The 55,366-nt window shown below is 70.3% G+C and carries 55 protein-coding genes and 7 pseudogenes (1 of these 62 cut by a window edge); 31 read left to right on the top strand and 31 right to left on the bottom strand.

Translation table 11 applies throughout. The features are described 5' to 3' along the window. From OG373_RS41185 to OG373_RS41175, 3 genes are all read left to right on the top strand, one after another. Positions 1-2,061: the 3' portion of a Helicase associated domain protein gene (locus OG373_RS41185; RefSeq protein WP_405435042.1), read on the top strand. It extends 468 nt beyond the left edge of the window; only the last 2,061 of its 2,529 coding nucleotides appear in the window; its start codon lies off the left edge, out of view; its stop codon occupies positions 2,059-2,061. Positions 2,062-2,245: 184 nt separating this feature from the next. Further along, positions 2,246-2,467, top strand: coding sequence for a hypothetical protein (locus OG373_RS41180; protein ID WP_405435043.1), 222 nt, complete (start codon positions 2,246-2,248; stop codon positions 2,465-2,467). A gap of 24 nt (positions 2,468-2,491) precedes the next feature. Then, the gene (locus OG373_RS41175) at positions 2,492-2,896 is read left to right on the top strand and encodes a hypothetical protein (protein ID WP_405435044.1); all 405 of its coding nucleotides are present in this window, start codon (positions 2,492-2,494) and stop codon (positions 2,894-2,896) included. A 470-nt stretch (positions 2,897-3,366) separates the two neighbouring features. Here the strand turns inward: OG373_RS41175 and OG373_RS41170 are convergent, their stop codons facing one another. Further along, a complete protein-coding gene (locus tag OG373_RS41170) occupies positions 3,367-3,525 on the bottom strand; it encodes a hypothetical protein (RefSeq protein WP_365481977.1) in 159 nt (52 codons plus the stop codon). Positions 3,526-3,674: 149 nt separating this feature from the next. Between OG373_RS41170 and OG373_RS41165 the strand changes: the two genes are divergently transcribed. Then, positions 3,675-5,696, top strand: a complete 2,022-nt coding sequence (locus OG373_RS41165) for a serine/threonine-protein kinase (protein WP_405435045.1) — start codon at positions 3,675-3,677, stop codon at positions 5,694-5,696. A gap of 90 nt (positions 5,697-5,786) precedes the next feature. On the opposite strand, the gene OG373_RS41160 is transcribed toward OG373_RS41165, so the two are convergent. From OG373_RS41160 to OG373_RS41135, 6 genes are all read right to left on the bottom strand, one after another. Then, a complete protein-coding gene (locus OG373_RS41160) occupies positions 5,787-6,872 on the bottom strand; it encodes a hypothetical protein (protein WP_405435046.1) in 1,086 nt (361 codons plus the stop codon). Between the two features lie 82 nt (positions 6,873-6,954). Then, entirely contained in the window at positions 6,955-7,380 is a 426-nt protein-coding gene (locus OG373_RS41155) for a hypothetical protein (RefSeq protein ID WP_393785750.1), read from the bottom strand. 109 nt (positions 7,381-7,489) lie between these two features. Continuing rightward, the gene (locus OG373_RS41150; protein WP_405435047.1) at positions 7,490-8,152 is read right to left on the bottom strand and encodes a hypothetical protein; all 663 of its coding nucleotides are present in this window, start codon (positions 8,150-8,152) and stop codon (positions 7,490-7,492) included. An 82-nt stretch (positions 8,153-8,234) separates the two neighbouring features. Then, the gene (locus tag OG373_RS41145) at positions 8,235-9,272 is read right to left on the bottom strand and encodes a hypothetical protein (RefSeq protein ID WP_393785752.1); all 1,038 of its coding nucleotides are present in this window, start codon (positions 9,270-9,272) and stop codon (positions 8,235-8,237) included. A 63-nt stretch (positions 9,273-9,335) separates the two neighbouring features. Further along, positions 9,336-10,544, bottom strand: coding sequence for a hypothetical protein (locus OG373_RS41140; RefSeq protein ID WP_405435048.1), 1,209 nt, complete (start codon positions 10,542-10,544; stop codon positions 9,336-9,338). 486 nt (positions 10,545-11,030) lie between these two features. After that, positions 11,031-11,312, bottom strand: a complete 282-nt coding sequence (locus tag OG373_RS41135; RefSeq protein ID WP_405435049.1) for a hypothetical protein — start codon at positions 11,310-11,312, stop codon at positions 11,031-11,033. Positions 11,313-11,536: 224 nt separating this feature from the next. On the opposite strand from OG373_RS41135, the gene OG373_RS41130 reads away from it, so the two are divergent. Then, entirely contained in the window at positions 11,537-12,955 is a 1,419-nt protein-coding gene (locus tag OG373_RS41130) for a hypothetical protein (RefSeq protein WP_405435050.1), read from the top strand. Positions 12,956-13,521: 566 nt separating this feature from the next. On the opposite strand, the gene OG373_RS41125 is transcribed toward OG373_RS41130, so the two are convergent. Beyond that, positions 13,522-13,725, bottom strand: a complete 204-nt coding sequence (locus tag OG373_RS41125; protein ID WP_405435051.1) for a hypothetical protein — start codon at positions 13,723-13,725, stop codon at positions 13,522-13,524. Positions 13,726-14,221: 496 nt separating this feature from the next. On the opposite strand from OG373_RS41125, the pseudogene OG373_RS41120 reads away from it, so the two are divergent. Next, positions 14,222-14,589 (top strand): annotated as a pseudogene (locus tag OG373_RS41120) (DUF2252 family protein); the annotation flags it as partial. Between the two features lie 64 nt (positions 14,590-14,653). Here the strand turns inward: OG373_RS41120 and OG373_RS41115 are convergent. Next, positions 14,654-15,000 (bottom strand): annotated as a pseudogene (locus OG373_RS41115) (hypothetical protein); the annotation flags it as partial. 161 nt (positions 15,001-15,161) lie between these two features. On the opposite strand from OG373_RS41115, the gene tap reads away from it, so the two are divergent. The 3 genes from tap to OG373_RS41100 all read left to right on the top strand — a co-directional run bounded on the left by tap (position 15,162) and on the right by OG373_RS41100 (position 18,839). Beyond that, positions 15,162-17,258 (top strand): telomere-associated protein Tap, encoded by a 2,097-nt coding sequence (tap, locus tag OG373_RS41110; protein ID WP_405435052.1) that lies wholly within the window; start codon positions 15,162-15,164, stop codon positions 17,256-17,258. A gap of 5 nt (positions 17,259-17,263) precedes the next feature. Further along, on the top strand, positions 17,264-17,818 hold the full coding sequence (gene tpg / locus OG373_RS41105; RefSeq protein WP_405435053.1) for a telomere-protecting terminal protein Tpg: 555 nt from the start codon (positions 17,264-17,266) through the stop codon (positions 17,816-17,818). Between the two features lie 484 nt (positions 17,819-18,302). Beyond that, complete coding sequence (locus OG373_RS41100; protein WP_405443886.1) at positions 18,303-18,839, top strand: transposase family protein; 537 nt, start codon at positions 18,303-18,305, stop codon at positions 18,837-18,839. Here OG373_RS41100 and OG373_RS41095 read toward each other — a convergent pair. From OG373_RS41095 to OG373_RS41085, 3 genes are all read right to left on the bottom strand, one after another. Beyond that, positions 18,788-19,998 (bottom strand): IS3 family transposase gene (locus tag OG373_RS41095; protein WP_405435054.1). Its coding sequence is split into 2 segments (ribosomal slippage): positions 18,788-19,707 and positions 19,707-19,998, totalling 1,212 coding nucleotides; the frame shifts between segments, so codons are not numbered across the junction. The genes OG373_RS41100 and OG373_RS41095 overlap by 52 nt on opposite strands. Positions 19,999-20,457: 459 nt before the next feature. After that, positions 20,458-20,763 carry a transcriptional regulator gene (locus tag OG373_RS41090; RefSeq protein WP_397738058.1) on the bottom strand — a complete coding sequence of 102 codons (306 nt, stop codon included), beginning with the start codon at positions 20,761-20,763 and terminating at the stop codon, positions 20,458-20,460. Then, positions 20,760-21,257, bottom strand: coding sequence for a hypothetical protein (locus OG373_RS41085; RefSeq protein ID WP_405435055.1), 498 nt, complete (start codon positions 21,255-21,257; stop codon positions 20,760-20,762). Before OG373_RS41085 ends, OG373_RS41090 begins: the two co-directional genes overlap by 4 nt. A 279-nt stretch (positions 21,258-21,536) precedes the next feature. Between OG373_RS41085 and OG373_RS41080 the strand changes: the two genes are divergently transcribed. Further along, positions 21,537-21,722, top strand: a complete 186-nt coding sequence (locus tag OG373_RS41080) for a hypothetical protein (RefSeq protein WP_405435056.1) — start codon at positions 21,537-21,539, stop codon at positions 21,720-21,722. Positions 21,723-22,281: 559 nt separating this feature from the next. Here OG373_RS41080 and OG373_RS41075 read toward each other — a convergent pair. Beyond that, the gene (locus OG373_RS41075; RefSeq protein ID WP_405435057.1) at positions 22,282-22,479 is read right to left on the bottom strand and encodes a hypothetical protein; all 198 of its coding nucleotides are present in this window, start codon (positions 22,477-22,479) and stop codon (positions 22,282-22,284) included. Between the two features lie 149 nt (positions 22,480-22,628). Here OG373_RS41075 and OG373_RS41070 point away from each other — a divergent pair, with 149 nt between their 5' ends. Further along, positions 22,629-22,883, top strand: coding sequence for a hypothetical protein (locus OG373_RS41070; protein ID WP_405435058.1), 255 nt, complete (start codon positions 22,629-22,631; stop codon positions 22,881-22,883). An 88-nt stretch (positions 22,884-22,971) separates the two neighbouring features. Here the strand turns inward: OG373_RS41070 and OG373_RS41065 are convergent, their stop codons facing one another. From OG373_RS41065 to OG373_RS41055, 3 genes are all read right to left on the bottom strand, one after another. Further along, positions 22,972-23,196 carry a hypothetical protein gene (locus OG373_RS41065; protein WP_405435059.1) on the bottom strand — a complete coding sequence of 75 codons (225 nt, stop codon included), beginning with the start codon at positions 23,194-23,196 and terminating at the stop codon, positions 22,972-22,974. A gap of 412 nt (positions 23,197-23,608) precedes the next feature. Then, positions 23,609-23,875: a hypothetical protein gene (locus OG373_RS41060; RefSeq protein WP_405435060.1), complete on the bottom strand. Its 267-nt coding sequence runs from the start codon at positions 23,873-23,875 to the stop codon at positions 23,609-23,611. Beyond that, positions 23,872-24,291 (bottom strand): DUF6247 family protein, encoded by a 420-nt coding sequence (locus OG373_RS41055; RefSeq protein ID WP_405435061.1) that lies wholly within the window; start codon positions 24,289-24,291, stop codon positions 23,872-23,874. Before OG373_RS41055 ends, OG373_RS41060 begins: the two co-directional genes overlap by 4 nt. Before the next feature lie 668 nt (positions 24,292-24,959). Here OG373_RS41055 and OG373_RS41050 point away from each other — a divergent pair. The 6 genes and pseudogenes from OG373_RS41050 to OG373_RS41025 all read left to right on the top strand — a co-directional run. Continuing rightward, positions 24,960-25,109, top strand: a pseudogene (locus tag OG373_RS41050) (transposase); the annotation flags it as partial. A 232-nt stretch (positions 25,110-25,341) separates the two neighbouring features. Continuing rightward, on the top strand, positions 25,342-25,647 hold the full coding sequence (locus tag OG373_RS41045) for a hypothetical protein (protein ID WP_405435062.1): 306 nt from the start codon (positions 25,342-25,344) through the stop codon (positions 25,645-25,647). A gap of 147 nt (positions 25,648-25,794) precedes the next feature. Next, on the top strand, positions 25,795-26,157 hold the full coding sequence (locus tag OG373_RS41040) for a hypothetical protein (protein ID WP_405435063.1): 363 nt from the start codon (positions 25,795-25,797) through the stop codon (positions 26,155-26,157). A 147-nt stretch (positions 26,158-26,304) separates the two neighbouring features. Further along, a complete protein-coding gene (locus OG373_RS41035) occupies positions 26,305-27,051 on the top strand; it encodes a hypothetical protein (RefSeq protein ID WP_405435064.1) in 747 nt (248 codons plus the stop codon). 448 nt (positions 27,052-27,499) lie between these two features. Then, entirely contained in the window at positions 27,500-28,492 is a 993-nt protein-coding gene (locus tag OG373_RS41030) for a DUF4344 domain-containing metallopeptidase (protein ID WP_405435065.1), read from the top strand. Between the two features lie 426 nt (positions 28,493-28,918). Beyond that, positions 28,919-29,416 (top strand): hypothetical protein, encoded by a 498-nt coding sequence (locus OG373_RS41025; RefSeq protein ID WP_405435066.1) that lies wholly within the window; start codon positions 28,919-28,921, stop codon positions 29,414-29,416. 97 nt (positions 29,417-29,513) lie between these two features. Here the strand turns inward: OG373_RS41025 and OG373_RS41020 are convergent. Further along, positions 29,514-30,718: pseudogene (locus OG373_RS41020) on the bottom strand (transposase). Between the two features lie 1,012 nt (positions 30,719-31,730). On the opposite strand from OG373_RS41020, the gene OG373_RS41015 reads away from it, so the two are divergent. Next, positions 31,731-32,600 carry an alpha/beta hydrolase gene (locus OG373_RS41015; protein WP_405435067.1) on the top strand — a complete coding sequence of 290 codons (870 nt, stop codon included), beginning with the start codon at positions 31,731-31,733 and terminating at the stop codon, positions 32,598-32,600. A gap of 148 nt (positions 32,601-32,748) precedes the next feature. Next, a complete protein-coding gene (locus OG373_RS41010; protein ID WP_405443888.1) occupies positions 32,749-33,441 on the top strand; it encodes a DUF6233 domain-containing protein in 693 nt (230 codons plus the stop codon). Here the strand turns inward: OG373_RS41010 and OG373_RS41005 are convergent. The 3 genes from OG373_RS41005 to OG373_RS40995 form a co-directional block, all read right to left on the bottom strand. After that, positions 33,410-34,204, bottom strand: a complete 795-nt coding sequence (locus tag OG373_RS41005; RefSeq protein ID WP_405435068.1) for an alpha/beta fold hydrolase — start codon at positions 34,202-34,204, stop codon at positions 33,410-33,412. The two genes, OG373_RS41010 and OG373_RS41005, sit on opposite strands and share 32 nt — an antisense overlap. A gap of 332 nt (positions 34,205-34,536) precedes the next feature. After that, positions 34,537-35,442: an NADP-dependent oxidoreductase gene (locus OG373_RS41000; protein WP_405443889.1), complete on the bottom strand. Its 906-nt coding sequence runs from the start codon at positions 35,440-35,442 to the stop codon at positions 34,537-34,539. Positions 35,443-35,483: 41 nt separating this feature from the next. Next, entirely contained in the window at positions 35,484-36,554 is a 1,071-nt protein-coding gene (locus OG373_RS40995; RefSeq protein ID WP_405435069.1) for an alkene reductase, read from the bottom strand. Between the two features lie 240 nt (positions 36,555-36,794). Between OG373_RS40995 and OG373_RS40990 the strand changes: the two genes are divergently transcribed. Then, entirely contained in the window at positions 36,795-37,328 is a 534-nt protein-coding gene (locus OG373_RS40990; protein WP_405435070.1) for a MarR family winged helix-turn-helix transcriptional regulator, read from the top strand. A gap of 316 nt (positions 37,329-37,644) precedes the next feature. On the opposite strand, the pseudogene OG373_RS40985 reads toward OG373_RS40990, so the two are convergent. Then, positions 37,645-37,909: pseudogene (locus OG373_RS40985) on the bottom strand (UvrD-helicase domain-containing protein); the annotation flags it as partial. A 250-nt stretch (positions 37,910-38,159) separates the two neighbouring features. Here OG373_RS40985 and OG373_RS40980 point away from each other — a divergent pair. Next, complete coding sequence (locus OG373_RS40980; RefSeq protein WP_405435071.1) at positions 38,160-38,753, top strand: DUF6461 domain-containing protein; 594 nt, start codon at positions 38,160-38,162, stop codon at positions 38,751-38,753. Positions 38,754-39,389: 636 nt separating this feature from the next. Here OG373_RS40980 and OG373_RS40975 read toward each other — a convergent pair. Further along, positions 39,390-39,830, bottom strand: a complete 441-nt coding sequence (locus OG373_RS40975) for a hypothetical protein (RefSeq protein WP_405435072.1) — start codon at positions 39,828-39,830, stop codon at positions 39,390-39,392. A 178-nt stretch (positions 39,831-40,008) separates the two neighbouring features. Here OG373_RS40975 and OG373_RS40970 point away from each other — a divergent pair, with 178 nt between their 5' ends. Both OG373_RS40970 and OG373_RS40965 read left to right on the top strand, forming a co-directional pair. After that, a complete protein-coding gene (locus tag OG373_RS40970) occupies positions 40,009-41,187 on the top strand; it encodes a CapA family protein (RefSeq protein ID WP_405435073.1) in 1,179 nt (392 codons plus the stop codon). Positions 41,188-41,697: 510 nt separating this feature from the next. Then, complete coding sequence (locus tag OG373_RS40965) at positions 41,698-42,216, top strand: hypothetical protein (RefSeq protein WP_405435074.1); 519 nt, start codon at positions 41,698-41,700, stop codon at positions 42,214-42,216. A 148-nt stretch (positions 42,217-42,364) separates the two neighbouring features. Here OG373_RS40965 and OG373_RS40960 read toward each other — a convergent pair whose 3' ends face one another. Beyond that, positions 42,365-42,760: a hypothetical protein gene (locus OG373_RS40960; RefSeq protein WP_405435075.1), complete on the bottom strand. Its 396-nt coding sequence runs from the start codon at positions 42,758-42,760 to the stop codon at positions 42,365-42,367. A gap of 134 nt (positions 42,761-42,894) precedes the next feature. Here OG373_RS40960 and OG373_RS40955 point away from each other — a divergent pair. Continuing rightward, positions 42,895-43,010, top strand: a pseudogene (locus tag OG373_RS40955) (aldo/keto reductase); the annotation flags it as partial. A gap of 48 nt (positions 43,011-43,058) precedes the next feature. Here OG373_RS40955 and OG373_RS40950 read toward each other — a convergent pair. The 3 genes from OG373_RS40950 to OG373_RS40940 all read right to left on the bottom strand — a co-directional run bounded on the left by OG373_RS40950 (position 43,059) and on the right by OG373_RS40940 (position 44,969). Then, positions 43,059-43,475, bottom strand: a complete 417-nt coding sequence (locus OG373_RS40950; RefSeq protein WP_405435076.1) for a hypothetical protein — start codon at positions 43,473-43,475, stop codon at positions 43,059-43,061. Positions 43,476-44,052: 577 nt separating this feature from the next. Further along, positions 44,053-44,343 carry a hypothetical protein gene (locus OG373_RS40945; protein ID WP_405435077.1) on the bottom strand — a complete coding sequence of 97 codons (291 nt, stop codon included), beginning with the start codon at positions 44,341-44,343 and terminating at the stop codon, positions 44,053-44,055. Between the two features lie 236 nt (positions 44,344-44,579). Continuing rightward, positions 44,580-44,969, bottom strand: coding sequence for a hypothetical protein (locus OG373_RS40940; protein ID WP_405435078.1), 390 nt, complete (start codon positions 44,967-44,969; stop codon positions 44,580-44,582). 429 nt (positions 44,970-45,398) lie between these two features. Between OG373_RS40940 and OG373_RS40935 the strand changes: the two genes are divergently transcribed. The 3 genes from OG373_RS40935 to OG373_RS40925 all read left to right on the top strand — a co-directional run bounded on the left by OG373_RS40935 (position 45,399) and on the right by OG373_RS40925 (position 46,684). After that, positions 45,399-45,677 (top strand): RICIN domain-containing protein, encoded by a 279-nt coding sequence (locus OG373_RS40935; RefSeq protein ID WP_405435079.1) that lies wholly within the window; start codon positions 45,399-45,401, stop codon positions 45,675-45,677. Between the two features lie 172 nt (positions 45,678-45,849). Further along, entirely contained in the window at positions 45,850-45,996 is a 147-nt protein-coding gene (locus tag OG373_RS40930; RefSeq protein WP_405435080.1) for a hypothetical protein, read from the top strand. A 202-nt stretch (positions 45,997-46,198) separates the two neighbouring features. After that, positions 46,199-46,684, top strand: coding sequence for a hypothetical protein (locus OG373_RS40925; RefSeq protein WP_405435081.1), 486 nt, complete (start codon positions 46,199-46,201; stop codon positions 46,682-46,684). Positions 46,685-47,130: 446 nt separating this feature from the next. On the opposite strand, the gene OG373_RS40920 is transcribed toward OG373_RS40925, so the two are convergent. Beyond that, positions 47,131-47,547 (bottom strand): hypothetical protein, encoded by a 417-nt coding sequence (locus OG373_RS40920; RefSeq protein ID WP_405435082.1) that lies wholly within the window; start codon positions 47,545-47,547, stop codon positions 47,131-47,133. 626 nt (positions 47,548-48,173) lie between these two features. On the opposite strand from OG373_RS40920, the gene OG373_RS40915 reads away from it, so the two are divergent. The 3 genes from OG373_RS40915 (at position 48,174) to OG373_RS40905 (ending at position 50,950) form a co-directional block, all read left to right on the top strand. Continuing rightward, a complete protein-coding gene (locus OG373_RS40915) occupies positions 48,174-48,815 on the top strand; it encodes a hypothetical protein (protein ID WP_405435083.1) in 642 nt (213 codons plus the stop codon). 369 nt (positions 48,816-49,184) lie between these two features. Continuing rightward, positions 49,185-50,099, top strand: coding sequence for an alpha/beta fold hydrolase (locus OG373_RS40910; RefSeq protein WP_405435084.1), 915 nt, complete (start codon positions 49,185-49,187; stop codon positions 50,097-50,099). Between the two features lie 275 nt (positions 50,100-50,374). Continuing rightward, on the top strand, positions 50,375-50,950 hold the full coding sequence (locus OG373_RS40905) for a hypothetical protein (RefSeq protein ID WP_405444377.1): 576 nt from the start codon (positions 50,375-50,377) through the stop codon (positions 50,948-50,950). 492 nt (positions 50,951-51,442) lie between these two features. Here the strand turns inward: OG373_RS40905 and OG373_RS40900 are convergent. The 4 genes and pseudogenes from OG373_RS40900 to OG373_RS40885 form a co-directional block, all read right to left on the bottom strand. Next, positions 51,443-51,802 (bottom strand): annotated as a pseudogene (locus OG373_RS40900) (ATP-binding protein); the annotation flags it as partial. Positions 51,803-51,868: 66 nt separating this feature from the next. Then, entirely contained in the window at positions 51,869-52,819 is a 951-nt protein-coding gene (locus tag OG373_RS40895) for an ornithine cyclodeaminase family protein (protein WP_405435085.1), read from the bottom strand. After that, on the bottom strand, positions 52,816-53,949 hold the full coding sequence (locus OG373_RS40890) for an aminotransferase class I/II-fold pyridoxal phosphate-dependent enzyme (protein WP_405435086.1): 1,134 nt from the start codon (positions 53,947-53,949) through the stop codon (positions 52,816-52,818). Before OG373_RS40890 ends, OG373_RS40895 begins: the two co-directional genes overlap by 4 nt. Beyond that, positions 53,946-54,596 (bottom strand): transcriptional regulator, encoded by a 651-nt coding sequence (locus OG373_RS40885; RefSeq protein ID WP_405435087.1) that lies wholly within the window; start codon positions 54,594-54,596, stop codon positions 53,946-53,948. The genes OG373_RS40890 and OG373_RS40885 overlap by 4 nt, the downstream gene beginning before the upstream one ends. Before the next feature lie 219 nt (positions 54,597-54,815). Between OG373_RS40885 and OG373_RS40880 the strand changes: the two genes are divergently transcribed. Next, positions 54,816-55,247, top strand: coding sequence for a pyridoxamine 5'-phosphate oxidase family protein (locus OG373_RS40880; protein ID WP_405435088.1), 432 nt, complete (start codon positions 54,816-54,818; stop codon positions 55,245-55,247). Positions 55,248-55,366: the final 119 nt, after the last annotated feature.

Raw genomic sequence — 55,366 nt, 5'->3', positions numbered from 1 at the left:
GTGATTGTCGACGAGGCGCACCGGACGTCCGGGTCGGCCGGGAAGGCGTGGGCCGATGTGCACCGCCAGGACGTGATTCCGGCGATGCGCCGGCTGTACATGACCGCGACCCCGCGGATCTGGATGGAACGGCCCCCGCGGTCTCGGGCGCAGGAGCGGGAGCGGGAGGAGGCGCGCCGGCTCGCCGAGGAGACGGAGCGCAAGGAGCGTGAGGAGGCGGAGGCGGAGGGCCGGGTCTACGTCAACCGGCCACGCTGGGACCGGCTGCCGAAGGAACTCGCCTGCTCGATGGACGATCCGAGGGTGTTCGGGCCGGTCGTTTATGAGTTGTCGCTCGCTGCGGCTATTTCCCGGGGGCTTTTGGCGAAGTATCAAATTGTCGTCGCGGAACTCACCGACCCCGTCGTCACTCCGCAACGGCTGAATAGTGAGGAGCGGTACGAGGAGCAGCTGCGCGGCGAGCGCCTCGCCGCGATGCAGACCGCGCTCCTGGAGACCATGGCCGCGCATGGGTTGCAGACCACCATCACGTTCCACCACCGCACGGTGGAGGCGGAGGCCTTCGCGGCCGGGCTGGACCGCGTTGCCCGCCGGTTGCATGCGGTGGATCCGGGGCGGCATCCGGAGCGGGTGTGGTCGGGGTGGCTGTGCGGTGAGCACGAGGGTGCTCACCGGCAGTCTGTGCTCGCGGATTTCGGGCGCAGGGCCGGGCGGGCGGTGCTCAGTAATTGCCGAGTTCTGGGCGAAGGAGTTGATATTCGGGCGACGGACAGTGTGGCCCTGATCGATCCCAAGGGGTCGGCCGTCGACATCGTCCAGGCCATCGGGCGGGCCTTGCGGCAAAAGCCAGGTGAAGGGAAGATGGCCACGCTGATCGTGCCTGTCTTTTTGCGCGAGGATGAAAAGCCTGAAGACATGCTTTCGTCGAATTCGTACCGGCCGCTCATTCGGGTTTTGGCTGGACTTCGGGCGCATGATGAAAAGGCTGTGGAAATGTTGGCTATTCCGCAGGAGAACCAGAAAAGGATCGTGGACCCGTCTCAGCCGGTCGGGAGGGCGCCGGAGGAGGGTGAGGAAGAGTCGCGGCTGCTGCTCCGGTTCGCGGCGCCGCGGGATCCGGCGCTGATCGCGAAGTGGATCAGCTACACCGTGATCAACACCGAGCGTCAGGACTGGCGTCGGGGCGCGGAGGCCGCGTACCGCTACCGGCAGCGTGAGGGCGATCTGGAGGTCCCGTACGAGCACGTGGAGACGGCGGGGGCGTTCCCGCTGGGGCGGTGGCTGTCGGATCAGCGACGCACCTACCGGGCCGGGGCCATGACCGGCGAGCGGGCGGCCGAGCTGGAGGAGCTGGGGATCGTCTGGGACACCGCCGACGCCGGCTTCGAGACCAACCTCGGCGCCGCACGCGCCTACTACGAACTCCACGGGACCCTGGCTGCTCCGCGGGGCGCAGCGATCCTCGACGTCCAGGTCGGGCAGTACCTCACGAACATCCGCCGCCCCGGCGGGCTGGGCAAGGACCCCGAACGCGCGCAGCGGCGGGCCGCGCAGCTGGCCGCGATCGACCCCGACTGGAACCCGGGGACGCTGGGGTGGACGGTCGACTGGCAACGCCACTACGCCTACCTCACCCAGCTCCTCGCCTCCGGTGCGCGGCTGACGGCCGTCGTCCCCGGTGTCACCCGGCACGGTGAGGACGTCGGACGGTGGCTCGCCACCCAGCGCCGGAACTGGGACCGGCTGAACGAGGAGCAGCAGCAGCGGCTCGGCGAACTCGGCGTGAGCAAGGCCCCACGCGCCCGCAGGGCACCCGCGAAGACGGCCGCGGCCACCGGGCCGCGCACGGACGGCGAGGCATTCCATAAAGGCCTCCAGGCCCTCCAGCAGTACATTGCGCGAGAAGGCGCCATGCCGGGGCGGGCCGGTGTGCAGGAGATGCCCGATGGGGACATTCGCCGCGTTGGGGTGTGGCTCGCCAATCAGAAGCAGCGCCGCGACCGACTCGACCAGGCGCAGCGGGCCGCTCTGGCCGACCTCGGCGTCGACTGGGCACGGTGAGGAGGTCAGCGGGTGCCGTACTCGGGGAGCACAAGCGTCAGCTGCCGAGCCTGCTGAAGGCCCAGCGAAGGACTTCCCTGTCTGGATGGTCTCGGCCTGTGCATTCGAGCCCGGTCAGGGTGTGGGCTGTGAGTCTGGCCCAGCGCGGAAGTTGCCGTGCGCTGCGTGGCGGTCGGCGAAAGCGATGTCTGCGGACGCCCACGAGGCGTACGGCGACCGGGAAGGCCACAACTATGTTGATCACCTCTCGGACCTCGTGAACAACGAGTACGGCCGCCAGATGGGCGAGAAGATCGCCGCAGCCAACCCCGGGGCCTCGGAGTCCCAGCTCAGGGACGCGATCACCAGGGAGGCAAAGAACTACATGACAGGTGGGAACTATGCCCGACCCAGTGACTTCGAGTAACCCGCTCCAGAAGGGAGATGTCGGATGAGGAGTGGCGTCCGTTTCCTGGTCGGCTCACTGGTGGCCGTCCTACCGCTGGCGGTGTCCTGCACCGTGCAGACGGACGAGGACAGGGCGCGGCAGGTCGTCGGGTCCTGGAAGTCGCCGACCCTGGGCACGATCCAGTTCCTCAAGGACGGTGCGCTCGGAGAGGTGAGCCTGCCTCCCAGCGTGTGTCACAACGGGGCGTGGTCAGCCGACACGAAGTTCACCGGTACCTGGCGACCCTGGCATCTGGACTCCGTCGGGCCGGCTACGGAGGTCACGTTGACGGCCGCCGCCGGTGGCCCGACGTGCGACCTGTTCTTCCTGTACTCCACGGATCAAGATCAGGCAGAGCTGGACCTGGCCTATGCCCCGGAGGGTAGCGAGCCCTTCGTCCGGCAGTAGACCAGCAGACCGGTCATCGCGGAGAACCTGAGCCCCCGTTCGGGGAGCGGTCACTGTGACCGCTCCCCGAACGTGTCTCGGCGGGTCTCCCTGAAACCGGTCCTCTACCTGCGGGGACCCTTGCCCGAAGCCGTCACCGCCCCCGAGCCCGGAGACGGCCACCCCCGGCCGCGGCCGTGACCGCGACCTCGTGCGCCCGCGCCCCGCTCCCCTCCGTGAAGGGGCTGACATGGGACCAGCAAGCGGGCCGGGCCTGCGTCATCTGCAACCGCCCCCTTGACGACGGGGCAGTCCCCCGCGGCACCCTCACCGGCCACCACGGAGCACACCGCCTCGATACCGAGGTATGGGCCTGCCCCACCCGGGGCGCCACCTGAACGTCCCTGATCCCATCAACGAGATCCGGGCCTGACCACCGGCCCCAGGCACACCCGAGGGTGCGCCCGGGGCCGCGCCCAGCCGACGAGCCCCTACGCGCTCCCCGCCCTGCCGCGCGTGAGCTGCGCGCAGCGCAGGCCTCCGCCCGCGTGCCACTCCAGCAGCGGGCCGGCCGCGACACCGTGCTCGGGGCACCAGGCGAACTGGGACAGCGTCGCCCTTACGCCCTGGGGTCTGCCGTCCGCGCCCATGGCAGACCCCCGTCCGGCTACGGGGCTGGGGTGAACTCCACGTCGGTGCCGCCGCACCCGGCCGCGATGTCCAAGCAACTGGTTCCGCTCCACATCACAGGCTGCTGGTGAATTGTCCCATCGCGGGCGGGTCGCATACGGTGACCTGCATGTACAGGGGGATGGAGTTGGCGGGCCGCTACCGGCTCGACAGCCGGTTGGGGCACGGCGGTATGGGCGAGGTGTGGGCGGCGACCGATCTGAGGCTGCGCCGCACCGTCGCGATCAAGATGGTGCTCGCCTCACATCTGCGTGACGACCGGCTCGCCGCCCAGGTCCTGGCACGCTTCCGCCGTGAAGGCGAGGCGGCCGCCCGGCTGAACCACCGCAACATCGCCGTCGTCCACGACCTGGGCGAGCACCAGGAGATGAGCGCCGATGGGCAGGTGGAAGTCTCCCCGTTCCTCGTCCTGGAGTTCCTGGAAGGGCGTGATCTCGCGACGGTCCTGCACGAGGACCACCCCGGCGGGCTTCCCCCGGAGCAGGTGCTGGAGTACGGCGCCCAGGTGTGCGACGGGCTGGCCGCCGCCCACGCGCGGAACATCGTGCACCGCGACATCAAGCCGGCCAACCTCATGCTGCTCGACGACGGCACCATCAAGATCTGCGACTTCGGAATCGTCCAGATCCAGGACGGCACGATCGGCCTGACCACGGCCGGAGCGCTGCTCGGCAGCCCTCTCTACATGGCTCCCGAGCAGCTCAGAGGCCAGACACCGACGCACTCGGCCGACCTGTACGCCCTGGGTGCCAGCCTGTACGAGCTCCTCACCGGGCGCCCCCCGTTCACCGCGGACTCCGCGTACGCCGTCATCGCCATGCACCTGTCTACCGCTCCCGAACCGCCCAGCACCCACCAGCCCGCCATCGCGCCCGGCATCGACAACCTCATCACCTCCCTCCTTGCCAAAGACCCTGCCGGCCGTCCCCCCACCGCCAAAGACGTGGCCGCACGCCTGCGCTCCGCCCATCTCGCACCTGGGCCCACCCCCGGCCCGGCAGCCGAGGCGTCGGAAACCGACGAGCAGCACCTCCAACGGGACGCCGAAGCCGGAGACTTTGACGCCATGTACAGCCTCGCGTTCCTGCTCGAAGACGCCGACCGTATCGACGAAGCGGAATCCTGGTACCAGCGCGCCGCCGAAGCCGGAAACACCGACGCCTTGAACAACCTTGGGGTGCTGCTGGTAAACACTGGCCGCGAGACCGAGGCGCAACCCTGGTACCAGCGCGCCGCCGACGCCGGAAACACCGACGCCATGAACAACCTCGCACTCCTGCTGCAGAACACTGGCCGCGAGACCGAGGCGGAACCCTGGTACGAACGCGCCGCCAACGCCGGACACACCGAAGCCATGAACAACCTCGCACTCCTGCTGCAGAACACTGGCCGCGAGACCGAGGCGGAACCCTGGTACGAACGCGCCGCCAACGCCGGACACACCAACGCCATGAACGACCTCGGAGCGCTGCTGCATAACACTGGCCGCGAGACCGAGGCGCAACCCTGGTTCCAGCGCGCCGCCAACGCCGGACACACCAACGCCATGAACAACCTCGCACTGCTGCTGCATAACACTGGCCGCGAGACCGAGGCGCAACCCTGGTACCAGCGCGCCGCCAACGCCGAAAACACCGACGCCATGAACAACCTCGGGGTGCTGCTGGTAAACACTGGCCGCGAGACGGAGGCGGAACCCTGGTACCGGCGCGCCGCCGAAGCCGGACACACCAACGCCATGAACAACCTCGGAGCGCTGCTGCATAACACTGGCCGCGAGACCGAGGCGCAACCCTGGTACCAGCGCGCCGCCAACGCCGGAAACACCGACGCCATGTACAACCTCGCACTGCTGCTGGTAAACACTGGCCGCGAGACCGAAGCGGAACCCTGGTACCGGCGCGCCGCCGACGCTGGACACACCGAAGCCATGAACAACCTCGCACTGCTGCTGGTAAACACTGGCCGCGAGACCGAGGCGGAACCCTGGTTCCAGCGCGCCGCCAACACCGGACACACCAACGCCATGAACAACCTCGCAGTGCTGCTGCGGGACACTGGCCGCGAGACCGAGGCAGAAGCCTGGTACCAGCGCGCGGCCAGCACCCCGGACGGTGAAATCCGGGCCTGACCGGCGCCCGGCGCATCCGAGGGTGCGCCGGGACCACCCGCAGCCGACGAGCCCCTACGCGCTTGCCGCCCTGCCGCGCGCGAGCTGCCCTCAGCGCAGGCCGCCGCCCGCGTGCCACTCCAGCACCGGGGGCGCCTCGCCACCGTGCTCGTCGCACCACAGCACCGGGTCCAGGCCCCCGCAGCCATGCCGCGCGCACGCAGTCCTCGCCTGTCCTCGTCTGCGGGACGCCGTGGCGGACCACACCACCAGTGCCGATCGGCGAGGTGGTGCCGCGCAGGTGGGCCGGCCATTCCAGCGTGATGCGCAAGGCCCGGACCCGGAGCGGAACCGGTCGGTCATCCGGACGTCGCCGAGGACCGCGAGGGGGCCCGCGCCGGGTGCGGTGAGCCGGGTCAGCGTGGCTCCGACCGGGCCCGCGGCCAGGGCGTCGGCGTCGGTGTCGTCGGCGACCCAGCCCGACAGCTGGTCGGTGCCCTCGATGGTGTCGGCGAGGCCCAGCCACGGGGCATCCAGCCGGAACCGGCCCGTGGCGCCCATGTCGCCGCGCACCAGCAGCGAAGCCTGCCCCGCCCCGGCGGGAAGGGTGATCTTGTCGTGGGCGAGCAGCCACGCGACGACGTCGGCCCGGTCGAACTCGGGGTGCGTCTCCGTCCCGGCGGTCGGGGTGGGGAAGTCGGGGTGGCGGCGGCGCCAGTTGACCACCGCCGCCCGCCCCACCTTGGCCATCCGGGCCACCTCCGCGAGCAGCACGCGGTCCGTGTCCGGGGTGACCGGGGTGAGGCAGGCGAGCGGGGAGCGGCGGCCGGGGCGGGTCTCGCGCACCGCCCGCCAGTCGACCCAGGGGCGGATGACGTCTAGGAGGGCGATGTCGCGGGTGGAGTAGAGCGGCACCGTGGTCCACCCGCCGTGGGACTTGTAGTCGACGTCCACCGTGCCGATCGGGGAGAGGAACCCGAGCCGCACCGCGGCGTCGAAGTCGACCCTGCGGACGCCGAGCCGGCGGGCGGCCTGGTCGGGGCCGAGGGGGACGTGCCGGTCGAGGAGGGCGGGCAGGTCCCGGCGGCGGGCGAGCGTGTCGACCTGGTCCGGGTGGACGTCGGGGAAGGCGACCTCACCGCCGAGGTAGACGAGGAGCCCGGCACGGACCAGGTGCACGGCCGCGGACGCGGTCACCCGCAGCCGGCACCGCCGCAGCGGCACCCCGAGCGCCTCCGTCCAAGCCCTGCTCGAAGGCCCCGTACCGCGGGGGCCTTCGTCATGCAGGGGCGGTGCGGCCGTTGGAGGGCATCGGGTGTGGAGTGAGCTGCTCGCCGTGGCGGATCCAGCGGGCCACGTTGTCAGCTGTGAGCAGGCGGCCGACGCCGACCGCCAGGGTTCTGGTGTGTGTCTGGTAGCGGGCGGGTTCGAGCAGCACGTGGTCGCCCGCGTCGGCGGACCAGCCGAGATCCAGGAGGTAGTGGTGGCACAGCTGGACGTTGCGGCTGGGGCGGTCCCATCGAAACTGGACCGGGCCGCCGCCAGCCGGGCGGATCCGTAGTTTCCCGGCCAGGTGTTGGTCAAGGGCGTACAGGATCCACAGGACGGTGGGCCAGTCCTGTTGGCGGCCGGTGACGGTGTCGCGCCGGAGTGGGAGTTTCTCGGTCTCTACCACAGTCCCGTCGTAGGCGTGGATATCGGCCACGCGGCCGTTCCTGGCACCTTTCTGTCGTAGCCCTCGGGGTGCGTGGGTGTCCCACCCGGCCGCCCACGCGAAGGGGTCATCGTCGGGGCCGAGTGGGTGGGTGAGCAGGTCAGGCACTTGCGGACTGGTTCGCTCGGCGTAGGCAGTCGTCCACGGCAGCCACGGACAGGTTGTACTCCCCGAAGGTGATGCCGCCCAGGCGCATCAAGTCCCGGTAGCTGCGGGCGTCGGGGTGGTCCTCGGCCACGGGGGCCAGTGCCTTCATGAGCTTGCCCGTCGCCGAAGCGACGTGTCCGGACTTGACCGCGGCCCGGTACTGGCGGTCACTGACCTTTTTCTGCTCGCCGTACTGCTCAGCTTGGGCGTGGTCGCGGACGGCCAGTTGCTCCAGGGCGGCGGCGATCCTCAGTAGATCGGGGCCCTCGGCCTCGGTGCCGCCGGTCGGGTCGTGGATGGTGGCACCGGCGCCGGCAGTGGAGCCCCCGCCCGTGGCCCAGGGGTACTTCCCACCGGTCTGCGGGGGGATGAGCCCGCCGAGGCCGATTCCGCCGCCCGAGCCGCCGCCTGGGGGCGGGTCAGTGGGGACCGGTGGGGGCGTGGTCGGCCAGTCGCGCATGTAGTCCTGTGCGTTGGCGACCGAGCGGACCAGGTCCAGGGCGTTGCCGTGGTTGAACTGCTCGGCCCACGGTTCCAGGTTCTGCATGGCCACGTCCCTGACATGCGCGACCTGCTGGGGTTCGCTGTGCGGGTAGAGCGCCACGGCTTCGTTCACGGCGAGGACCAGGCCGCGTTTCTGGTCCTCGGTCCAAGCGTGGTATTTCGGCGGTACGTACAGCGTTGCCCCGTCGGGGCCGTCAACCATGTGAGCCGGCAACGCGGTCCCTCCTGATCTTGTTGATGTCCACGGTGTTCTTCATGAGCGGGTGTTCGGCCCGGATCTGCTCGCCCCAGGCGGTGACCTTGTCGCACAGCTCCAGAACGCGGTGGACCAGTTCCTGGTCGGCCTTCGCAGCGACGTCCTGGGGGGAGCGGAGCATGACGGCGGCCAGCTTGGACAGGTCGCCGGCCAGGTCGGCCCGCCACTTGCTCAGCTGTACATCGGGCAGTCCGTCCACGTAGTCGTCCAGCGCCTGGTCGTCCGGGTCGACCTCGGGGGCCGGCGCGGTCTCAGCGGCGGTACGCGGTGCGGGGAGAGAGGGCGCGGGAACGTCGCGACGTACGGCCTCGGCCTGGAGGGCGCCAGCCATCTCGGGGTCGGCCTTCGCGACGGCTCGGGCGACGTCGGGGCGGGTGATGGCGTAGGCGGCGACCAGTTTCCGGGCTGTGTCGTCGTCCTCTACCAGCGCGGTCACGATGTCCGGCCGGGCGGTGACCTGGCGCACCACCCTGGCGACCGGGACGCCGCCTTCGGTTCCGGAGTCCAGAGGGGCCCCGATGGCATCCCGATATTCCCCGACGGAGACCCGGGGATTCCGGGGATTCTTCTCGCGCGCCTCTCCCATGAGGGCGAGCAGGGACTGGAAACGCGCTTCCCCGTCGTCGTTTCCCCGGGGCTGAAGCGCGACGGTCAGGAGGGCTGAAAACGAAACCGTGACGCCAGTCTCCGCGATCTTCTGCCGGCGTTCGGCGGTCATGAAAGCCGCCGTACTCCGCATGTTGTTCGCGGTGGAGAAGACGACATTGACGCGCTCGGCGAACGCCCTGACATGTGCCATGGCGCCGGTCTTGGCCGTCCCCTCCGTCCGGATCGGCGCCTTGCGGAGCAGCAGGTCCCCTTGCGCCAGCTTGGCCGCACACATGGCTTGCGTACCGTTCACCGCCGTGGTCTCCAGGCAGTGCCATTCCTCCACGTCGTCGTCGGTGAACGCGGCGTCTGATTCTGGTTGTCGCATAAGGGTCCGCTCCTTCGCTCTGTGTGATCGCGCAACGCCATAACGTATCGGTCCGGTTGGGCGTCAATGAGCCTGCCGGTGGTAGCTAGTCGGGTTGTGCTGATCACAGAGCCACCCGCCGGGGTACAGCCGCGCCGGGGCGCCACAGGCCCCGATACCTCCGCCGGCGCCACAGCGTCCCCGTGGGACCGCAGGCACGGAGGCGGTCGGGCGTGGGCGGCCGTATGCCTCGGGCAGACCGCGGCGGAGAACGGCGTCGGCGCCGGGGTACCGGGTTCGACATGTGGGGTCGCCCTCGCCCATGGGAAGGCATAGGCGGCGGCCCAGGGCCTCGTCAGCGGCCTGCTCAGGGGTGGCCAGGTCGGTGATGTCGTCGTCGTTCTCGGCGGCGGCTGCCAGGTGGGCCAGGTGGTCGCCAAGGGGGGTCCAGAACTCGAAGGCAAGGCCGCGGCGTTCCCGGATGGTGGTCCGTACGAGCAGGCCAGCGGCGGCGTCCCTGATGAACTGGTCGAACCCATGTTCCTTGGGCCTGCTGCGGGGATGCCGACGTCCACAGCGTCCACCGGCCTTCCGACGCGGGCACGGAACGGGAGACCGTTCGTCGCAACGGACCATGTCGACGTGGCGCACGCCGCTGCGGAACGGGATGGGCCGATTGGGCTGTTTGATGATCTCGGCGGGCAAGGCGTCGGTGCGGAGCATGGGGACGACGCCGAGTTCGACCAGGGAATGAAGCGGGGTTTGCCAGGCATCGGCCACGCCGTTGCGGCGGGCGGCGTTGTCGCGGGTCTTGAGCTTGCGGGGGGTCTCGGGGGAAACCTGGGATTCGACGCCCAGGCGGATGCCGTCGGCGCCGTAAATCAGGGCGTCACTGCGGACCTTCCGGTCCTGGGTGAATTTCTCCTCAGTAGCGCGGTGGCCTTCGGCCTCGGCGACGCGAACGGCGCGGTCCACCCAGGCGTGATGTTCAGGAGTGATCTCGGGCTGATGGCGTTGCTCGGCCTCGCCGCGCTGGTGGGAGGCGATGACCCGCCCCTGACGCCGATAGACGTACATGGGCTCGATGAACCCCAGGGCCATGCAGTCCTCGGCGCAGATCAGCCCGCGAGCCTCCACGGGTAAGCGATCGTCGGCCAACATGCGGTCCAGGAGCAGGCGACCGCCCGCAATACCGAGGTCGGGCTGGGTCATGTCCAGGCGGCCAAACACGACGTGCTCCACGTACCGATTGGGCATCCCCACCCCCATGCGTGCGCTGCGCTGACTGCCCATCACTCACAGTGTCGGGTATGGGGTGGGGTGCCGGGGCAAGATCGGAAAATTCGGCGGAACTCCCCTGCACCTGGGGCGGTTGGCGGCCGCTGAGGGAAGCGGTGCGTTCCCGGCCGAGGTGACGGGCGGGGCTGCAGCGTCACCGGCCGACCTACTCGGGGATGGCGGTGCGGAGGGGGCGGCCGGGCCGCTCGGAACGCGCCCGCACCACCCCGAGACCCGCCCACTGGGTGAGCAGGTCCCGTCGAGCGGTGGGTAGAAGGCTCTCCTGGACACGGCAACCCACCAGTCGGTGACGACCCCGCTGACTCTGGACCGGACACAGGGGCAAGCGGTGTCGCCTGACCAGGTCCACGGGCCGGACTGCCATGCCCTGGGGAGCATGGCAGTCCAACCGAGCGGCGTGACAGCAAGGCGCGCGTGTCTGTGGATGGGACGGGCAGTCCGTCGGCCCCACCAGATGGCTGTCATCGTCGCCTCGTGTCGTCACGGTTCGGTGACGGGTGGCGGCGGCTGGTCGTCGGCCGGGTCGGCTTCAGCGGCGCCGAAGGCGTTGAAGAGGGCGGGGAGATCGTGTGTGGCGGCCTTGTCGACGGCCTTGGCCTGGAGCCGGTATCGCAACACGGCGCGCAGTGCGGGGACCGTGAGGGTGGCCAGGCCGAGGAGTATGGCGGGGCTCTGGAGTGAGGTGGGCAGGGTGGCGGCAAGGCCACTGGTCAATGCTGTCAGGAAGCCTGTCAGCAGGTTCTGGAGCATAGTCACCGTCATGCCTCGTTTCTGCTCGTATGTGGTGCCGGATGCGGCCACAGATCGAGCGTCGATCCGGGCGGATCGGTGCGGCAGTGGGAACAGCGCTTCCCGGACAACTGGTAACGGCAGGTCAGCACCGCTGGCCGGAACGGGCTTTCACGCCGCGTACCGGTGCGTGACAATCGTCGAATCCGGGCCGGCGCCAGAGCGCACGCGCGGCACGGTCGATGGGGGGCACGGGGATGGACGAACCGAAGAACGCGGGGTCGGCGGCGGCAGCGTACGCGGCTGCGTTACGTGCTGCGGTACACGGCTTCACCGCTCGGGGCGGGACGCAGAAGGAGATCGCGGTCGGCGCGCATGTCGCCCCTGCCACCCTCTCGCGGTACCTGAGCGGCGAGCGGGTCGCCCCCCACCACTTCATCGCGGCGCTGGACACATTCCTCGCGGAACGTGGCCTGCCCCTGGCCGCCGGCGTGCGGGAGGAGTTGACGCGCCTGTGTGGGCGGGCCCACGAGGCGAGTCGGTCGCCGGCGGTCCAGCTGGCCCACCTCAAAGAGGAACTCGTCCGGATACGGGAAGAGAAGCAGGCCGGCGAGGCGGAGCTGACCGCGCTCAAGCAACGTGCGGAGCAGTTGGCCGTCGAGCTGGAGCAGGCGCTGGAGCAGGCCCGTCACGCGGAGTCCGGACGGGCCGTCCTGGAAGGGCGTGTGGAGCGGCAGGACAAGCAGTTGCGGGACGCGCAGTCCTACACGCGCGGCCTGGAGGCCGAGCTCACCGCGCAGCACGACCAGGTCCTCCTTGTGCAGCGGGAGGTCGAGGTCCTGCGTCGCCAGAATCAGATCCTCCTCGAAGAGGCGCCCGCCGGGTCCCACGACCGGGTCGAAGACGCTGTTCCCGTCGTGTCAACGCAGGTCGCCAACGTGGAAGCAGACAAGGACTCCTCCAGGCCGTCGATGCCGGATCTCTCGGCCAGTACCTTCAAGCCCTTGACGCCCGCGCGTCCGGTATCGAGACCTGGGCTCGGTCACGCCGATACCCAGGAGGAGTTCACCGCCCAGCTGAAAGCTCTGCGCGCCCGAGCCGGCGGGGACGTCCTGTGGTCGATCGAACGGCTTGCCCACCTGAGCCGGGACAAGCCCTGGCCAGCGCCCGGCAGCTCCCCGCGGGCGGACCTGGTACGGATGGAACGGTGGTTCACCCTGGGCATCTTCCCCGTCGACTGGCTCCGCCTGGAACGGGTCCTGCGCGGGATGCACGCCACTACCGACGAGATCGGGAACTTCGCCAACTCGCACCACCGCATCGTGAAAGCGAGCCCGGCCAGGCCTGCGGACGTGGTCACGGCAGGCCTGACACTGACCGGACTGACCGCGATCGGTCTCGGCACCGCCGCCGTCTTCCAGAACGGCGTGTCGGGGCTCGCCAAGACCCTCACCGCCCTGGGAGCACTGCTGGTCTCCTTCCTCATCTGGTCGGCGGCAGCCAACGTGACGATCCCCGACCCCGACCAGCAGGACTCCCCCAAGCGGGCATGGCCGACCCTCCTGGCCACCGTGGGCGGCCCTCTCATCTTGCTGACCGCCGTCATCGTGCCCCTCGCCACCGGCACCACCAACCCCTGGGGACACTGGCTTGCCGACCTGATCGGACTCCTCTGACCCCAGACTCCCCCACCCGAGGTCTGGCCCCACCCCCGCGTGCGCGGGGAGGCAACCGAGAGATCGCACTGACGCGGCGGCGCCGAAGCCGCGTACCGCTACCGCAAGCGGGAGGGCGATCTGGACGTCCCGTAAGAGCACGTCGAGCCGGCAGGGGCGTTCCCGCTCGGCAGGTGGCTGTCGGACCAGCGCCGCGCCTACCGGCACGGCACCATGACCGGGAAGCGGGCCGCCGCGGCAGCGCCACTACGCGTACCTCGACCAGCTCCGACTGGGCGCAGTCTGTGGGTGGGTAGTGCTGGGCATCGCCCGCCGAGCGTTTCACGGGCTGTCCGGCTGCGCAAACGTCTCGCGCAGCGGCACCCGAGCTACAGTGGGCATGGCATCGCAGGAGGCAAGTTCGCTCTGTACCTGCTCACCCCGAGCATTGTCAGTGGCGGACGGCAGACTGGTGTCACAAGAACGGCGGCCTCTGCCCGGCCTGCGAACCAGGGACAGAGACCGCCGCGGGTGGAACCCGCACCTCGCGCCTCTTGGTGTTCCCGCACCAGGGGGCGCGTCGCGTTTTACAGGCGGCTGACCAACATCTCGTACAGCCACACCGCGAACTGAACGATCCAGTGCGCGGCCTCGTCCGCAAGACCAGCCAGCAGGGCCTGGGCTACGCCGGCGAGCAGTACATCGCGAGCAGTGCTGCGACTCTCACCCCGGACACGCGGCGCGCCTTCGTCCTCCCAACCGTCGGACATCGGCTTGTCGCTACCGGGCATGTGAGCCCCCCAATCAGGACCGCCGCACATCAACTGGATGGCCGGGGCGACGGTCCGTCAAAACCCGGCCCTCCAGAAGCTGCACACGCTCCCCGAATGGGCCCGTTCAGAGTATCTGCACCCGCTGACAGTTCTCGGGCACCGACGGATACGGGCGGGCGGTACAGAGCGCCAAGGACACGTGCCCGCGTCCCCTCCAGAGGAGCCTCTACCGGCTCATGTCGCAGGGAGAACCCGCCCTCCACGGCAACGAACAGCGCGGCACCCGTTCAGGTAGCTCGCGGACTTTGCCGTCCTCTACCACGGTGAGGTTGTCCCCCATGTACTCAACCGGGTGGTTGGCCTTGTGATCAGGGCGTGCGCCGTAGGAGAGCCCGCCGACCACGGCGCAGTGAAGAATTCGCCCTGGTCAGGGTGTAGACAACGTTCCATCAGCACCAAGGGCTTGTGACCCGTGGTTCGATCCGCCTTCCTCAGCATGGGCACCTCGGGCTGCATGACAGAGGTCATGAGCTCAATACGCGCCGAGCAGATCCTCGACGTGTTCGACACCGCATTCGGTGAGCTGCTCGCCGCCGACCCCGCTGCCCTCCGGGTCAAATTCCGCAAGATGGCGGCCTCCGCCTTCGCCTTCTACCGGGGCACGGCCTGCCTCTTCTACTCCGACCTGGAGCGGGACCGGCACGGCGGCCCGTACCTGGACGAGCGGACGGGCCGCGTGTGGATCCACGGCGATCTGCACGCCGAGAACTTCGGCACCTACATGGACGGCTGATCTTCAACGTCAACGACTTCGACGAGGCCTACGTCGGCCCCTTCACCTGGGACCTGAAGCGCTTCGCCGCCTCCGAGCCCGTCCTGGGACAGTGTCCCCGATCCCCTTGTTGGCCTTCACCATCTTGACGGCGTTGTCCATGATCCGCAGTCCCTCGGGGAACCAGGTGATGATCTCGGTGTAGCCCTTCGGGATGTCGAACTTCGGCATCAGGTTCCGGAACTTGAACATGCCCTCGGTGTCGATATGGTCCGCGACCAGCTTCGTGTTGGCACTCCTGCCAGAAGTCCGAGGCGGAAGCGGTCCGGGTCCGAGAGGTTCTTGCCGGTCTGGATGCAGAGCAGGGCGTCGTGGGCGCCGGCCTCGCTGGCGTACGTGTAGTGCGAGTCGTTCGTCACCAGCGGCGGGATGCCGAGCTTCTTGCCGATCTCCAGCAGGCCGTCGGGGACCCGGCGCTCGATCTCGATGCCGTGGTCCATCAGCTCCAGGAAGTACCCCGTTCTCATGAACAAAGCCACGCCCACACCCGGACGAGGCCAACAACCAGTGCAGTTGGGTACTGGGCCCCGCGGCACATCCCGAAACCACGATCCACTCGATAGGGTTAAATTCAACGCTCAGGTAGAGTTAATTTTGATAGGGTTCGGGGTGGAGGTGGGCCATGCCGAGCCAGGAAGAACTGTTCGATGCGGTGGACGCACTGCTGGAGGGCGAGCCGCGGTTGCCGTCTCCGGCGGAGCGGGCGCGGTTGCGTGAGGCGGCCGGTGTCACGCAGGCCCGGCTCGCGGCCGCGTTGAAGTCGACGCCGCAGACGGTGAAGAACTGGGAGAACGGCCGCTCCGAGCCGAGGCCGCCGCGGCTTCAGGCCTATCTGCGGCTGCTGGACGCCTGGGCCGAGCGATACCCCGCACCGGCCGCCTCGACGCCCGTGCCCGCCCCCGCTCCGGTTCCGGAGGCATTCACCGGCCCCGTGGAGCAACCCGCCGAGCGCGCCTTCGCCGCTGCGCCGGATCCGGTTGTGAAGGCGCCCGTGGAGGCGGCCGGGCCGTCGGTGACGTCCCGCCGCCCGGCGAGGAAGGCCGCCCCGCCGTCGGCTGTCGACCCGCGGTTCCCGCACGGCCCGCTCGTAGTCCTGGACAGTGACGGGAGCGCGTACGGCACAAACGGGATCGTGCTGGACTGCCCGGCCACCACCGTTCCGCAGTTGGTGGAGTGGACGCTGAAGGAGTCCGGGCTCGGCACGCCGCGGTTGAACCGCAATGGCAAGGACTCCGATCCGCTGGTCGTGCTGACCGCGGCAGCCGCCGTACGGCTGGGGCTGCCCGAGCGGCTGGAGGGCCACGAGCAGCGCCGCTCCCTGCGCCTGTCCGAGGACCACCCGGTCGTCAAGCAGCTCGCGAAGGCGAAGTGGAAGCTCACCAAGCGGGGATTCGGCCCGTGGGCGCGTGTCTACCGGCCAGCGAAGGCCGGGCAGCGGCAGTGCGTGCAGCTCGCGGTCCTGTCGTGGGACGCGCTGGATGCGCGGTCCTGGCCGGGGGTGGCGGAGATGGAGCCGGCCGAGGTCGCCCGCGTGCTGGGTACGTACGCGGCCCGGGTGATCACCCCGCGCGGCTCGACGGCCGTCTCCGGGCTGGAGTTGATGACCGCGCTGCGGCCGCCGACCCGCGCAGTGAAGAACGAGGCCGCGGGTGAGTGGGAGTCCGCCTACAACCCGGGCTCGCTCGGCACCGAGCCGATGGACCCCGCCCCGCCAGAAGCCCCGCAGGAGCACCCCGCCGCGCAGGGCTGGACCGGTGGCTTCCTGGACGAGGAGGCCTACCAGTGGGTGCGCGAGGTGGACCTACTCACGGACGAGGAGTGCCTGCTGCCGTACGCGGTCGGCCTGGACCTGAACACCGCCTTCCTCGCCGCGGCCGCGCGCCTGGTCGTCGGCCTGTCCGCACCCAACCACTTCCACGCGCCGAAGTTCAACAAGAAGATCCCCGGCAGCTGGCTGGTCGACCTCTCGCACATCGAGCTGGACCCGCGACTGCCCTCGCCCTTCACCCCGTCCGGCCGGCGGCCCGAAGGGCCGGCCTGGTACCAGACCCACACCCTCGCCTACGCCCAGGAGCTCGGCCACGACGTCACCCCCATCGAGGCGTTCCTTCGCCGGGAGACGGGTGCTTATCTGGATCCGTGGCACGACCGTCTCAAGACCGCCTACGCCGACACACTCGCCGACCTCGGCGTGACCGCAGACCTGGACGACCGGCAGTTCCTCGCCGCGATGGAGCACCACAAGCAGGTCGACCCCGGGATGGCGGCCGTGCTGGCCGCGATCAAGGCGACGGTCAAGGGCGGCATCGGCAAGCTCCGCGAACGCCCCCAGGGACGGCACTACCGGGACGGTGAGCGGTGGCCGGCGCTGGAACGCCCGACCTGGCGCCCCGACATCCGGGCCGCGGTCATCTCCAAGGCCCGGGTCAACATGCACCGCAAGATGGCCAACACCGCGAAGGCCATCGGGCAGTACCCGCTCGGGGTCCTGTCCGACTGCGTCGTCTACGCCAGCCCCGGACCTTCCCCGCTCGACTTCCTCCCCTACACCACCTCCGGCAAGCCGCTCCCCGGAGCCTTCCGCCTCGGGACCACGCCCGGCCTCGCGAAGGTCGAAGGCGTCCAGGAGATGGCCTGGGCCGTCGACCTCATGGAGAAGGGCCTCAACCCGGCCCGCCACATCAAGGGCGGCGACGCCGTCACGGACGAAGGAGAATAGAAGCCGTGGGGGACATCGACGACGCTCTGGAGCGCGCGGACCGGGAGGTCTTCACCCGGGAGCCGCCCAAAACGCTGAAGGCCCGCATCAACTTCCTGATGGGCAAGCTCAAGACCACGAAAGCCGTGGCCGCCGAGCTCGGCGTCAGCCAGCGCTCCATCGAGCGCTACCGCACCGGCGAACGCAAAACCCCGCCCAAGGCGATCACCGACCGCATCGACACCGCCGTACGGGCCCGCTGGCAGCCCAAGGTCCGCGACCGCCGACGGAAGGAAGCCGCCTCCCGCACCGGCATCACCGTCGAGACCCGCGCACGGTTCGGGTACACAGCCCCGATCGGCACCACCGACGACGGCCGGATGCGCCGGCTGACCGTCCACCTCCCGCCCGCCTACGCGCAACGCCTCTTCGACGCCCAGCAGCAGGGCGCCCAGGATCCTGAACTGCGCGCGATCGTCGCGGAAGGCCTCCAGGACATCTACTTCAAGGACGGCGGCACCCGCGCCGAGACCCTCGAAGTCGAGTTCACCGACATCGACTACATCGACGTCTCGTTCTAGACGTCTCGTCCCCCCGGCGCCTCCGGGAAGCAAACGGCGGGACCGGCGAGCAGGCGGCCACACCGAGCCGATGCCGTCCAGCAGCTGGCCGGCCGACAGCGAGGCGGGACGCGCTGACAGCGCATTGCGCTGCTGACGGACCCCTCGCCAATGCGGATGGGTCGGCCCGGCGGTACTGCCCCCAAACGAGTGGGCACCGGGCCTGACCCGCGCACGCCATATCGGCACGGGCTGCAGCGACCCTAACCCGGCCCTGACCTGTGTCCCACCCACTTGCGTGACACCGAGCAGGGCAGCCCCGGACAGCGGGCCCCGTCGTTATACCGGGCATGATCACTACCAATGGCTTTGTTCACGGGAACGGGTTCTGGTCCAACTTCTGTGGTGTGCCTACTCCCTGTGACCGTCGATCTTGCTGATTCGTCCCACGAGATCGTCTGGAAAATGCCAGTGCCGACCTCGTCCGGGCTGAGGCTTCTGGGCTGTGTGCGAGGTACTGCTCCGGCTGGAAGAGCTGCTCTTCCTGGCAGCTCCGGAGATCACGGTGGTGTCGGTGCAGGACGACGGCGAGGTGATCCGAGTCGGTGTCAGATGTCGGACGGCCCGGGCTCGGTGCCCGGGCTGCGGAAGTTGGTCGGGGCGGGTGCACAGCTCCTACCTGCGGTTTCCTGCTGACCTCCCCGTGGCAGGACGGCGGGTGATGCTGCAGCTTGGTGTCCGGCGCTTCACCTGCGAGGACGTCTCCTGCGAGCGGCGGACGTTCGTTGAACAGGTCGCGGGCCTAACGCGCCGATACAGCCAACGGACTGAGCGAATGCGGTCGGCGCTGGCCGAGGTCGGCCTCGCCCTGGCTGGCCGCGCCGGTGCCCGGCTGGCCGACGTCTTCGGGGCGAAGGTCAGCCGGAACACGGTCCTGCGGCTGGTGGACGCTCTCCCAGAGCGGGCCTTGACCCCGGATGTTGAACACGTCTATGCGGCTTGGGCCAGGGTAGTTGCTGTTGGTCGGAGGTCGTTTTCGTAGGCGATCGGGGACCGCTGGCCGAGGCGGGAGTGCCTGCGTCGGGTGTTGTATCGGGTCAGCCAGCGGAACGCGTCGAGCCTGGCCTCGCGCTCGCTCGACCAGGCCTTCCGGCCTTTGAGCGTCTCCCTCTTGAAGGCGGCGTTGAAGCTTTCCGCAGCGGCATTGTCCGCGCTGGAGCCGACCGCGCCCATGCTCTGCCTGACCCCTGCTGACCTGCAGATTTCAGCGAAGGCCCTGCTCGTGTATTGCGATCCGTGGTCGGTGTGCATCACCGCTCCGGCCAGGCTCCCGCGGGTCCGTTCGGCGGCCGCCAGGGCATCGGTGACGAGCTCGGTTCGCATGTGATCTGCGATCGCCCACCCGGCCAGACGGCGTGAGGCGAGGTCGATGACGGTCGCGAGATAGAGCGGCTTCGAACCGCTGACCGGCAGATACGTGATGTCGCCGACGTACTTCGTATTCACCTCGGATGCGGTGAAGTCACGGCCGATCAGATCCGGCGCCTTCGCCGCGGCCTGATCCGCGAGCGTGGTGCGCTGCCGACGGCGCAGACGGACCCCCTCGAGCCCGAGGTTCCGCATGATCCTCGCGACGCGCTTGTGGTTGACCGCCGGGCCGCCTTCGTCACGGAGTTCGGCGGTGATTCTGGGGGCTCCGTAGGTGCCGTCGGAGTCTTGGTGGGCCTTGCATATCCGGGCTGCGAGCCCGGCCTCGGCGGTCTGCCGAGCGATCCGCGCGGCCGCGGTGCGGCGCCAGTAGTAGAAACTCGAGCGGGAGAGGCCGAGGATGTCGCAGAGCCGCTTCACGCCGTGACGGCGCTGGTGATCTTCAACGAACTGGCAGCGGTTCACCAGCGCGTCTCCGTCGCGAAATACCGGGCTGCCTTGCGGAGGATGTCGCGCTCTTCCTCGAGCTCGCGGATCCTCTTTCGGGCTGCGGCGAGCTCCGCCTGAACGTCGTCACCGCCATCCCGGGCAGCGGCCGGCGCTGAGGAGTGGGCGCCCGGGCGGCGCCCGTCGGCAGCCCGAATCCAGTTCCGCAGTGTCTCGGTGTTCACCCCGAGATCGGCGGCGACGGACTTGATCGTCGCCCCGGGCCTCGACCGGTACAGCGCGACCGCGTCCGCCTTGAACTCGGCGGGGTAGTGCTTCATCCCCACGGGGACTCCGTTCTCCTGGACCATCAAGATCCAAGTGTCTCCGGTGTCCAAAACCCGGGGTCAAGGCCCTATGTCTGGCTCACTCAGCCGCACGAGCAAGCCGACAAGGCCCTGGACACCCTGCTGGAGGCAGTTGGGATTGGGGAGGATGCCGTCGCATTCCGCGGAGACTCTCACGATTACCGAGCAGAGCGGATCGCTGCATCACAGGATGCCGGCTCTCCCGACGGGGTCTCGGGCGTCCCCGTGCCGACCTCTCTGCGGGCAAGGTTCCGCCGTGCCATCGGCATGACATCAGCCACCCAGTAGGCGCCCTCGGCGCTTGACAACAGTCATTGGGAATCAGTCACACCGGGTTGTCCTGTGCACCGAAGGCTGAAGCCTCTCGCCGAAGTTTGGTCGCCGGGCTTCCCTCTCATCGGATATTGAGTGCCGCGACCAGCCGGCCGGGGCCCGCTCTTACGAGCCGACGATGGCGCGCAGGGCGGCCAGATGCGCCTGGTAGGCGTCGCGGCCCCGTCGGGTGAGACGAAGCCAGACGCGTTGGCGAGTGTCGCGGACGGCCTTGCGCTGCTCGACGTAGTCGGCGTCCATCAGCACGGTGACGTGCTTGCTCAGCACCGAGGCGGAGACATCGAGCTCTCGCTGGACGGTGGCGAACTCGGCTTCGCCTGCGGTGTCAAGCAGGGCGCAGATGCGCAGTCGATTGGGGGCGTGGATGGTGATGTCGAAGCCATCCATGGGGTCGGCGGGGTCGGGGCTCACGAGTTCTTCCGGTGCAGACGGATGAAGGTGAGGTGGAAGGCGATCGATACCGCGGCGCCCACGGCGGAGGCGGCGAACAGCAACACCGGCTCGCCGGTGGCGCGAAAGGCGATCGCCGATCCCACCAGGAGCGCGGGCAGTCCGACGGCCATCGGTACGGTGGCACGTTTGGGCAGCACGTCCAGGCGCAGTGCGACGCCGGTCTTCTTCTTCCAGGAGTTGGCCGCGGCGGCGAAGAGCGCCAGGTAGGCGGCGGTCATCACCGCCATGACGGTGGCCCAGGCGACCTTGGGCAGCAGCCACTCGGAAGCCGTCGCCAGGCCGCCGTAGACCGGCGGGACGGCAGCTATGTACAGCGTGAGCGCGGTGGTGAACCACAGCGGCCACGGGGTAGCGGACAGGGCGGTGGTAGAGGTATGGATCTGCTCGGTGTCGGCCAGCGCGTCGCGAGCCTGCTGAGGCGTTGGTCGGATGACATCCCCGTTGGTTTCCATGATGGAAAGACTAGGGGAGTGTTTCCATCATGGCAAATCTCGAATTTCCGTGATGGAAAGTCTGGTGTCACCCTCGCACGGGTCACGGCGGCGGCGAGGCAGAGGTCTCGCCCTGCAGACGGAGGCCTGCGCCTGACGCTGGCCTGGCCGGCCGGGCCAGCGCGGCACCGCCGCGTCACGGTCGCCGGGCGGGCCGGTACGTCACGGTGTCGCCCATTTCGGTCAGGGTGAGGGGTGCGTGTGCAAGCGGCACGACTGCGGCGGTATGGTCCCGGCCTCGTGGTGCGGGAGCACGACGACGCGGTGGGGCCGGTGTTGGAGTGGCACCCCGGAGGCGGGATCCGCTGCACGGACCTGCTCCTGGGCGTCTGGCGGGCGGGGCAGATGGTCATGGCCGCGGCGGCCGGTGACTTCCGAACTCGGTCCTGGCTCGTCTCCGCGTTCAAGCTCCTACGCTCCGGCTGAGCAGCCGGAGCGGGAGCCCAGGCATGCAGCGGATCCCGCGGGTTGATCCCGACACCTGACGCTTCTGCCGCCACGCGCGCCGGCAGCCGTCCCCCGCGGGTACGCCCAGCAGGGGACGGGACGCGCCAGGTGTCAGGGCGTGGGCCCGCCCCGGGCAGACCCGGGGGAACGGATGGAGCCTCCGGAGCAATGTGCGTCCAGTCCTTCAACGACGCGGCTCTCCCCGGGTTCCGGCCCCTTGACCGCCGGCGTGTGAACGCCGTGGCAGGAAGCCGGGGTGGTCCGTCGTCCGGCCTGCCGCCGGACTGCGTCGCGGTGGCCGATGGCATGGTGGCCCTTTCTCAGCACCCCGAGGCGCGGGCCGGCTGAGCGCGGCGCCGGGTCCTCCTGCCCGGGGCCGTGCCACGCCGGGCCGCTCGGGCGTCGACGCCGCGGCCCAGGTCTGACCTGACCTCCGTGGTGGGGGGCCGGGCGGTCCGGCCCACGGCATGAACAGAGCCCGGCCGGGGTGACTACGGGCGCCTGGCCGGGCTCTGCGTGCGTGGGGTGCTGCCTTGTGTCAGAAGTCGTCGCGCTCGTCGTGAAGGTGGTCCTCCTCGCGGCGCCGCTCCATCTCCTCCGGGCGCTGGCCTCCGCGGGAGGGGGTGCCGGGCTCGGGGTGGACCGGGTCCTGACCGGGACGCTGCGGGCGCTGGGGGCGCTGCTGTTCCTCTCGGCCCTTGCCCGGTTCCTGGCGCTTGTCCTGCATACCGCCCATGACGGCGACTCCTCGATGCGTTGCGTGGGGGGTACTTCCTCCGCCACGCTGACACGAAGAGTCACATCCCGCACCATTTCGGCTACATATCGTGGCGGCAGGGTGAGCGGTGGCCGGTGCGGATGCGTCTTGAGGCCGGGGTGCCGAGGATGAGCGCACTCGCCCGTCCCCGCACCGTCAGGAGCAGGATTCACATGCTGGAGCGCACCCTGCGCAAGGACCGCACCGCGGTCGCCTTCGTCCTTCCCGTCGGCACCCCGGCCGAGGACGGGAAGCGGGCCGTCACCGCCCAGCCATCCCCCGGGAACAGCCGCTCCTCCCGCTACCTGGCGGCCGGGGACTACTGGTTCAACAACGACAGCGCCCAGGACGGGGAAGGCTCCAACAGTCGCCTGCACACCTGATACACGGGCTCGGCCTGGCAGCGCCCGCCAGCAGGGAAACCCGCCCCGCCCAGGAGCATCACGTGCCCGGTGTCTGGTGCCCGGCGGGTCAGATGTCGCCGGTCCACACCTCGGAGCCGCCGCCCTCCCACCGGATCGGCCCGTCCTCGGACAGGTCCACATCCTCCAGGCCGGCCCGGCGCAGGAACTCTGACACGTCCCCGGGCGTGAACGCCCGGCCGAGGTCCGTGTCCACGCCGAGGGCGTGCACGGTGACCTTGCGCCCGCCCCGCGGCGACACGGAATGGATCACGATCTCCGTCTGGTCCGCCATACATCCCAGCGTGCGGCAACCCGGCTGGCACGGCATCCGGAGCGGAGCTCGCTTCCGCATGCTGACCAGCAATGAAGCGGCCCCGCGCGCGAGCCCGAGAGCAGCTGGACGTGACGCCCTCTCAGAACTGCTGAGAAAAAGGGCGTTTGGGGAGGAGGCGCCGGGTCAGACGCGTTGGTGTCGGAAGCACACCGTGGGGGTTGGGCTTCCGGAGCGGCCCCGCCCCCGTGACGCCTCTTCCCCCGGCGTCATAGGGGCAGGCCCGCCCGGATCCGTACGGCACCCGGACACCCCGTACCCCGGCCTCCTCCCCGGCCGGGGAACCGCGGGGCCGTCCGACAAAGCCCCCGGCGCCGGCGCTCAGACCGCCGCCCCCCGGCAACGGACCCGACGGCAGCAGCCCGCCGCACGATCAGGCGCCGAGCCAGACGATGCCCAGGACGGACAGCCGCCGGGTGAGCCGGTTGGCCACGTAGACGACGGACAGCTGCCCGACGGACGCGGCCCGGACGTCCTGGCCCTCGGGATCGCCGGCGTTCCACTGGGGCCAGCCCCACAGGGAGCGCACCGCGATGTCGAGGACGTCGCGGACCGTCTCCCGGGCCGGCTCGGGGAGCTCGGCGAGGGTCTTCGCGGCCTGCGGGGACAGGCGCACCGCCCACGGCTGTTCTTCGGTCACGGGCGCCCGCCGAGGACGTCGTCCAGGTCCACGAAGTCGGATTCGTCCTGGCCGGAGTCCATGAAGGCGTCGACGGCCGGGGCCGCGCCCACGCGCAACTGCCAGGTGCGCACCACCTCGTGCAGCGGGGTGAGGCTGAACGCGTGGCGGGCGTCCTCCAGGGCCTTGGTCCAGTCCCGCTCGAACGCAGGCACCCACGTGTCCGCACGGCGGTCGGCGCGCAGCAGGGCACGGAGTTCGGCCGGGGCCCCGGGCGCGGGCGCGGGCGCGGGCGGCGGGCGGCGGGCGGCGGGCGGCGGGCGGCGGGCGGCGGGCGGCGGGCGGCGGGCGGCGGGCGGCGGGCGGCGGGCGGCGGGCGGCGGGCGGCGGGCGGCGGGCGGCGGGACGGTTACGTGGTCGGCGGGTTGAGCGCTCACGGGCTCCTCCAGGCAGGTTGTACCGCCGCCGTAGCCGCCGCAGCGGTGCAGGGAGGAAGGGTTCAGCCCTCACGGCCGGTGGAGACGCCGACCGTTACCTGTCCGGCGAGGTCAGGAGCAGGACCAGGGCTACCGCCCTCTCCCGCATCCCTGCCGACAGGCCGGCCGGGTCCCGCCTGCGACCCTGCCCCGCCCACGCGCGCACCCACACCCGGACGGCCCCAACAACCAGTGCCGTTGGGTACCGGGCCCCGCAACGCAGCGCTGTTGGAGGGCGAGCCGCAGTTGCCGTCTCCGGCGGAACGGGCGCGGCTGCGTGAGGGGCGGGTCGGTGTCACCCACGCCCCGTTCGCGGCCACATTGAAGGGGCCGCAGACGGTGAAGAACCGGGAGAACAGCCGCCAGGCAATCCCGGGGACACGCCTCTATATGAAAGAACCCCGACCAGCCGGGGGTGGGCTGGCCGGGCCTGCCCCGGCCAGCGGCGGGGGTGCCGGCCGGGGGGGCATGCGGGGCGGAGCCGCAAGGGCCCCACTTCACAGCGGATCCCCCGACTCCAACCGAACGATCCTTGCAGGCGAACACCCGCCAGGCCTGCTTAGAATTCCTAACGAAATGATCTTCGAGATGGTTGGATCGCTCAGGGAGCATTGATCCGGAGGCGTGAGGTGGCTCGGCCGAAGCCGTGGCATGTCGAGGACGAACTGTGGGCGGTGATCGAACCACTGCTGCCGAAAGTCGTACGTCGCACTCGCCATCCCGGGCGGAAGCGGCATCCGGACCGGCTGGTGTTCCAGGGCATCCTGTTCGTCCTGCACCGTCCCACACCCCCCTCTCGCATCCCCTCACCGCGCTGGGCAGCGCCCCGGGTGCCGCAGCGGCCAAGGATGCAAAGCTGGAACTTGATCACGCCCACGGTGCCGAGAGCACACCCGGCCCTTCTCGGATGGGCGCCCCGGAATGCACCGGCGATACCGGCGGCATAGCTCCGCAGTGCGATCCCGTGTGCCGTCCGGCCGCGGCGCGTCCAAGCGGTCGAGAGGACACTCCATGGCAGTCGTGATGACCTTTTCCTGGCCCGAGATCACACCCGATGTGTACGACGCGGTGCGCCAGAAGGTCCGCTGGGAAGAGGATGCACCGGACGGGTACGTTCTGCACGCCGCCTGGTTCGTCGACGGCGGCTTCAACCTGATGGACATCTGGGAGTCGGAGGACCACTTCAACCGGTTCATCGAGGCTCGGATCGCCCCCGTACTCAAGGGCGAACTGGGCGTGCAGAGCGACCCCGAGCCGAAGTTCCACCGCCTGCACCGGCGCTTCGTCGCCCCAGGCGTCAGCGGCGCCAGCTCCTGACATCTCAGCGCAGCCAGAGCTGGATCGCGACGACGGGAGAGGCGGGAGGCGGGCCGGCAGCCCGTGGGCCCGCTTGGCGAGCCCCGACCGCCGGGGCCGGCCTGGAAGCGGGGCACACTGCCGCACTACGAGTGAAGCGAGGCAGCCATGACCGGGACGACCCGGCAGGACACACCCGTCGCAATCGAGGGCGGAGGCGTCGAACTCCGTACGCGAGCGGTCGGCGGAGACCTGTCCGTGGCCTTCGTGCAGCTGCCTCAGGGGGCGGACCTGCGGCCGGCTCTGAAGGGCCTGCCCAATGATCTCTGTCAGTGCCCGCACTGGGGGTACATGCTCAAAGGCCGGCTGAAGATGGTGACGAAGGACGGTGAGGAGGTCTACGAGGCGGGACAGGCGTTCTACTGGCCGCCCGGACACGCCCCCTTGGCCCTCGAGGACTGCGAATACGTGGACTTCTCACCAACAGATGACTTCACCGCGGTCATCAACCACATCACGTCGCAGGGCTGAGCTCGGGGCGACGGGTGTAGCCGAGCTTCTCGGCGTAGGCGACAGTGCGCGTCTGATGTCGCCGCGGTGCACGCTGTCGGTACGAGCGGCTAGGGTCGCCCCCTGGCCGGCGGGCATTGGGGCCCACCAACAAAGACAGGGGGACGGATGATGCCGGCGGACACGCTGCGGTTCCACGGTCGTGCGGCAGAACTCGCCGGGCTGGACCTGGAGATATCCAAGGAGGCCGAAGCGGTGCTGGACCGCTTCGAGTCCGTGCACGGCCACGTTGTGCCCGCGTCGGTGCGCGAGTGGTTCGCGCTGGCACAGGGCGCCGCCGTGCTGAGGAAGTTCAGCAACGACGACATGGTGTACGACGCCGAACGGCTGGGCCGGGAGGAGATCTACTACTGGCCCGAGGACAACGGCGACTGGCCCGACGACGTGGAAGAACAGGAAGAACGGCCCTTCGACCCGGTCGGCTCCCTGGGGCTGCTGCCGTTCCTGGTCGAGAACCAGGGCGTGTGGGTGATGGCCGTTCGCCTCGACGGCTCCGAGGACCCACCGGTGGTGATCTCCTTCGACGACGTGACGCCGTCCGCCGTCTGGCAGCCACATGCCGACCGTTTTTCGGACCTCGTCCACGCCCGGATCTGGGACGCGCCCGTCCACCTTCACGGCAAGCAGCTCGCTCTGCCCGGGGCAGTGGAGCCGTTGGCCCTGCTGGAGGTACTCCGGCAGGACTTCATTTCCGGGCCGCCCACCATCGACGGCATCCAGCGCCACTCCCGGGACGGCGACCGCCAACGGGTGCTGCTGGAACAGTGGCGCGGCCAATGGCACGCCACCGTGTGGGCGGCCGACGAGACCGGGCTGGCCACACTCATGGCAGCCGTGGATCCCACAACGGCCTGAGTACGTGGGACCGCACGGCGGGCATGGACCGGCCCCCTGCCCGCACGCCCCGCCGCGCGCAGACCCGGTCAACCACACGGTCGACCGCGACGCACACCCCGGCCAACCTTCTCGCCCCCAGACGGGTCGGGGCGCCGGCCCGGTCAACTGCACCGGTCTCCAGAGGCGGACGTCCCGCCCCTGCAACACCCCAGCTCACCGAACCACCGACACCGCAACCACCCTCCCCCTCAGCGACAGCGCAGTCGGCCGGCACGAGGAGCTGCGCTCCACCGCCGGAAGCCGCGTCGGGGATCCCTGATGCTGCGGCTGTCGAACGGTCGAACCAGGCGGCTTCCCGGAGGTCGCCCACACGGCGAACGGTCCCCCGTACGGGCGGCTCGACGGGCGCCAGCCTCCGGACGGCCGGAGGATCAGTGCGGGGACACGTGACGGGAGCCGATCGAGGATGCCGAACACCGCCGGTCGCTCGACGAGGGCGTGCATCGTCCTGTCAGGTGTGCTGCTCCTCGCCGGGGTCGTCTCGACCGGGTGCGGCGGTGAGTCCCGCGACGCCGGGCAGGGGCCTGGGGCAGGGCCCCGCCCCCAGGCGGCGCGCTCCGGCAGGGTCACCGTCGTCTACGAGGCCCAAACGGTCAAACCGGAGGACCGGGAGGCCGTGGCACTGATCCGGAACTCCCGCGTGTTGGAGCGTACGGCCGACTGGGTGAACAGATCACTCACCCTCCCGCACGACATGGTCGTGAAGGTCACCGCCGCCGTGCCGCCCGGTGTCACCGACGCCGTCACCCAGCCCGACGGCAGGACGATCTTCGTCCCGCCACCGTTCCTGACCGAGATCGAGAAGGCCCTCGCCGATGTCGTGAAGACCGTCGAACGGCCCGCCCCGTTCCCCGCGTCCGAGTACAACACCGACGACCTGACCGTGCTGTCGACCGAGTTCATCTTCGGCCACGAGATGGGCCATGCCCTGCAGCGCCAGCTCCTCCTGGCCAACCTCGGTCTCGAAGAGGACGCGGCGGACGGCTTCGCGTCCTTCTATACCGTCAACGAGGTCGGGCCGGGCCCGTCGCTGGCTGCCGCGATCCTCTTCGACGAGATCGCACGCAAGGAAGGCACGCCGACCCTGGAGGGCATGTCGAGCGACCACCCCGTTACCCAGCAGCGGGCCTTCAACTTCCTGTGCTACCTGGAGGGCAGCGACCCGAAGAAGTACCGGAAGTCCCTGGTCGACAGCGGCTATCTCCCGAAGACCCGCGCCCCCCTCTGCCCGCAGGCGTGGGCAATGCTGGACTACGGCTGGTGGACCCAGCTCCAACCCCACTTCAGCGGGGTGTTCAGGGACCGGGGTGCCGAGGAGCAGAAGAAGGCGCACGGGCGGCTGATCGCGGAGACACAGGCTCTGGCGAAGCGCATCGACGAGATCCGCAGCGGTCAATGAGGTAAATGACGCGTGCCCAGTCGATCTCGTCCGCGTAGTCGCGCAGCAGGGTTCCGGGGACTATCGCGGGATCGGCGCCGAGGCGGTGTGCAACCGCGACGACACCGCGGCAGAGAGTAGTGATCATGGTCCGGTGATACCGGGCGCAGCACCACCGGTACGACCCCGGCGAAGGGCATCTCACCCTGCCGGGGGCACAAGTTCACCGAAGGCACCTCACAAAGCCAGGCGTCAAGTTGACGGCGCCCGGCGGCGACGAATGCGGCGCCAAGGCGGTCGTTCCGACGGCGCCCGGCCCCGTCGAAACTCCTCGGATAGCCTGATCGGAGCCGAGACGATGAACCCGCTCCGGAGCACCTTGGCGTGTGCGGGTCAGTGCGGGTCAGTGTTCCTCTTCGGTGAATCTGGACCGGGGGCGGGGCGGAGATGACCATCGAGCAGGACGAGCCGGCGGGCATGCCGGAGCGGACGCTCCACCACGCCTCCGACATCACAGAGGATGACGCCTGGGCGATCTTCGAGTTCCTGATGCCGCGGCTGGAAGCCCAAGAGGCCGCTCACGGTGCTGAGACTGAGGAGCACCGTACGGCTGGGGCACTTGCCCAGGTGATGTCTGGCCTCGTTCTTCAACTGGAATGGGACATCCGCGCGCCTTTCTGGAAGCCCTACCGCAACCGTTCGGGCCCTACGACAGTTCTCGTGTGGGCTCCTCCGCCTGAGGCCGAGCTACGCGCACAAGACGAGCAGCGCCTCGATCGGATCCGTGACACCTGGAACACTCTGTGCGAAGCCCTACGGTCCTGGCACGACAGCGAAGGCTACGACGTTGCGCGGTGGCACAAGGTCGACTTCCGTGACGCTGCCGCCGCGGCCCTGTACGAGCAGCGCGTCTCCGACCTCGGACTCCGGCGGGAGAAGCGATGATGATCGTTAGGCCGACGGGTCCGTAGTCGAGGGCCGCATTGTCGAGAAATCCCGAGGCCAATGCCGATCCTCGCTGAATCCGGTCCTGACTCTCGGCTCACGCTGCCTGCGTGGCCTGCACGACCGCAGTCGAGAAGGCCGCGTGTTCATCGAAGAGTTCGCGGTGGTGGAGGCAGTGGTGGAGCTGTCCGATCAGGCTGTTGAAGACGTTGCGCAGGGCGGAGGCGTGCCGGTCTCCGCGTTCGTCGCGGCGGTGGCGGTAGAGGGCCATGGCCCCGGGTGAGGCTTGTAGGGCTGAGGAGGCCCAGAGGTAGCCGGCGTGGTTGAGCCGGTCGTTCTTGATGCGGCGGCGGGTGATGCTGGACTTCTTGCCGGAGGCCCGAGTAATGGGCGAAGAACCTGCATGAACTTTCAGGCCGCGGGCGTCGGCGAACCTGTTTCGGTCGTCGCCGAGCTCGGCCAGCACGCGGGCTCCGAGCTGAGGTCCCAGCCCGGGGAAGCTCAGGATGATCTCCGCGTCCTCGTGTTGGAGGAAGGCTTCTTCCACGGCCTGGGCGAGGGCGTTCACGGCGGTGCAGGCGGCTTCGAGCTGGACGAGCAGCGCGAGCATCTGCTGGCCCAGGGCCTTCTCTACGAGAGTTGGATGGTGGGCCCATTCGGCTCGGAAGATCTCCCGGAGTCGTTCGGTCTCGGCCTCGATTCCGCGCTGGCGGCCGGCATGCCGGAGCGCTGCAGCAATCTGGGGGCGGGTCAGGCGGGCGGCGTCGGAGCTGCCTTGAGCAGGGCGAGGGCTTCGGGCCGACAGAGGCCGTTCCTCCAGTGCGCGACGGCGGTCAGGGCCGCGGGGTAGTACTCGCGGAGCAGGGAGCGGAGCTGGTTGCCGACCTGCTGGGCTCGGGCGAGGACGGCGACGGCGCGTGCCTGGTCGGAGTCGTTGGGCAGAGGCCGGTGAGCATGCCGGTCCGTGCGGAGGATGTTCGCCAGGACCGGGGCGTCGCCGAGGTCGGACTTTTTCCGGGAGACGGAGTGGCGGTCCCGGTAGCGGGCGGCGGCCAGCGGATTGATCGCGTAGACCTGTCGTGGACCTGCCCGGAGGACAGCGACGAGTAAACCGCGGTTGGTCTCGATCGCAACCGGGATGGGTTCGTCCTGGATGTTCTCGTGCTCAGCAAGCAGGTCCAGCAGCACCTGGCAGCCGACTGCGTCGTCGGTGATTCGGCGCTTGGCCAGCAGCTGGCCGGACTCGTCGACCAGCACGACGTCATGGTGCTTCTCGGCCCGGTCAATTCCGCAGTAGATCAAGTGGTCCCTCCCCGGAAGGCTCGATGTTTGCGCCGGTCACAAGCGCATGCGGGCCACGCAGCGTTCCAATTCCAGGCCTCGGCCACGAGGGCCGGACCGCCACCTCACTAGCTGTTCGTGACACCAGCGCAGCGCGAGCGGGCCTCGGTCTACTGCGGGAGCTCAACGGGCTCGGACAGATCAAGAGGTCACCGTGCGAAGGGCTCGCACCACAAACACCAACGAGTGAACGAGGGCTGAGTGATGACGGCCGGCCAGATCAACGCGACCCGGTCTTCGGTAAGGCCTGACCCGAAACGTTCTAGACCTCCGCTGACTCCGGCCAGCCGTCATCACCACATACGCCGAAGCAGCCTCGGCGTTGAAGCAGCTCTCCTACCGACTGAGGCGATCGGGCTGCTAGGAACGAATTAGAACCGATCATGCACTGCCTCACCCTCGCCCCGGCGGGCCGTCCCCGTCCGACCTGGCCGAGTCCTCCGCCTGCTCCGGCCGGGCCGCGTCCACCTCGTACGGCCACACCGGCAGGTCCACGCGGTCGCCGATCGCCACCGGAGCTGCCGCCCGATTCGCGCAAACTCCACTGTGTCTACCGCGGCCACACCAACAACTCCCTGTGGTGGACCACCCTGAACAGCGACGGCACCTGGGCAAAGGGCACACATGGGGTGGCTCCCCCTCTTGCTCAGAAGCACCCGCTCCCACGGGAGAGTGATGTCGCTGAGTCTTGAGCGCGCCTGGGTGCGTGCTTCGGGACCATGGTTGTGCTCTGCACGACGAGGGGCATGGCGCTTCCGAAGTCCGGGGTCGACCTGTACGCGGCGATCCGCCGCTGACGTGCCGAATCCTTCCCTCTGTTCCGCCGGGCACGTTATGATCACCCGTCATGTGTTCCGTCATCCACAACTGGCAGGCCGCCCGTACCCGGTCGACGCTCTGACCGTGGTGTCGGCCGTCGCCGACACCAGGTCCCGCGTCCACCGTTCACCTCAGGATGACGAGGATCTTCACCATGCGCGCAACCCTGCGCCCTACCTTCGTATTCGTTCACGGCGGCTCCAGCAACGCCCGGGCCTGGGGCCCGTTGCAGAACGAACTGGCCCTGCTCGGGCACCGTTCGTATGCCGTCGACCTGCCCGGCCACGGCGCCCGCGCCGACGGCCCCGCCGCCTACTACCGGCAGCCGCAGGACGTCACCGCACTGGGCGCCGCCCCCTCCCCGATGCGGGGTATCACGTTGCAGGACAACGTGCGCCACGTGCTGGCCGTCATCCGCCGCCTCAGCGCGGCGGGGCCCGTCGTCCTGGTCGGCAACAGCTTCGGCGGTCTGACGATCAGCGCCGTCGCCAACGCCGCACCGGAAATGCTTCGCCGCGTGGTCTACCTGTCGGCGATCTGCCTCAGCGACCCCGCCATGCTCACCGAGCCGTGGGACGTGGTCGACGACAACCTGCTCGACGCCCTGGCCGCGCGGATCACCGTGCCCGACGCGGACGGCCAGGACCAGGGCGTGGTCCGGCTGAACTGGCGCAGTGCGCACGCCGACCCGCAGCTGTTCGCCGAGCTGAAGGCCGCGGTCATGGCCGACTCCACCGACCACCAGTTCCGTCTGCTGCTGGACTCCCTGGACCCGGACGAGAACTACGCGATGCCGGAGCCGGGTGCGGTGGTCCGGGCCGACGGATGGGGACGCGTCCCGCACACCTTCGTCCGGCTCTCCGCGGACAGGAGCATCCCTCCGGCCGTCCAGGACTACATGATCCGTAAAGCGGACGCGCTGACACCGCACAACCCCTTCGAAGTGCACACTCTGGCCACCTCGCACGTCGGCTACTTCAGCCGGCCACAGGTCTTCGCGGGGCTGTTGGCCAGCCTCGTCTGAGGCACCCCGGGCTTCCCCGCCGCCGGTCTCGGCGACGGGGCCGTCCGGGGCACTGGTCCACTCAGCCAGTTCACTCGCGCTCCCCTCAGCGGTGAAGCCGCAGCACTAACGGCTGTACCGAAGTGCCCGTAAGGCCGTGCTGCCCGCCATGCGACGGGGACCACGCCTCCGCAGTCGTGCCGCCTGCACACGCAACCCTCACCCGGACCCGCGTACGCGACGCCGTGGCGGACCACCCCGCCCGCCGTCGCTGACGCGGCGGTGCCGCGCAGGCCGCCCGCCAGGCCAGCGTGAGGGCAGGCGTTCCCCTGTGGCAGACGGCCGCCGGGGGTGGGGTCGAGCCGGCCGAGTACGGAACGTGGGTCACCGCCGAGCAGCTGCGCCCGCTGCCCGGGGAGGGCGACCTCGGTCGCATTCCCGCCCATCCCCGTACCCGTGTCTCGGCGCCGGCCCGGTGGGCGTGGCTGCTCGACGGCCGCACCCACGGGCACCCGGCCACCGTCCACGCCGAGGGCTGCCCGAGTGCACCGACCGCGCGCACCCGCTCGGCACCATGCAGGCACTCGATGTACTCGCGCGGCCCGGCACGACGGCGTGCAGCGTGTGCGGTGCCGCCGAGGCGCTGCTGCCGATCCTCGCCCACGGCCAGGACGACGTGCCCTCCCCCGGCAACCGACCGCAGATCAGTACCTGCTTCCGGTCGTCGAAGCGCGGGTCGGGAGTCGGCGTCGAAGCCTGCTGCGGTGGGGAGGCGGAGCCGTACCGCTTCCGTTGTCGGTGGGAAGGCCCGTCGCGTGCGTTCCGTTCGCTCAGGCGCTGTGCCGGGCGAGGAAGGTGGTGATGAGCTTCTGCCATTCCTCGGGGCGTTCCACCATGGGCAGGTGGCCGGTGTGGATCTCCACGAGCTGGGCGCCGGGGATGGTGTCGGCGAGTTGGTGGTGCAGGCGGGTGGAGGTGAACCGGTCCTGGGTGGTGGAGATGACCAGGGTGGGTGCCTTGATGTGCGGCAGGTCGTCGCGGACGTCGGCCCGGGGGGCCAGCTCGGCGTGCTCGGGGGTGCCGTCGGCGACGCTCGCGGCGGTGAACCCTATCGCCTGCTGGAGCTGCTCGGCCGGCATTGCCTCCAGTGTGTCGGCGCCCAGGGCCATCATCGTCAGGTACTCGGCCAGCACTTCGCGGTCGCCCGACTCGGCCAGCTTGCGCCAGATCGGCAGGGCGAGAGCGAGGTGGTTGTCCCGGTAGGGGAAGGTCGCGGTCAGCACGAGGGCGGTGACGCGCTCGGGGTGGCGGGCTGCCGCGCGGATGGCGACGGGGCCGCCGAGGGAGTAGCCGGACAGTGCGAAGGTGTCCAGGCCTTCGGTGACGGCGGCGGTGACGAGCTGGTCTGCCAGGTCGTCCAGCGACAGCGGCGTGGTCGAGCGGGGGGTGTCCCCGCTGCCGGGGTAGTCGACGCCGACGACGGTGTGGCGGGCGGCCAGGTCCTCCAGGATCGGTCCGTAGGTGCCGGCCACGCTGCTGCCGGCGCCGTGGGCGAGCGCGAGACCGGGGCCGGAGCCGAGAACGGTGCGGGCGAAGGTGGCTTCGGGCAGGGTTCGTGCGGACATGGGTATTCCAATCTGTGGGTGTGGGGCCGGGTCGTGCGGTGCTCGGGCCGCCGGCGGATCGTCTCCGGTGCCGGGGGGGCAGGGCCCGGCCGTCGGGGTCGGGCGTGTGGGTGGCGGTCCGGGCAGGAGCGGGTCGTGGGTCGAGTCCGGCATCGGGCGGTCTGCGCCGCCGGTCGGCGTGCGCAGTGGTGCTGATGCGGCCTGCGGCGGTGCGTCATTCGGCGAGGCGAAGGGATCGGTGCGGGGATGACGGGGCTGCGGCCCCGGGGCCGCCTCGCCCGCGTAAGCAGCACGAGGCGGCGGCATGGAAGTGGGAGGTGGGAGGTGGGAGGTCAGGGCAGCAGGACGGCCTTGCCCCGGTTGCGGTGGGCTTCCAGGTCGGTGTGTGCGGCAGCGGCCTCCTCGAGCGGATAGGTCCGCCAGACGGGCAGGGTGAGCATGCCGTCGGCGGCCAGTTCGACCAGCTGCGGCAGAGCGTCCTCGGCCTGGTCGGCGCTGCCGGCGCTGAAGCGGACGCCGTGCTGTGCGGCGGACATGTCGGCGATGGTGATGACGTGTGCGCTGTCGCCGGTCAGGGCGACGGAGTCGGCGAGGACACCGGCGCCGGAGGCGTCGAGGACGAAGTCGACTCCCTGGGGCGCCGCGGCCCTCACCCGCTGCACCCAGCCGTCGCCGTAGCGGACGGCGGTGGCTCCGAGGGCGGTGACCCGCTCGATGTCGTGTTCGCCGACCGTTGTGATGACGGTGATGCCGCGGGTGACGGCCAGCTGCGCCGCGATGACGCCCACGCTGCCGCCGGCGCCGTGGACGAGCAGGGTCTGCCCCTTGCGCACGCCCAGCTGGGCGAGGACGCGGAACGCGGTCCGGCCGACGGTCACCAGCGATGCCGCGACCTCCCAGGACAGCGCTGCGGGCTTGGCGACCGGCCGCTCCAGCAGTGCGTACTCTCTGTAGCTGCCGCCCGCGGTGGCGCCGAGGACCTCGTCGCCCACGGCCGCGTCGGCTCCCTCGCCGACCGCGTCGACGACACCGGCCGCGTCCAGTCCGGGGATCACGGGGAAGCGCGCCGGGACGGCGCCGGCCATCAGGCCGGAGCGGATCTTCATGTCGAGCGGGTTCACGGAGGCGGCCCGTACTCGGATCCGGACCTGGCCCGGGCCGGGCTCCGGTGCGGTGACCTCCGACAGCCGCAGCACCTCGGGGGTGCCGTACTCGGAGAAGGTGATCGCTTTGGACATCAGGAACTCCCAGGTGAGGGCCCCGTCGGCGGGGCCGCCGCTCAAGCGGTGAGGGTGGGGTAGTCGGTGTAGCCGCGGTGGTCGCCGCCGTAGAAGGTGGCCTGGTCCGGGGCGTTGAACGGGCCCCGGGCGGCGAGGCGCCGGGGCAGGTCGGGGTTGGCGAGGAACAGTGCCCCGTAGGCCACCATGTCCGCGCTCCCGTCCTCGATCAGCTCGAGCGCGTCGAGGCCGGTGACGTCGGGGTGGGTGAACGGGTTGAGGACGAACGTGCCGGGCCATTCCTTGCGCAGTTGCGAGGTCAGTCCGGAGTCGGGGCCCTCCATCAGGTGCAGATAGGCAAGATCCAGACCTGCGAGCCGGTCCAGCAGTTCCCCGTAGACCTCGCCCGGGTTGTCCTCGACGATGTCGTTGTAGCGGTTTCCGGGCGAGATCCGCAGACCGACCCGCCGAGCGCCGATCGCCTCGGCCACGGCCGTGACGACGTCGACGGCGAAGCGGATCCGGCCTTCGGCGGAGCCGCCCCAGGCGTCGGTGCGGTGGTTGGTGTTGTCCGCGAGGAACTGGTGGATCAGGTAGCCGTTGGCGCCGTGGATCTCCACACCGTCGAATCCGGCCTCGACGGCGTGGTGCGCCGCGGTCGCGAAGTCGGCGACGGTCTGCCGGATCTCCGCCTCGCTCAGCTCCTTCGGCGTGACGAATTCCTGCGGACCCCGGTGGGTGTAGACCCGTCCCCGGGCGGCGACCGCCGAGGGCCCCACCGGTGTCAGTCCGTCGGGCAGCAGGCTGGGGTGACCGATCCGCCCGGTGTGCATCAGCTGCGCGAAGATCACCCCTCCCTCGCGGTGCACGGCGTCGGTCACCGTCCGCCAGGCCCGCACCTGGCCCGGCGTGTGCAGGCCGGGGGTGTCGGGGTAGCCCTGGCCGACGGGTGAGGGCTGGACGCCCTCGGTGACGATCAGCCCGGCGCCGGCCCGCTGCGCGTAGTAGGTCGCCATCAGCTCGGTCGGCTCCGCGCCCGGGCCGTGGGCACGGCTACGTGTCATCGGCGCCATCACGACTCGGTTCGCGAGGCGCGTGCCGCCCAGGACGATCGGATCGAAAGCAGTGGTCATGGTCGCTCCCTCGGGATGGGTGGCGCTCTGCGGGCCGGGCGTTTCGTGGCCCACGCGAGCTGTTTACTGTCCGAACAAGTAAATTACCTGTCTGAACAGTAAACCTGCTTTCCGCCGCCTGGCAAGTGAGGTGCGCAGCCCATCGACCTGTCCATATGCGTCATCTGACGAGCGGAACCACTACTGATGGGCCTGGATGAAGGTAGAGTTCTCCTGTCCAAACAGGAGAGTGGGGAAGAGATGGCCGAGTCCACATCCGAGGCCGAGCGGGGTTCAGGAGCGACGGAACGGGAAGCCACCGTGCCGGTCCCCGGTGCGGCCGCAGGCGGACCGATCAGTCATGCGATCTTCCGGCTGGCCCGGCTGCACCGCATGTTCGCGGGACAGCTCCTGCGCCGCATCGGCCTGCACCCGGGCCAGGAACTGGTCATGATGCACCTCTGGGAACTCGGTCCCCAGCGCCAGATCGACCTGGTACGCCTGATGGACTCCGACGCCGCCACGATGACCCGTACGGTCCGTCGCCTCGAACAGGCAGGCTTCGTCCGCCGCCGCCCCTCGCCCACCGACAAGCGCGCCTCGCTCATCGAACCGACAGCGGCCAGCCACGCCCTGCGCCGGGAGGTGGAGCGGATCTGGACCCAACTCGAGGACATCTCGGCCACCGGCTTCTCGGACGACGAGCGCGCCGATGCCCTCGCCGTCCTGGAACGCCTGGAACAGAACCTCGTACGCGCCGACGCGCGGCCCACGGAGCCGGACACGGGGCACTAGGCCGTCTCTTTCGGGTCTTGCCGGGCCCGCGGCGTCCGGTGCCGCACCCGGCCGCGTTGTCGGGGCGCCCGAGTACGTCCAGTGCACGGGCGCCCCTCCGCCTTGCCGGGCACGGCACCGGACGCCGCGGACTCGGCCGACAAGATCCGAAAGAGACGGCCCGGGCCGCGGGGTGCAGCGCCGCCGAAGGTCCTGGGCACCCGGTGTCTGCGCACGCATCGGCCGGCGCGCGACCTGGACGGCGCCGTCGCCGAGCAACCCGGCGGCGGCGACGGAAAAACCCTGATCAAGCTGACCGTCAACGAGATCCGCCACCTGATTCCGTGCCCTGGAGGCGGATGGGTGCTCCGGCGAGGGCGAGCCATCGGTTGGCTTCGCGGGCGAGGTGCGGGCCGAAGCGGAAGGACTGCGTCAGGGCCAGGGGGATGCCGTCGAAGCGGGTCATGACGTCGGTGGCGCCGCGCCGGCCGTAGATGGCCCGGGCGGAGTCTCCGACCATGATGGGCGTGTCCGCGCTGGGCCGTGAAGACCTGCTCGACGACGGGGTTGGTGTCCTGCGCCTCGTCCAGTAGGAGGAAGGGCCCCAGGAGCTTCGCGTCCGTATTCGCGGGCGCAGCCCACAGGTCGGCGGCCTCCCCCCGCGGCGCAGCAGCAGCGGGTACGGCGGCGGGCGCCGCGGGTGCGGGGAGTGGCGGCTCGAAGCGGGGCCGGGGCGGGCGCGGGACCAGTCCAGCCCAGGAGGCCCTGTCGGCTCCGGTGACCAGGGTGATCACTGCGCTGGGCACGGATGGAGGGTCCGCCTGTGCCCGTGAGAGGGGGCAGGCGACATGGGTGACGGCATTCAGTGGCTGGTGGATCAGGACGAATGGCAGCACCGCGTGGTCTTCGCGCGAGGCATCGACCCGCAGGAGCTGGCCGTGCGGATGGGTGGCGCGCCGGGATCCGCATTTGTCACCGATCACCGACACCGAGGCATGGAACATAGTCCTGGACCTCGCGACGGACGACGATGACGTGGTGCGGGTCGGCGACTGCGGCGGCTGGTCCTTCGCTATTGAATACGGGATGGGCGAGGGGGCCGAGAGGCTGGCCCAGATTTCTCGGAACGGAGTGGAGGCCATACACCTGGCCCCCTCCCCGGACCATCCGCCGGCGATGTTCTCCTACGCCAAGGACGGCGCGGACGTCTGCAGTTTTGGCATCGGCGAAGAAGTCTGGCGATGGGGTGATCAGCCGGACCTTCTGCTGCCACAGCTGATAGGGGCCGGTGTGCTGCACCCGGACGGCGAGTACGCACGACCGGAAAGCGAGTCCTACCGTGACCGCGACCGCCTCGCACTGGCGCTCATAGAGAGCCGATTCGGTCTCGTCCTGCCCCGCGACGCAGTAGTGGGACAGCGCCTGCCCGCCTTCCTCATCCGCTGAGTGACAACCACAGTTCGAGGCCACGATGTGTGGTGGGAGCGGGGGCACGGTGAAGGGCTGGGTCGGGAAGAGCGGGCGCTGGTAGACGATAGGCCGGGCGGTGGCCTGCTCGGCGAGTTCCTGGTGGCTGAAGCTGCGTTCGCCTTGCCCGAACAGGGAGGGGTCCAGGTCGGCAACGAGCTGATCGCCCTCGCAGCGCACGACGGTGCCGCGTTCGCATCCGAGGATCAGGCGGGTCCCGACGTCCCCCATACTCCGGTGCGGGCCGGCGAGCCTGCGGGCCTGCGGGCCTGCGGGCCTGCGGGTCGCCACGTCGGTGCGTACTCGGGTTACCGCCCCCAAGCCCCGGCCGGGCCCCCTGCCGAACCTCCCCCGCAGCCCGGCCCAGGTCCACGTCCGCTTCGTACAGGGGCCGGTCGCCGATCGCGTCCCAGTCCAGGAGGTACTCCGCGGCGACTCCGCGGCGCCGCGCCATCCACACGCGCACACCGCCCGCAACGCCTCCGCGCGCGGGCGGCCGACCCGGCCGTCGTAGCCGACCAGTGCGCGGTCGACGGCACGTCAGAACCTCTCCCCACATCGAAGTACACCGGCCAGCCGCCACCTCGACGCGAGTGTGCGCCTGGAGATCCGCTGTCAGCGGCGGCCAGTGGCCAGGATGACGAGGAACTGGCCACCGCCCGCCTCGATGCCGGCGGTCACCGGCAACCCCGGTACCAGTCGGGAGAAGCGGTCCACCAGCCAATCCGCCGCTTCCTGGGCGTCCTTCCTGGTCGGACAACGGCCCACCACCTCGCGGCCGCCCTTGCGCTCCAGCCTCTCGGCAACGGCGATCAGCGGCGCGGGTTCGACCACATACAGGCGCTCCGGCCAGGCGATGACCACCTTGACCGCGCCCTTGCGCGTGTTGCACCCGCGGTGCGCGAGCCGCTCGGCGACCTTGGCCTTCCGGTCGGCGGTCCGGCTGTCGACACTGGGCCCCCGCGGGTCGTTCACCGACTCGTCGGGGTCGACCGGTTCGTCACACACCCAGCACTGCCAGCCGTCGCGCTCGGCCACATCATCAAGAAGACTCACCAGAGCAAACTACCTGCCCGGCCACCACCCCGCGCACCAGGGCCAGCACAGCGCCGGGCGTCGGCGGGGCGCGCTTCCCGTCCCCATCCCGCCCCGGCCCATCCCGCCCCGGCCCTTCGCGCCGGGGGCTGCCCAGTGCGTCAGCCGCTGGAAGGGGGGCCGGGCCTACTGTGGAGGAGTGGGAGCGAGCGGCAGCCCCGCGGCGGACCGCGAGGTCACCGTCTGCCTCGCCGGCGACGTGATGCTCGGCCGGGGCGTCGACCAGGTGCTGCCGCACCCGGGCGACCCGCTGCTCGCCGAGCCGTGGGTGACGGACGCACGCGCGTACGTCGAGATGGCCGAGGCTGCGAACGGACCGGTACCACGGCCCACCGGCTACGACCGGCCGTGGGGCGACCTGCCGGAGGAACTTCGGGCCACCGGGCCGGACGCCTGGGTGCTGAACCTGGAGACCAGCGTGACCCGGGCGGAGAGCTTCGCCCCCGGGAAGAGCGTCCACTACCGCATGAATCCGGCGAACCTGCCGTGCCTGACCGCCGCCCGGCCCGACGTCTGCGTACTGGCCAACAACCACGTCCTCGACTTCGGCCGCGACGGGCTGGCCGAGACCCTCGACAGCCTCCACGCTGCCGGGCTGCGCACCGCCGGTGCGGGCGGCGATGCCGCCGAGGCGTGGCGGCCGGCACGGGTGGCACTGCAGCCTCCTTCGTCCCGCGGGGGGCCCGCGTCCCGTCACGGGCCGCGCCTCCTCGTGTTCTCGGTCGGACTCCCCTCGAGCGGCATCCCGCTCGACTGGGCGGCCACCCCGGACCGCAGTGGCATCGCCCTCGCCTCCGCACCCTCGCCGGCCGCCGCGGCCGACCTGGTCGCCCGTATACGGGATGCCCGCCGGACCGGCGACCTGGTGGCCGTCTCGATCCACTGGGGTTCCAACTGGGGCTACCGGGTCCCGTCCGAGCACATCCGCTTCGCCCACGACCTCGTCGACGGCGGCGTGGACCTCGTCCACGGCCACTCCTCGCACCACCCCCGCCCCTTGGAGGTCTATCGCGGCCGGTTGATCCTCTACGGCTGCGGAGACCTGATCGACGACTACGAAGGGATCACCGGTCACGAGCAGTACCGCGACGACCTCCGTCTCCTCTACACCGCCCGCCTCGACAAGGACACGGGGGCACTGCGAGGACTGCGCCTGACCCCATTCCAGGCCCGCCGCCTCACGCTGCATCGAGCCCGCCCCGCCGACGCCCACTGGCTGCACGCCGCCCTCACCCAGCACGGCGACCCCTTCTCCGCGACGCTCACCGTCGGCGGCGACGGAGCGCTCACCCTCTCCTGGGGGAGACACGGGGTGTGACCTCAGTGGCCTAAGATCTGCATCCCGCGTCAGGCGCAGCGACGGCCTCTCGGGTGCCACCCACCGGACCAGCACGTCGCGGGTACTACGGGCCGTCCTTCGCGGGCTTCTGCTCCTCGGCCGGCGCCGTGAGTGCCTTCCACGGCAGCAAGCCCCGGTGCTCCCGTTCTTCGCCGAAACCGGCGGCGGGCCGTCGGCTCGCTCATGCCGAGTGCGGTCGCCTGCAGCACCGGGGAAGCGCTCTGCGGTCTCCCGAGATCAGCGGGCGCCCACCGTGATCGCGGGAGAGTCCACCCGCACCGCGATGCCACCTGATGTCACGGTCAGGCCGTACCTGCCGACGCTCGGCCGGCCGAGCTTCTCCAACCGGCGGTATGCGGAGGTGATCTCGTCCCACGGCTGTCAGGACCCGGCCTGTGTGACGGCGAAGTCGGCCGCGGTGCGGTGCCGCCCCTGGGAAGACGCCGCACCGTCTTTATGATCACGCTAGGCACAGACCTGGGGGGAAGAATGCCGAAGGCCGAGAACCGCGCCGTCGTCGATCCGGAGATACCTGAGAAGGACCGGAAAGTACTCCTCAGCGCCGACGACGCCTTGCTGCCGTCGCCGGACGGCCGCCGAGCACCGAGCCCAATGGCCGCCATCGCGCACAGGCGCAACGGCCCGCGGCATGGTCCTGGGCGGGGTGGCGTCTTCGTGGCCCTGGTGTACGCGCGCCTGGCGACCGTCGTGCTGTACGCGGTGGCGTTCGTGCTGTGGGCCTTTCAGGGCGGTGACCGAGGCCGAGCGAACCGGCGCAGGCGAGAATGGAAGGAACGGGGGGCAGTGGAAATGGAATACCTGGTAGTCGTGGGGATCGGTCTCGCCTGGGGGCTCTTCCAGGCCTGGCGCGGCGGCGCATTCGGCGGCAGGCCGGCGCAGCGTCAACAACGTTCCCGCTCGCGGAAGAACGACGACGTCAGCTTCTCCTGTGGCAACGATGCGTCCTGCGGTGGCGGCTCCTCCTGCGGTGGCGGTGGAGGCGACTGATATCCGGCGACTCACCGCACTCGCCCAAGCCGGCGTCAGTCGTCGCTGCGGGTGCCGCTGGCGAGCATGCCCGCCGGCGGGGCGCGGCGGCCGGTGTGGTGGTGGAACGGGAACGGGCGGACCCGGGACGCAGGCGCGGACGGCGGCGTCAGGGGGCGAGGGTCGCCTCGACGAGGCGGCCTGGCGTCAAGCCAAATGTCGACACCCGAGTTGGCGAACCACACCTCACCGTCCGGCATGACGAAGTAGACCGCGCCCTGGGTTTCTGCTCAGACGCCGAGACTCTGCAGGTCTCCGTTACCAGACGGGTGCCCTTGGGCGCGTACCACGAGGTGTACGACGACAGCTTGGCAGCCGCCGCACCCAGCCACTCGGGCTCACCGAGCCGGTCCAGCGCCTTCGCCTCGGTGAGCCGGTCGAGGAGTGCCTTCAGCACAATGACCTGGCCGCCCGTGTAACCGCGCTCGTGCTGCGTGTACCGCACCGACCACGGCTCGTAGGGATGGCGCACGATGCCCTGCAGGGAGCAGCCGTCTCGCCTCACGTCGGCACCGTGCGCAAGGCTCCCCACGAGGCCTCCGAACCGGGTGACATGCCACCTTCGGTAGGCGGCTCGCACCTGCAGCTCCCCTCCGCGGCGCGGCAGGGCCTCCGCGATCCGCCGGCTCGTCCTCCAGGCACCCGGACCCGCACGTCCTGGCCATCCCGGGCACGGGCGACCCGGAGCCTCTGGCGGCGAACGTGGTGGTGGGGCGCTGCGGCTGTCCGGAGACGACCTCGCACTGCCGGACTCGCTGCACGGGCACCGCCTGACGGCCCGCGGGGACGCCGCAGGTAGGGCGTCAGTTCTTGACGGGCTCCATGCAGAGGACGAACTTGTCCGCGTCGAGCTGCTGCGCGAGAGCGACCTCGGCCACGCCCTCGCACTTGTCGATGTCGAAGGTGTTGTCGACGACCTTGACGACCTTGTAAAGGTCGGCCACCTTCTCGGTGCAGCCCTTGTTCTCGACCTTGGGGTCGTTCTCCGGGCCGGTGACGACGACGCAGTCGCCGGCCTTCGCGTGCACCGGGGCCTCGCCCGTCAGGTAGGGAAGGCCCAGACGCCAGAACAGTACGACCGCGATCGCCACGATGACGCCGAGGATCTTCTTGCCCAGGCCGCCCTTCTTCTTCGCGGGCTCGGACGGCGCGACGGGGACGTCGACCGGGCCGGGAGCGGCGGGCTGCTCGGGGGTCTGCGGCGCAGAAGGCGTGGCCATGGAGGGTTCCTTGGGGACGTGGACATGATCGAACGCGCGTACGCTACCGGCTCCCGACCACACAAAAAGGACTCTCCCCTTCCGTTTTCCAATCAGATACGGAGTCGTGATCCCTGCCGACCCGTCAGGCCACGCCACCGGATCCCGGCCCACAGTCGGGACCCCGGGCCCGTGTACGCATCTGAAGGGTGTTGCATACGGCTCAGCACTGGGCATTTCGCCCGCATGGAGGGGTGTCCCGTACAGCGCCGCTCCGGCCGAGCCGGGCGTGGACTCGGCCGGGCGGCTGTTCCAGAATTCTGGAACAGCCGCTCCCGCCCAAAGCCGAACACCCTGTCAGCGCCCGCGCCCCGCTTCCTGGCTGCCGGTGGGCGGGGACGGCAGCTTCGGCCGGGGCTGGCTGTGAGGTTCGGCGAGCGGCCGCAATCCGAATGCAAAGATGGCGAGTTGATGGAGGTTCCACGACCTGGATCTCGTGCTCAGCTCCCCCGCCCAGGGATACGAGAAGCCCCCTCATCAAGGGGGCTTTCTTGCTGAGGACCCTGCCGCCGGACAGGACCGGCGCATCCGGGCAGATTCAGGCGAGGGACTCGTCGTCCCGAGGGACGAGGAGCACTCTCACCCCTCCCACCTCGGCCAACCAGCGCTCTCCCTGCTCAACGGCCGCCCGCCCCTCACCGAGCATCCGCGTGCGAATGTCGCGCGCCGACGCACGCAGCGCCGTCGCCGGCCTGCCCGTCATGGCCGGGTCCCGGTCCAGAATCCGCTGCACCGACCTGTCGAGAGCGGCCACAGCTCCCTCAACATCGTCCATTTCTCCACCCGCCGAGGCGACCGACATCACTGCCCAGGCCATCCACAGAGCCATGCTTGAAGAGTAGGACGGGCAGGTGAGCCGCGGCTGGACGCGAAAGCGTGTCGGACCCGCACGCCGAGCAGCAGGAAGCCCCCGATCCGCCGGACCGGGGCCCTCCCCCGCACGACTGTTCAGCGGCCGCGATGAAGTACCGAACAGCCGAGCCCGTACCGCGCGCTTCCACCACGCCAAGATCCAGTAACCGCTTCACAGCCCACCGGATCGTGCCCATCGAGACGCCGAACCGGCTACCCGTCCTGGTCGGCCAGGAGCAGGACCAGGGCCTTGGAGCGGGTGATCCCGAGCGCGGTGGCCACCGCTTCGGCCGACATACCGTCGTCGCACAGCACGCCCGCTGTCTCCCGGCCCACCCTGGCCGCGATCCGCTCCAGCACACCCGCGGCGTGCAGCGCGGCCAACGGCGCGTCCGCAGCCGTGGTGTTCAGCTGCCCGGCCATCTCGACCAGGAGCTCGGCCAGCCGTTCGGGCAGCAGTACCGCGTTGTCGCGGACGACGGACAGGTGCGCGGTCCAGTCCGCGAGCGGTCCCCCGAGGTCCACGTCCGCCTCGTACAGCGGCCGATCGCCGATCGTGTCCCAGTCCAGCGGGTACTCCGCGGCGCCGCGCCATCCGCACACCGCCCGGCGGCCTCCGCGCGGGGCCGGCGGGCCCGGCCGTCGTAGGCCGACCAGTGCGAGGTCGTCGGCACGTCCGAACCACTCCCCACATCGAAATACACCGGACCCGGCTCGCTACCGCCGACCAGCACACCACCCTCTCCGACACGTCCCTGCCGACAGCCCGGCCGGATCGTGCCTGCGGCCTTGCCCCGTCCCCCCTCGCACCCACACCCGGAAGGGCCCAACTACAAGCGCGGTTGGGTACCGGGCCCCGCGATCGGACTCGGCTGTCCTGGCGTATTCGCCGCTGTCGGCTTGTGTCGGGGCCGTGGAAGGGTTCGCTCATGGATTCCGTTTGACCTTCGGGCCGTTTCGCTCTGTGTGTGATGGACCGTTCGACCGTGACCGGGATGGTGGCCGGCGGGGTCGCGGAGGGATGCCGGTCGGGTGGCCCCGGACCGGGATGGTGATGAGCAGCGCTGGTATCCGGACCGCTACGACTCCCGGCAGACGCGTATCCGGCATGCCACGACGGGGCTGCGTCTGACGGCGGACGACCTGTCCACCGGTACCGGGTTGCGTCTTCGGCCGGCGAGGGGTGAGGACGAGGAGCGGTGTGGTCTGCAGTGGTGGACCCCGCGGGAGGGCGCGTACGAGGACTACCCCGACTACGTGCGCCGCTGCCAGGTCCTGCACACCTGGGTTCGGGGTCGGCGATCGCTCTGATGGGCCGTGACCTGATTCTGGCGGCCGACTCCAAAGGTGCAGCCGTCGGTGCCTGGGCGCCGCTGGTGAACGACCCCGAGCTGGACGAGGCGTCCTGGACGGCGCCGGCGATCGGCCGGGAACTGCCCGGGGGTGCCTGCCAGGCGAAGGCTGCGCGGGACACTCCGGTGCTGTGGCAGGTCACCCAGGGTTCGGGGGCTGGCGGATGGACGCCGCCTCGACCACGAGCGGCGAGGTGCTGGAGGAGCACGTCTTCCCGGCCGGTATCGGCTTCACCACGGTGGACCAGAACAAGCCGGTCCGCGGCGGGCTACGGTGAGAACGAAGAGCGGATGTCGGTAATTCCTGGAATCGGCTCTCGCTCGAGAGGCCCGGAAATCTCGATGAGAAATAGCGGCGCCTGGGAGCGTTGGGAGCAGTCGGCCAGGTGGGTCAGAGCCAGACTCCCTCCCCCAGGCGGGGGAGGGAGTCGGTACGAGCGGAGGAGGTGGCCCGGCCGCTGCTCACCGCAGGATGAACCCATGCCCCGATCCCGCAAGAAGCACCTGGCCGCAGCCCTCACCGCCTGCTTCGGCGCCCTCGCCTACACCGTCAGCAAGGTGGACCTGGCGCGGGAGGGCGAGCTGGGCATGCCGGGCTTCCCCGCGCCGGCTGAGGCCTACGCCGCCGTCGCCGACGTCGAGACCGCCCAACTGGCCAACGCGGCTCTCGGCCTGCTGATGGCCGTCGTTGCGCTGCTCCTCGTCCGCCTGCCGCGGACCCCGCTCGTCCGCTGGCCGGCGCTCGTCGTCTCCTGGGCGGGCATCACGATGGTGGGAGCGGGCGTGCTCGGCTTCGGCGCCCGCGCGGCGGGCCTGGCACCGGGCCTGGGCGCCGCCCCTCCCCACATGCCCACCGCGCTCGCGGCATTGCTCGTCGGCGCCGTGTGGGTGGCGGCCTGGACCATCGCCACCCTCTCCGCCACGCACAGCAGCCGCAGGCGGTGCGCCGCCGGCGCCAATCTGTGAGGTTCAGAGTCACCAGTCGGCGCAACGGGTCGGCCGCGAACCATCACCGGCTCGACGACGGGCAACAGCGCCGGCCGGGCGAACTTGGATCGGCACCGGAAGAGGCCGCGCGGGCCCCGCAAGGCTGCCCCGAAGGCCGGTGTCGGCGTACGACTCGACATCAGGGGGTACGCCGACATGCGTCGGCTCCTTCGCTGCAGACCGGCGAGCCGCGGCCTCAGCCGCTTGATGTCGCGGGCAATCCGCTCGGCCAGAACCATGGGGTCGTACGCGGTCCACCGGTGGTCGGTGCCGAACCGCCGGCGTCCAGGGTCGTCGGCGCGGCCGTGCCTTGGAAGGAGCCAGACCGCACGCGGGCGGTGAACACCGTAGGACCGGGCAGGCGGGCCAGGAGCATCAGTGGCCGGACCAGGGCAGTCCCGGCCGCACCGTCGTAGGCACGACGCTCAGGTAGCGTCGCGCTTCCCGGCCGATGGCGAGGATGGTTGCTCGTCGCGGCTCTCCGGGGTGAAGGCGTCGCGGCGGGCGAGGGTCACCGACAGAGGCAGGCCCAGCCGCTCGGCCGCGCGTCGCCGGACACGCACCTGCGCTTGGGTCCGGGGCCGGAACGAGGGGAGCCGCGAGCAGCCGCAGCCCGGGCGGTGATCGTAGGTCAGTCCCTCTGCGAGCACGGCCGCAACGACGGACCATGCCTTCGTGTCACGTCGTCGGGGCGCGGCGAAGTCGTAGCCGGCGAAGGCGAGCTGCTCACGACAACTGGTACAGATACGCTTCCGGATCGGCCACGTGCTGCCTTTGAAGGCGAGCCGGCACGCGACGCACACGTAGCGCCGGAAGGCGCCGTTGAACGCGTGGTAGCACATGGCTCGACAGAGTACGCGTCGTCCGCAGGCGGTCCCAAGCGGATTCGTGGTGGCCGATCTGGCCGGTCAGCCGCCCTGCCGGCCGCTGTAGCGCACGAGGGGTGTGGGTGAGCGAACCAGGCCGTCTCTTTCGGATCCTGCCGGGCCCGCGACGCCCGGCACCGCACCTCGCCGCGTTGTCGGGCCCGCCCCGGTACGTCCAGTACCAGGACGACCCTCCGCCTTGCGATCCTTCCCCTCGGCCCTGCGGGCCTGGGAAGACCCCATGCCGCCGGACACCGCGGGCTCGGCCGACAAGATCCGAAAGAGACGGCCCAGCGGGACCGTGGATCTGGGCGCCTGCCAAACCCGTGAACAACGCGCTTCGCAAACCGTGAGCAGAGCCAAACACCGTGAGCACAGACCGTCCCCACACGCGTGGGGTCGACTTCACGGGCGTCTCGGACGCGATCGTCGGCTACGAAGCGTCCCCGAAGGTGCGACCCTGGCCGACGCCACATCGTCCGTCCGGTGGCGGTGACTTCGTCCTGGCGGCCGCCGTCCGAGCAGGGCCGCGCATCGTGTCCGGGCCGCCTGGCGCCTCACACGCTCTTCCCCAACCAGTGACGCCGTCCTAACGTCGTGTCATGAACAGCGTGCGGATCGACCGTTCGAACCCCGACGTGGTCGACGTGGTGCTTCGCGAGGAGGTCGGGCCGCTCGTGTTCGCCGCCAGGCGTTGGCCCGGGGAGGTAATCGGGTCGCTCGCGGCCGGCGCCCTCTACGGCACCCCGGTCTATGCGGTCATGGCGGTGATCCTCGGTCAGGGGCCCGGCCGGATCTGGGCTGTGGTCGGGATCGCCGCCGCGGTGGGACTCGTCGTCAACACGTTCGTGATCTTGTACGGGGCCTTCCGGCATGTGACCCGGTTGCGGTTCTCGCCCGCGGCCGCCCCGGACACCATGACCCTCGTTCGGGGCTCCCGCACGGACCGGCCGAGGCCGCTCACCGACGTACAGCAGATCTGGATCGACCACTCCATCATCGAGTCGCACGAGAGGGACCGGAAGCCGGTGTCCGCCAAGATCACCCTGTACGTGCTCCTGAAGAACGGCCGCCTGATCCGGCCCATGCCACTCCTCCCGTGGACAACCGACACCACGCCCCTCTACCGGCAACTGCAACAGACACTCGCCCCCGCCGCCGTCCAGGTGGACCTGGTCGTCCAACGCCGCGTGCAGTCCCGGATCGTCGTAGGCCACGGCGGCTCGACCGGCGGCGGAAGCTGACCGGATCCTGCAGCTCCGCTGCCACTCCTGGGTGCGCGTGCGGCGGTCGGCATTCACCAGGGCCGGGCCCGCCGGCGGGCCGCCGCGCCCGCCGCCATCGCCCCCGACTGGAACCCGGGAACACTCAGGTGGACGGTCGACCGGCAGCGGCACTACGTCCACCTCGCCCAACTCCTCGGCGAAGGCACCCGCCTGACCGCGATCGTCGCCGGTATCACCCGGCACGGCAAGGACGTCGACGGTGGCTCGCCACCCAACGGCGGGACCGGAACCGGCTGGGCGACGAACAGCGGCGCCGGCTCGGGGAGCTCGGCGCACACCACCCGGGCCTTCTCTCTCTCCCCCCCCCACTCACACCGATGTTGTGCTGTGGATGAAAAGCCTTGGCCGTCGATCAGTGCCGCGGCTGGCTTTGCCGCCATGCGCGAGTTGATCGCCGACGACGGTCGGACGTTGGCGGTGGAGGAATGGGGCGACCCCACCGGGATACCGGTCGTCTACCTACACGGCACCCCGATGAGCCGACTCTCCCGCTACCCGGACGATTCCCTGTTCCACGGGCTCGGCGTCCGGCTGATCACATATGACCGGCCCGGGTTCGGGGGCTCCACACCTAAGCCGGGGCGTCGGGTCATCGATGCCGCCGCTGATGTCGCCGCCGTCACCGCCGCACTCGGCGTGCACCGCTTCGCGGTGTTCGGGGTGTCCGGGGGCGGTCCGCATGCCATGGCTTTCGCTGCCCGGTATCCCGGACGGGTGACACGGCTGGGGGCGCTGGCGAGCCCGGCGCCGCGTGACGCGGCCGGGCTGGACCGGACCGCCGGCATGAGCGAAGGAAACCGCCGCAGCGCCGCCGTGGCGTTGACCGGGAGGCAAGACGTCACGGAACACCTGGCGAGTCTCGGAACGGCCGATTTCCCGACGCTGCCGGAGATCGAACAGGCGGTCCTTTCCCGACCGGAGATCAGCGCGATGATGGGCCCGGCGTTCGCCGAGGCGGTCCGGCCGGGGCTGGACGGCTGGGTGGACGACGTCACCGCCATTTTCGGCACGGAATGGGGGTTCAACCCGGCAGACATCACAGTTCCGACGCGTATCTGGCACGGTGGCCTCGACACCCTGGTGCCCCCTGCGCACGGCGAGTGGCTCGCCGCACGCATGCCGACCGCGATTCTGATCAGACAAGCCGACGCCGGGCACGGCGGCCACTTCGACGCCACCCCCGCGATGCTCGCGTGGCTGATCAGCGACATCGACGACGAGGCCCGCGCCCCCGGAAGCTGACCTCGAGATCACGAGTGCGGCGGTCGTGGTGACCCTGCATGGCCCGAGGCAGCCGCCCCCACATGCCGGCCGCCGCCGGCAAGTTCTGCCGGAGGTCCGGCAGGGGGCTCCCACGTGTTCGCACATCGCGCGGGTCACCGAGGCGGCTCGGTGGGGCGAAGCGATCCGCAAGTCTCCGAGAACACGAAGCAGCGGGCCCCGCCTTTAAGGACTGCCGGGCGCCCGGCAGTATGTGTGAGACTCCCTCCGAATGATCACTCGGGGGGAGTTTCGCGTTGAACGCGCTGTTGAAGAGGGTGTGGATCGGGCTGGCCACGACCTTGATCGTGAGCCTGGCCGCCGTGGTCCTGCCGGACCACATCCAGGTAGACGACGACGGGCGCATCCACCTGGGCGCGCCCGCGCCGTCCCCGTCCACGGCGGCGCCCACACCGGAGTCCACGTCACCGCCCCTGCCACGGGACGCCGTGGACGAGGTGATCCGGACCGCGGTCGGCGCAGCAGGCCTCGACCCGGCGCAGGGCCGCCCGACCGTCGCGGCCGGCGCCAACTCGAACAGGACGGGCTGGATGGCCGTCCGCGAGAAGACCGCCGCACAGTCGGAGATGAACGCGATCTGCGCCGACCTGGAGCGCCAGGGCTGGACGCTGAACCCGAACGGCGACCGCCCCGACGCCTCCCGCAGCTACAAGCGCGGGGGCTGGTACCTGCTGGTGAGCACGCGCGGGAAGACCCAGGCGCCGTCCACCACCTCCGCCTTGACCGACTCGCAGACCTACCTGACCCTGACCGGGATCCAGCTGAACCTCTCCGACATACCTCTCCCCGAGATCACCGTTCGCATCGGCTGACCCCTCAATACGGCCGAGGGCAAGACTTGCTGCCCGAGCCGGACGATGTCCAGGACGGACAGGTGCCGGGTGCGGCGATCGGCCACGTAGAGAACCATCTCCCTGGCCGGGTCGGGAATCTCGGCGAGCGTCTTCGCGGCCTGCGGGGACAGACGCACCGCCCACGGCTGACCGGTCACCCGTGGCGGCCGAGGAGGTCGTCCAGGTCCACGAAGCCGGACTCGTCGTGGCCGGGGTCCATGAAGGCGTCGACGGCCGGGGCCGCGGCTTCGCGCAACTCCGGTCCCGTTCGAACGCCGGCACCCACGTGTCCGCACGCACGGCGGTCGGCGCGCAGCAGGGGACGGAGTTCGGCCGGGGCGCCAGGGCGGGCGCGTACGGCGGGACGGTTACGTGGTCGGCGGGTCGAGCGTTCACGGGCTCATCCGACTCACCTCTGACTTCCCGTGCGCCCGGACCGGCTGCGAGCAGGGGGCGGACGATGATGCTCACGCCGCGACCGTGCTCTTCCGGTGCGCAGCTGGTGGTCCAGGTTCCCTCGTGGTCGGCGTGGCCGCCGTCGCCGACTTCGATGCGCAGGGCGCCGTCGTTTCCGGGGCGCTGGAGGTGGAGGGCGACGGGGGGCAGGGCGTGTTCGAGGGCGTTGGTGACGAGTTCGGAGACGACGAGCAGTGCTTGGTCGACGGTCTCGTCGTCTACGTCCCATCCATCGAGAACGGTGCTGGTGATGCGGCGCGCCGTACCGGCGGACACGGGATGGTGCGGGAGCTTCCAGACGGTGGCGGGCTGTGGTGCGAGGCGCGTCGGGGCGGCTGGGGAGGGGGCCGTTTCGATGTCGGTGCCGGCGTCCATGGCAGGGTCCTGGCAGTGGGGGGTGTGAGCGGTGTCGGCGGTGCTCCGCCCGTCCGGCTGCGGTGGTTACCGCAGGAGCCGGTGGAGGACGGCCGAGGCGAGTGCCGCGTCGAGGGCGCCCACACCGGTGAGGTCGGCGACCGTGATGGCCGTTTCGGGGCGGTCGGGGGGCGTTTTGAGGATCAGGCCGGCGGCGATGTCGCTGTCCTGCGCGGTGGCGCCCGCGCGGACGGCGTGGCCGAAGTCGCCGTGGTGGAGGCACTGCGAACGGTCGTCGGTCGCGATGAGCTGTGCGCGGTGGAAGAGCGCCGGTGGCAGTTCGTTCTTGTGGGGCATGTCCGTGCCGATGCCGGTCACGTGGGTGCCCTCGGGCACGTCGGCGGCGTTCAGGACGGGTGCTGTCGCCGGTGTGGTGGTGATGATCATGTCGGCGCCGGCGGTCTGCTGTGCGGAAGCGGGCCGGGCCGGCAGTCCGTTCTTGTGGAGTTCCTCGCACAGGGCGGAGGCGTTGTGCAGGTTGCGGCCGTGGACGAGTATCCGGCCGATGGGGCGGAGTTTGGCCAGCCAGACGGCCTGGAGGAGGGCTTGTTCCCCGGTGCCGAAGAGGCCCAGGGTGAGGGCCGTGGGCCGGGCCATGGCATGGGTGACCAGCGCTCCCGCGGCGGCGGTGCGCCAGGCGGTGAGCAGGCCGCGGTCGTTGAGGACGGCGCGTATCTGCCCGGTCTCGGCGCTGATGACGCAGACCAGGCCGTGGTGGTGGGACGGCATGCCGAGGCCGGGGCGGCCGTAGAAGCCGGTCGCTATCTTGACGGTGAAGTCGGTGGCGTCGGTGATCCAGCCGGCTTTCACGTGGCAGTCGCCGTTGGCCTGGGGGAAGTCCATGTGCAGGGGCGGCGGGACGCTGGTGCGGCCTTCGGCGTGGGCGATGAGAGCGTCGCGGACGGTGTCCAGGACCATCCGGGAGGTGGCGGCGGTCTCGATGGCGCCCGTGTCGAAGACGGGCAGGGTCGTCGTCATCGGCCTGTCCGCATCCAGTGCGCGAAGGCTGCCAGGCCTTCTTCGGGGCGGTGGCGGCCGATGCCGATGCGGAACCGGTCGGGCGGGGTGGGGGTGAGTTCGGAGTGGTAGATGCTGGCGGGCAGCAGCAGGACGCCGGCTTCCTCCACCAGACGGGTGCAGAATTCCTCCACTCCGTCGGGGCCGAGGTAGCGGGGGTAGGCGACGCATCCGCCGTCGGGGGCCTGCCAGTCGAAGTCGTCCGCGAACTCGGAGAAGAACGACTCGAACGCCGGCAGGTTGGCTGCGATGAGCGCACGGTTGCGGCGGAGGATCGGCTCGCGGGCCTTGAGCGCGATGCGGGCCAGGACCTCGCTGGGGGCGGAGTTGCAGATGGTGGTGTAGTGCTTGGCGCGCTCCAGTCGCGAGAGCAGTTCGCGGTCGCGGCAGGTGATCCAGCCGATGCGCAGCCCGGGCAGTCCCAGGGATTTGGACGTCACGTTCAGGGACAGGGCGCGCTCGGACAGGTCGGCGGCCTGCGGCAGGATGCGGGCGGCGTCGGCCTCCAGGCCGCGGTAGACCTCGTCGCTGAAGAGGTGGATGCCGCGCTCGTCGCACAGGCGGGCGAGCGCGGTGAAGTCGGCCGCGTCGATGACTTTGCCGGTGGGGTTGTTGGGGAAGTTCACCGATACGACGCGGGTGTTCGGCCGGATCGCCGCCGCGACCTCGTCGAGGTCCAGGGCCCAGTTGCGGTCCGGGTCGAGGGCCACACCGGTGACCTCGCACAGGGCCATCGGCACGGTCTCGGCGGCCTGGTAGTTCGGGGTCACCACCACGGCGTGGTCCCCGGCGTCGAGCAGGACGTTCATGGCCAGGTAGAGGGCCTCCTCGGCTCCCGCGAAGCAGATCACGTCGTCCGCGCCGACGTTCTCGTACGTCTGGGCGATCACCTCGCGCAGGGCCGGGTCGCCGAAGGTCTCGGTGTATCCCAGGGGCAGGTTCTCGAAGGCCTCACGGTCCTTGTCGTCGGCCAGGGAGAGGAGCTCGCCCAGCGTCATGGTCTGGACGTCGGAGGCGGTCAGGTGGTGGCGGGCGGTGAACTCCCAGCGGGAGAAGTACGTTTCCAGGCGGAAGTCGGGCAGCCGGGTCATGTTCGGTCCTTCGCGTTCGGTGATCTGAGTTCGGCGAGCAGGCCGTAGACGGTGGAACGGGACACCCGCAGGGCGCCGGCGACGACGGGAGCGGCGCGGCGGACCGCGAACACCCGGGCCTCCTCCAGCCGGCCGAGAACGGCCAGGCGGTCCTGGCGGGTCATGCGTTCGACGGGGCGCCCCGTCTCGCGGACGTAGCTGCCGATGATGTGCTGGATGCGCTCGGACCAGTCCTGCTCGAACAACGGCTCCGGGCGCTGCACGGTGGGGGCGCCGAAGGCGGACAGGACCGCGGCGGCCTGTTCCAGCGGCGTGCGGTCGAGATTGATGCACAGCACCGCCGACGGCCGGTCCTGCGGATCCCGCAGGACGGCGCTGACCGATGTCAGCCGGCGGCCGTCGACGAGCAGCTTCTCGTACGGCCCGAACACATCCTGTGCCGAGGGTTCGAGATCGTCGAGCTCCCCCAGCAGCGAGGGGTCTCCCACGCCGCGGGAGGTCATCGGATTCCAGATCCCGAGGACCCGGTCGGTGTCCGGATCATGCAGGACGACCTCGGCGTACGGGCCGAGCAGCAGCGCAACAGCCTGGGCCACCGGCGCCCACAGCCGTACGCGAGCATCTTGCGGGTCTTCAACATTCCCCATGGCTGGACTGTAAGTCCAGACTGGACAGAAAGTCCAGAACCGACCCTCTCCTGTGCCTGCCGCCGGGCCGGCCGGATCGCCCCGCTCCGCCGTGCCTTCCGGGCGGATCCGGGCCGGGCGGGGAATGCGGGGAATGGGCGGGGAATGGGCGCGCAGCGGGGCAGGGTTCTTGGGTGAAGGGATCCCTCCAGAAGGATTCGCCTGTCGAAGGAGTGCGCCGTGGCCCTGTCCCGCACCGAACGCGAGCAGTTCCTCGCCGAGCCCCACGTCGCCGCGCTCGCGGTGAACGCGGGAGCGGAAGGTGACCGTGCGCCGCTCGCGGTCCCCATCTGGTACCAGTACTCACCCGGCGGCGACATCTGGATCATGACCGGACGGGACTCGCGCAAGGCCGATCTGATCCGGGCCGCAGGCCGGTTCACCCTGATGGTGGACCGTCTGGAGCCCACGATCCGGTACGTGTCGGTCGAGGGACCGGTCATCTCCACCGTTCCCGCCACGCGCGAGCAGTTGGTGGAGATCTCCGCCCGCTACCTGCCGGCGGAGAAGGTCGAGGGCTACGTCGACTTCGCCTGGAAGGAACACGGGGAGCAGCTCGTGATCCACATGCGCCCGCAGCGGTGGGTGAGTTCCGACCTCGGCAACGTCTGAGAACGCCCGTCCCACGGGCTGCCGGACGTCGCGACTCCCCCAGGCCGCGGAGGCGCGGAGGCGCGGAGGCGCGGAGGCACCGTGCGGTGCAGGAGGCGCGGAGGCACCGTGCGGTGCAG

This window comes from Streptomyces avidinii (genome assembly GCF_045161815.1).
GTDB classification, from domain to species: Bacteria; Actinomycetota; Actinomycetes; order Streptomycetales; family Streptomycetaceae; genus Streptomyces; species Streptomyces avidinii.
Note: the sequence above shows the minus strand (reverse complement) of the source record. Positions and strands in the feature narration are given on the sequence as shown.

Excerpts from the sequence above, each read along its gene's own strand:
- OG373_RS41180 (WP_405435043.1), top strand. The coding sequence starts at position 2,246 with ATGTCTGCGGACGCCCACGAGGCGTACGGCGACCGGGAAGGCCACAAC.
- OG373_RS41175 (WP_405435044.1), top strand. The coding sequence starts at position 2,492 with ATGAGGAGTGGCGTCCGTTTCCTGGTCGGCTCACTGGTGGCCGTCCTA.
- OG373_RS41170 (WP_365481977.1), bottom strand. The coding sequence starts at position 3,525 with ATGGGCGCGGACGGCAGACCCCAGGGCGTAAGGGCGACGCTGTCCCAG.
- OG373_RS41165 (WP_405435045.1), top strand. The coding sequence starts at position 3,675 with ATGTACAGGGGGATGGAGTTGGCGGGCCGCTACCGGCTCGACAGCCGG.
- OG373_RS41145 (WP_393785752.1), bottom strand. The coding sequence starts at position 9,272 with ATGCGACAACCAGAATCAGACGCCGCGTTCACCGACGACGACGTGGAG.
- OG373_RS41140 (WP_405435048.1), bottom strand. The coding sequence starts at position 10,544 with ATGGGCAGTCAGCGCAGCGCACGCATGGGGGTGGGGATGCCCAATCGG.
- OG373_RS41135 (WP_405435049.1), bottom strand. The coding sequence starts at position 11,312 with ATGACGGTGACTATGCTCCAGAACCTGCTGACAGGCTTCCTGACAGCA.
- OG373_RS41130 (WP_405435050.1), top strand. The coding sequence starts at position 11,537 with ATGGACGAACCGAAGAACGCGGGGTCGGCGGCGGCAGCGTACGCGGCT.
- OG373_RS41125 (WP_405435051.1), bottom strand. The coding sequence starts at position 13,725 with ATGCCCGGTAGCGACAAGCCGATGTCCGACGGTTGGGAGGACGAAGGC.
- tap (WP_405435052.1), top strand. The coding sequence starts at position 15,162 with ATGCCGAGCCAGGAAGAACTGTTCGATGCGGTGGACGCACTGCTGGAG.
- OG373_RS41085 (WP_405435055.1), bottom strand. The coding sequence starts at position 21,257 with ATGGAAACCAACGGGGATGTCATCCGACCAACGCCTCAGCAGGCTCGC.
- OG373_RS41075 (WP_405435057.1), bottom strand. The coding sequence starts at position 22,479 with ATGGGCGGTATGCAGGACAAGCGCCAGGAACCGGGCAAGGGCCGAGAG.
- OG373_RS41070 (WP_405435058.1), top strand. The coding sequence starts at position 22,629 with ATGAGCGCACTCGCCCGTCCCCGCACCGTCAGGAGCAGGATTCACATG.
- OG373_RS41065 (WP_405435059.1), bottom strand. The coding sequence starts at position 23,196 with ATGGCGGACCAGACGGAGATCGTGATCCATTCCGTGTCGCCGCGGGGC.
- OG373_RS41045 (WP_405435062.1), top strand. The coding sequence starts at position 25,342 with ATGGCAGTCGTGATGACCTTTTCCTGGCCCGAGATCACACCCGATGTG.
- OG373_RS41040 (WP_405435063.1), top strand. The coding sequence starts at position 25,795 with ATGACCGGGACGACCCGGCAGGACACACCCGTCGCAATCGAGGGCGGA.
- OG373_RS41035 (WP_405435064.1), top strand. The coding sequence starts at position 26,305 with ATGATGCCGGCGGACACGCTGCGGTTCCACGGTCGTGCGGCAGAACTC.
- OG373_RS41030 (WP_405435065.1), top strand. The coding sequence starts at position 27,500 with ATGCCGAACACCGCCGGTCGCTCGACGAGGGCGTGCATCGTCCTGTCA.
- OG373_RS41025 (WP_405435066.1), top strand. The coding sequence starts at position 28,919 with ATGACCATCGAGCAGGACGAGCCGGCGGGCATGCCGGAGCGGACGCTC.
- OG373_RS41015 (WP_405435067.1), top strand. The coding sequence starts at position 31,731 with ATGCGCGCAACCCTGCGCCCTACCTTCGTATTCGTTCACGGCGGCTCC.
- OG373_RS41010 (WP_405443888.1), top strand. The coding sequence starts at position 32,749 with ATGCGACGGGGACCACGCCTCCGCAGTCGTGCCGCCTGCACACGCAAC.
- OG373_RS41005 (WP_405435068.1), bottom strand. The coding sequence starts at position 34,204 with ATGTCCGCACGAACCCTGCCCGAAGCCACCTTCGCCCGCACCGTTCTC.
- OG373_RS41000 (WP_405443889.1), bottom strand. The coding sequence starts at position 35,442 with ATGTCCAAAGCGATCACCTTCTCCGAGTACGGCACCCCCGAGGTGCTG.
- OG373_RS40995 (WP_405435069.1), bottom strand. The coding sequence starts at position 36,554 with ATGACCACTGCTTTCGATCCGATCGTCCTGGGCGGCACGCGCCTCGCG.
- OG373_RS40990 (WP_405435070.1), top strand. The coding sequence starts at position 36,795 with ATGGCCGAGTCCACATCCGAGGCCGAGCGGGGTTCAGGAGCGACGGAA.
- OG373_RS40965 (WP_405435074.1), top strand. The coding sequence starts at position 41,698 with ATGCCGAAGGCCGAGAACCGCGCCGTCGTCGATCCGGAGATACCTGAG.
- OG373_RS40950 (WP_405435076.1), bottom strand. The coding sequence starts at position 43,475 with ATGGCCACGCCTTCTGCGCCGCAGACCCCCGAGCAGCCCGCCGCTCCC.
- OG373_RS40945 (WP_405435077.1), bottom strand. The coding sequence starts at position 44,343 with ATGGCTCTGTGGATGGCCTGGGCAGTGATGTCGGTCGCCTCGGCGGGT.
- OG373_RS40925 (WP_405435081.1), top strand. The coding sequence starts at position 46,199 with ATGCCCCGATCCCGCAAGAAGCACCTGGCCGCAGCCCTCACCGCCTGC.
- OG373_RS40920 (WP_405435082.1), bottom strand. The coding sequence starts at position 47,547 with ATGTGCTACCACGCGTTCAACGGCGCCTTCCGGCGCTACGTGTGCGTC.
- OG373_RS40915 (WP_405435083.1), top strand. The coding sequence starts at position 48,174 with ATGAACAGCGTGCGGATCGACCGTTCGAACCCCGACGTGGTCGACGTG.
- OG373_RS40895 (WP_405435085.1), bottom strand. The coding sequence starts at position 52,819 with ATGACGACGACCCTGCCCGTCTTCGACACGGGCGCCATCGAGACCGCC.
- OG373_RS40890 (WP_405435086.1), bottom strand. The coding sequence starts at position 53,949 with ATGACCCGGCTGCCCGACTTCCGCCTGGAAACGTACTTCTCCCGCTGG.
- OG373_RS40885 (WP_405435087.1), bottom strand. The coding sequence starts at position 54,596 with ATGGGGAATGTTGAAGACCCGCAAGATGCTCGCGTACGGCTGTGGGCG.